We start from the raw sequence: 52,124 nt of genomic DNA on the forward strand, positions 1-52,124 counted from the left end.
CAATCGGTGATCTTGATGGTGCTGGTTCTGGCGCTAACTGTTTTTCAATTCCGGCTGATTGAGCGCCGGATTCATTATACCTGAGGCCGCTATGAAGTCTTCTGTTACATCCGCCACCAATCTCCCCAAGATCAACCGCAGGCGGCGCTTGGTTAAATGGGAAACGGTTATCGACCATTCGGTACTCATCCTTGGGTCTGCTCTTATGCTGTTCCCAGTTTTGCTGACGATCATGACCTCTAGCTATGACAAGCTGGCCTTTGCTAAGAATGGTCTACAGTTCGGCTGGAGCGACAAATTCATCGAGAATTATAACAAAGCCTTGTTCGAGCCTAGCGGATTTAGCGGCACCATCGATGGCATGACCATGCTATCAAACTCGCTGATCTTGGGTTTGGGGTTTGCCGTGGGCAAAATCGTAATTTCTATGATGGCGGCCTATGCGATTGTGTACTTTCGGTTTCGCTTTGCGACATTCAGCTTTTGGATCATCTTCACGACCCTGTTGTTGCCACTAGAGGTGCGTATCCTCCCCTCCTATGAGGTGATCCAGAGCTTTGGCCTGACCAATACCTACACGGGCCTGATTGTGCCGTTGATTGCATCGGCCACGGGCACGTTCTTCTTTCGTCAGTTTTTCAGATCTGTGCCAGAAGAGCTGGTAGAGGCGGCGCGCATTGATGGCGCGGGCCCTGTAAAATTCTTTATCGATATTCTGGTGCCCCTGTCCAAGACCATGATTGCAGCCATGTTCATCATCATGTTCGTCTTTGGGTGGAACCAATATTTGTGGCCTACATTGATCACCACCGAAGAGGGGATGTTCACCTTGGTGCGGGGCATCAAAAACATCATCCAGTCCTTTACCGACAGCAATGCGATACCGGAATACGGGGTGGGAATGGCGCTGACCATCATCACCATGTTGCCCCCTGTATTGATCGTAGTCTTCTTCCAGTCTTGGTTCGTCAAAGGGCTGACCGAGTCTGACAAATAGTCTTAATTAGAAAGTAAACTTATGGCACATGTATCGCTGAAAGCGCTCGAGAAAATATATCCAAACGGATATCACGCCGTGCATGGCACCGATTTAGAAATTCAGGATGGAGAGTTCATCGTGCTGGTTGGCCCATCGGGCTGTGGTAAATCCACGCTGCTACGCATGATTGCTGGCCTAGAGGATATCACATCGGGGGATTTGGAAATCGGGGATCGCTGGGTCAATGATTTGGATCCTGCGGATCGCGATATTGCGATGGTTTTTCAAAACTATGCGCTTTATCCCCATATGACCGTCTATAACAACATGGCCTATGGCCTGCGCAATCGTAAAATCAGCAAAGAAGACATAGATGCGGCGGTGCGCGGGGCGGCGGATATGCTGAACCTAAACGACTATCTAGACCGCAGGCCAAGCCAGCTGTCTGGTGGTCAACGTCAGCGTGTTGCTATGGGGCGGGCAATTGTGCGCGAGCCTGCGCTGTTCTTATTCGACGAGCCGCTGTCGAATTTGGATGCAAAACTGCGCAATCAGATGCGCATCGAAATTCGAAACTTGCAGAAAAAGCTGGGCACCACATCTGTATATGTAACCCATGATCAGGTCGAGGCGATGACCATGGCCGACAGGATTGTTGTGCTGAACGCGGGGCAGATCGAGCAGATCGGTACACCGGCTGAGATCTATCACCAACCTGCTAGCGTTTTTGTCGCCAGCTTTATGGGCGCGCCCCCCATGAATATGCTAGAGGCCACCCTAAATGGCGCAGGCGCGATCGAGGTTGCCGGTCTTGGGGCCATCGGCGCGCTGAATTCCACCCCCTATTCAGGGCCAGTCAAGGTGGGTATTCGCCCCGAGAAGGTCAAGCTAAGCAACAGGCAGGAGGGCGATAACCAGCCCTTCATTCATGAATTCACCGAAGAGTTGGGGGCCGCACGTCTGGTGCATGGCCGCTTGGGCGATATGCCCTTTGTGGTGAACCTGCACCAAGAAGACATGATCCCAGAAGGCGCGTTATTTGCATCCCTGCCGGTGGAAACATTGCATGTTTTTGAGGCCGATACCGGCAAAAGGGTTGCGGTATGAGGCTTTACACCCAGGCTCTCTGTCAGACGCTACCTGCCGTTTCCTCGGAATTAACCGATAGAATTCTGGCCGCACCGCGCACCCCGCAGGCGCATCGCGCATTGATGGCACAACTAGAGGCTCTGCATAAAATCGAGGTGAAATGGGAGGGCAGCGTATCTGCGCCTCTACCACACGAGGTAACAATTGCTGCATGGAACCTAGAGCGCTGTCTAGATCCGATCGCATCGGCCCATACCTTAGCGGCGCATGCCCCAGACATTGTTTTGCTATCAGAAATGGATTGCGGCATGGCCCGCACCCACCAAGCCCATACCACCCAGATTTTGGCCCAGAGCATGGGCATGGGCTATGCCTATGGTGTAGAGTTTCACGAGCTGGGTTTAGGCAGTGGCCCCGAGTTAGAGCGTGTGGTTGATGATCACAATCAGTCCGGCTGGCATGGTAATGCGATTTTGTCAAAAACACCCCCCAAGCAGATATTCCAAATTCGGCTGGATGATCACGGGCATTGGTTTTGCGGTGCGCAGGGGGTGGATGATGCGCAGCCCAGAATTGGCGGGCGCGTTGCAATCGCGGCCATATTCCCCACGACACAGGGCTATGTTTGTGCGGTTTCCACACATCTGGAAAGTGCTGGAAATATCGGCATCCGCCAGTCGCAGGTGGATCGAATTATTGCCGCGGTGGATGATTTTGCCCCGGGCCTACCGGTGGTGATCGGGGGCGATCTGAACACAGGCAACAACCTTGCCAGCAATGATTGGCGCGACGAAACCCTCTTTGCCGCCGCCGAGCGCCAGGGTTTTTCCTTTGAGAATAATGCCGGTGGTGTAACCACACGGCCCAGCCGCCTGACGCGGTTTCCGGATCGGGCGATGAAGCTGGATTGGTTTTTCCACCGCGATTGTAAAGGTTTGGACTGCGAAATCGTTGCAGCGCTAGATACCAGCGGTGTTCCCCTCTCTGATCACGAGATGATTTTGGGGCGGTTTTCCCTATAGCGACATTCCAACGCGTCTGTCACCAGCAAATGGGCCGGCGCGCAGACGCTAGCTAAAGAAAATCACCAGTAGCGCCAGCCCCAGCAGGGCCGCGATGGACATCACCATCGCACCGGCAGGCCAGCTGGCGGCGCGCGAGCCATCGGGGCCGTGGCTGTGGTGCAGGCGGTGCACCAGACGCGCGGCGCTGCGGTTTATCATCCCTGTAACCCCTCGAAACAGTGCCGCCACCACGAAGGCCAGATAGCGCATAACGCTGGGCGTGAATTTGCGATAAATCACATCGCTGTCCATATTCACCGCACGGATTTCTGGCGGATGCAAACCAGCGCGGAAAATCACCGCAAAGGCCAGTAGCGCAAAGAACAACAGCTGTAGCTGTGCCACCACGTGATCCATTGTATAGGGATGATAGTCCAAATCATAAGGCAAGAGCGCGTATAGCGGATCTGGATAGACCCCAATGGCGATGCACAAGAATGCCGTGATCCCCATGGCCCAGAGCATGTGACGTGGTGCCTCTTTGGGGCGCATACCGCTATCATGGGCAAAGAAGGTGAAGAAGGGGATTTTAATCCCCGAGTGTGACAGAACACCTGCGGAGGCAAAGACCAAGCACAACCAGATGATCAATTTGTGTTCCTCGGCCACTGCGGTCAAAGTAAGGGATTTGGTAACAAAGCCCGAGAACAGCGGGAAGGCCGAAATAGAGGCCGCGCCGATAAGACAGAAAACAGCTGTAAGCGGCATGGTGCGGTATAGACCGCCCAGTTCTGATGCCTTGGATGTACCAGTTCGGAACATCACGGCCCCCACAGACATAAACAGTAATGCCTTGTAAAGAATATGTGCAAAGGCGTGGCTGGCTGTGCCGTTTAGGGCCATCTCTGTACCGATCCCTACACCCACAACCATAAAGCCCAGCTGGTTGTTCAGAGAATAGGCCAGCACGCGGCGCAAATCATTTTCAATTTCGGCAAAGAAAATCGGGAACAGTGTCATAACCGTACCGATATAGATCAAAATCTCGGTACCTGCGAAACCACGTGCCAGCGCATAGACCGCCAATTTGGTGGTGAAGGCCGATAGGATAACCGTGCCGGTGATTGTGGCGGCGGGGTAGCTGTCTTGTAGCCAGTTATGGAGTAATGGAAACGCGCATTTCATCCCAAAGCTGATGAATATCAGCCATGTGCCCAGCGAGGCCAGCTCCATTTTATCAAAGGTGATGGTGCCTGTTTCGGCGAAGAACACCGCAACACCGGCGATTAAGATAACCCCTGATGCGATTTGAATGATCAGATAGCGCATGCCCGTGGCATAGGCCCCCGCAGTACCGCGCGCCCAAATCAAGAAAACCGAAGCAATGGCCGTCCCTTCCCAATAGAAAAACAGGGTGATCATATCGCCTGCTTGGGCTGCACCAATGGCAGAGCCGGCATAGGCCAATGCCGCCACCTGTTGCAGGCTGTCACGCAGGTGCCATGCGAACAGATTGCCCAAAAATGCCGCCAAACAGAAAATCAGCACGAAGATACGTGATAATTTATCAAGGCGCATGAATTCCAATTCGAACCCAAAAAACGGGATCTGGGCGAAATTGCCAAGCCCTGTGTTCCAGACCAATACGGCCGATAGGATCGGCGTGCCCAGCATCACAATATTTCGCGCCAGCCCCTTGGGCAGGATCAGGATCAATGCGGCCGCGGCAAAGAAGATAAAGGCGGTGGGGATGGCTTCAATCATCATTGTGGTTCAGCCTTTGTAATTGGTCTTCGGGATAGTCTTCGCAATCGATAGCCTTGTCGCCATAAAAATCCTCGCGCCGCTTGACAAGAATGCGCAAAAACGTTGCCGCAAAAATCAGCGCCGAGAACATCACAAACCCATAAATGGCATAAAAGCCGCGCGCCTCTTCCATGTGGAAATGACCGTGCATATGAAACGTCCAGCTGAGGCCAAAGCACACGACACAGATCGCACAGAGCACATAGAAAATCTTGGTGTCATTGCCGGGGCGGTCAACCCAGCCTAGCATACGCCCCAGTTTGGGGTAATCCTCGGGGTTATCCTCGGGGGTATCATGGGGATTATTGTGCATCGTAACCTCCTGTGGTGACGATTGGGGCCAAGAAATCCTGCAAAACGCCCGCATAAAAGAACAAGATCACACAGCCTGCAGCCGTAAGTGCAGGGGGCAACCAAACCAACAGAGGGGCCTCGCCGTATGTGTTAGGCTGGCCCTCGGGCGCGGGTAGGAAAAACGCCCGTGCGACGATCGGGATCAGGTAGGCAACATTTAGCAATGAGGAGAGTGCCAGCACAGCAATGATTATAATATACCCGCTGTCCAACGCACCGATCATTAGCAGAAATTTCGGCCATGAACCGCCCAAGGGCGGCAGGCCGATGATAGAAAGTGCGCCAATTAGGAACGCAATAAAGGTGATCGGCATGGCGCGCCCTAGGCCCACCATGTCTGATATTTCGGTTTTATGATAGCGCACATAGATCGCACCTGCACACATGAACAGGGTGATCTTACCCATGGCGTGCATGGCGATATGCAGGCCGCCCCCCAGCGCACCTGCCGAGCTGGCCAGCGCCATGCCCAATGTGATGTAGGACAGTTGCGAGATCGTTGAATATGCCAGACGCTTTTTCAAATTATCCTGATACATCGCCACAACGGATGCTGCGATAATCGAATAAGCCGCCAGCCACATAAGCCATTCCGAGGCACCCGTTTGGGCAAGAAAATCAATACCAAATATGTAAACCCCGACCTTAAGCATGGTGAACACGCCTGCTTTTACGACCGCCACGGCGTGCAACAGCGCCGATACAGGTGTGGGGGCGACCATCGCCGCCGGAAGCCATTTGTGAAATGGCATCAGAGCGGCCTTGCCAATACCAAAGGCATATAGCCCCAGCAGAACCGGCACGACCCAGCCGGTGGCCTTGCCCGCAAGGATACCACCTTGGGTGAAATCCAATGTACCGGTCAGGACGAATGTCCAGATCACCGCTGTTAGTTGCAGGGCAATTGATGTGCCGATCAGAATGGCCAGATAGGTGCGCGCACCGCGGATCGCCTCAGGCGTGCCTTTGTGTGCCACCAAGGGATATGTAGAGACCGTTAGGATTTCATAGAACAGAAATAGCGTGAACATGTTGGACGAGAACGCGATGCCCATCACCGAAGAAATCGCCACTGCAAAACATGCAAAAAACCGCGCGTGGTGCTTCTCGTTATTCCCGCGCATATACCCCACGCCATAAATATGGGTTAGAATCCACAGGCCAGATGCCACGATGGCAAACAATAAGCCCAGCGGTTCGACGTTGAAGGCGATATCGATTCCAGGAAAAACCGTTAGCAGAGTAACGGCCTCGGTTGTGCCATTGCCCACATTGCACAGGATCACCAGCACAAAGCCAAAGGTCCCAAGGGCCGATGCAAAGGTTAGCCCATCACGCAGGTTCTCGCGGTGGGCGAAGGCCATATTTCCGCCCAAGGCAACCAAGGGCATCAGCATCGCGGCAAAAATTGCGGTGGTCGTATCCATCAGTGCACCGCACCTTTCATTTCCAACATCCCTTGGGATCCTTCAAACAGACCTGCTGCAGCTTGGGCCGCAGCGCCAGCGATCAGGTCGGTATCAATTCCAAACCAGATACAGGCAATGGCCAGTACCCACATGGGCACCAGCATCAAGAGTGGCGCCTCTTTGGCGCGGATATCAGTTGCGGGGGCCATCAGGTACATCGCCTCGAATGCGCGCCACACATAAACAACCGCCAACAGGGACGACAGCACCACAGAGACCGCGATGGCCAAATACATCGGGTTATCCGGCGCGCGCTCAAATGCTGCCTGCACCAAATACCACTTGGAAATAAAGCCAGCCGTCCCGGGCACTCCGATCAACGACAGCCCCCCGATCACCAGCGCCGCCCCCGTCAGGGGCATCTGTCGGCCAAGCCCAGCGATTTGGGCATAAAATGACCCGCCTGCCCGCAGAACAAATGCACCCACCCCCATAAACATCAAGGCCTTGGTGATCCCGTGGTTAAACAGGTGCACAATACCCGCCGTCAGGCCCGTCTCGTTTAGGATAGCAACGCCCAGCAGGATGTAGCCGATCTGTGCCACAGAGGAATAAGCTAGCATGCGTTTGAAATTGGTTTGAAACGCCGCCACGAAAGAGGCCGAGAACATCGCGATAACGGCCAACGGCAAGAAGATCATCTCCAGCGTATTGGTCGCATAGGTGAATTCTGGGCGGTAAACCGAAAACGTAAAGCGCAGCATCACATAGATTGCCGCCTTGGTTGCCGTGGCCGCAAGGAATACTGTCACGGCCGAGGGCGCGAATACATAGGCCTTGGGCAACCACAGGTGCAATGGGAACATGGCAATTTTCAGCCCCATCCCGACAATCACAAAGGCAAAGCCAGAGCGCACGGTGCGATTGGCGCCCTGATCGGCCAATCGATCTGCGATATCCGCCATATTCAGCGTGCCCGTGGCCATATAGATCATGCCCAGCCCGATCACAAAGAACGTGGCCCCGATAGTGCCCATGATCAGATAATCGTAAGCCGCCGTTAGTGCGCGGCGATCGCGATCCGCGCCCATAGCCACCAAAACATAGGTGGAAAGAGAAGAGATTTCCAAGAAAACAAACACATTAAATGCATCCGCCGTGGCGACCATGCCCAACAGGCCCGTAAAGCACAGCATCCAGCAGGCATAGAACAGCGTGTGATCGCGACGTTTGATCTCGTCGGCCACAGAAATCAGCGCATAGGGTAGAGTGATTGTACCGATAAGCGATATCAGCATTAAAACGAAGGCATTGGCCGCATCAATGCGGTATTCGATACCCAAGGGGGGCTCCCAGCCGCCCAACGTATAGGCGATATATCCGCCATCCTTGACCTGCCACAACAGCATTAGGGATACGATCAAAGATAGAGCCGATGCCACAAAGGCCAAAGGCCAGGCAAGGCGGCGCGAGCCAAGGAATACGATTATCGGGCCTGTACAAAACGGGATCAACACCTGTAGCACTGGCAGGTGGTCCATCAACGTGCGTGCGGTATGTTCAACAGTATGAGGTTCAACCGCCATCAGGCCATTCCCCCCATTGCGTTACCATGTTTGGCATTATCTTCGCGGGTCATGTCTTGCTCGATATGGGTAATGTCTTCTTCATCAATGGTATCAAAGGCCTCGCGGATGCGCACAATCAATGCAAGCCCCAGAGATGTAGTCGCTATGCCCACTACAATGGCCGTTAGGATCAGCACATGCGGCAATGGGTTTGAATAGGCGATACCCGCCATGGCCTCGGTATCCACATGGAATTTGTCATCCATGGGCAGGATCGGGGCCGTGCCGCCGCTGACCTTGCCGATGGAAATATAGAACATGAAAACCGATACCTGAAAGATATTCAGCCCGACGATTTTCTTCACCAGATTGGTTTTATCCACCACGATATAGAGACCCGTCATCATCAATACGATAAACAGAAAGTAATGCGCATGGTCGGCCAGAAACCGCAGATCGAACAGCTCAGACATCACCAATCCTCATCAGAAATCGCAGGGGGGCGACCCGCAAAGGCATAGTAGATCGCCACCATCACTCCCGTAACAGTAACGCCCACACCAAATTCAACAATCAACAAACCCCAGTGTTGCCCGTGGGTTGGGTGATGCGGCGAGAACGCCCCGTAATCTAGATAATCATACCCCAGAAACATCGAAACAACCCCGGTGCCTGCATAGATCAAAACCCCAAGGGCAACCATTTTGTGCACGATCCACGCCGGGAACACTTGTTTCACCTTTTCCAGACCAAAAACAATGCCATAGATGATAAAGGCCACAGCCATAATAACCCCAGCCTGAAATCCACCACCAGGTGAGAAATCGCCGTGGAATTGCACATACAGAGCAAAGACAATGATCGTACCAACCAACAGTTTGGTTACAACGCGCAAAATCAGGTGATGTTGGATCATTGCTCTTCGCCCTCTTCTTCGCGCCGACGTGCAAGGCCAGACAGCAACAACAGAACCCCGATACCAGCGGTAAAGACAACGCCCGTCTCGCCCAGAGTATCAAAGCCGCGATAGCTGGCCAAAATACCCGTAACCGCGTTTGGCACATCGATATCCGTGGGGGTGCGTTCCAGATACAGTGCCGCCACATGGTTCTGGGCGGGGGTATCCTTGGCCCCGAATGCCGGCATATCCAGCGTACCATAGATCAGGGTGGCCCCCGTAACACCCACCACAATCAGTGGCACCAGCGCATTATGGCGCGGTTTTTTCTGCACAGGCTTGGTCAAGGCGATAGTGCTCAACATCAATACGGTGGAAATCCCCGCACCCACCGCCGCCTCGGTAAAGGCCACATCAACCGCATCCAGCGTAACAAACAGCAATGCCGACAACAGGCTAAAAACACCTGATAACATCACCACCGCAAACAGGCGGTCAATCCGCACAATTGCCAGCGCGGTTAGCACCAGCATTGTGAACAAAACAAAATTGACGAAAAGCTCGATCATTTTTCATCCTCTGGTGCGCCATCTCGGGGCTTTAGCCCAGAGACGAGGGCCGCGTTTGCCACCGCATGTGTTGATGTGGGGCCAGTAATAAACAGGAATACCCCGATCAAGATTAGCTTTACGGTAATCAGTGAAAGCCCGGCCTGCAGGCACATCCCCAGAAGCAGCAGGATCATGCCGGCGCTATCGGTGACCGAGGCTGCATGCAGGCGCGACCAGAAATCAGGAAAACGCACCGAGCCAATGGCGCCAATAATAGCAAAGGCCCCGCCCCCCACGATACAAATCCAGCTAAGTATTTCGATCGCCAACAAATACAGGGTCATTCGTCCACCTCTCGGTTTTCCAAGATATCCCCAATCGCGCGGTAGCGGAAAAATTTCAAAATCGCGATCGTACCAACAAAATTGATCAAGGCATAGAGCATGGCAATATCCAGAAAATCAGGCCGCCCTGTCAGAAACCCCAACACTCCGATAAACAGCACCGTATGCGTGCCAAATGAATTCGCCGACAGCACCCGATCATAAAGCGTGGGCCCCGCATACAGGCGCACCAAAACCAAAGCCATCGCCACAAACAGGGCAATCGCCCCAATAAGGAACATCAAATCAATTGAGCCGGTTATCATGCTGGGGTGCTCTCGGTTCTGGATACTTGGGTGTCCATTTTGGCGATTTCCGCTTTGTCTTCTGGGCCATAGGAAAGGGCATGCACAAGAAAATAATCATTTTCCAGCTCTACCGAGATTGTCCCAGGTGTTAGGGTGATGGAATTGGCGAAAATGGTCTGGCCAAGATCGGTTTTCTGAGAAAACGGTACGCGGAATAGTTTTTGGTTAATAGGCATTTCCGGAGAGAGGACAATCTTGGTAACTGCCCAATTAGCCTTGGCAATTTCTACCAGCAACCAGCAGGTATATTTTATCATTTGTAGGGGGCGCAGATTAATGGTCAGGCGCTCAGCATCGGCGGCATTATCCATACGGCGTACAATCCAAACCGCGAAAACACAGCTGAAAAATCCAAGGCCAACAATGATAGGTTTATAGACGCCAGACAAAAGCAGCCACAACACGAACAGAAACATGACGGTTAAAACTGATCTAAACACGCGATTCCCTTCCCTTTCGGGTAAGATAAGGTTTTGCAGATGCGGGGCAAGGGTGTTTTTCGGCCCTTAGCCGCGTTCCTGACGGAGGTTTGGCAAGGGTAATAGGCAGAGTTTACCTAAATTGCTATGGAAAAATAAACCAAAATAGAGGGATTGGCTAAACTTGCGAAAACTTGGTTAACACCTTATCTGATACTGGTGTACCGTCTGGCGATTGCACTGCAAGGGATCCGCATGATTGAATTTCAAAACGTTTCCAAATCTTTTTGGACTGGCCAAACCCGCAAGGTAATTTTGGACAAGTCCTCCTTTGTGATCGAGCCTGGCCAGAGCTTGGGCATATTGGCGGAAAACGGCACTGGTAAAACCACCCTGATCAATATGATGTGCGGCATCGAGAAACCAGATGAGGGCAAGGTTATTCGCCGGTCTCGCATATCTTTTCCCCTAGGGTTTTCAGGCGGAATCGCCCCCAAGCAGTCCGCACAGGAGAATTGTCGTTATATCGCACGCCTTTATGCGTTGGATCCCGATTATGTCGAATCTTTTTGCCGCTATATCTGTGATTTTGACGCCTATTTCGAGATGCCGGTTTCCACCTATTCGCGCGGCATGCGCGCTCGGTTTTCATTGGCGATTTTGCTATCGTTGGACTTTGACTATTACCTCATCGATGAGGGTATGCCCAATTCCACCGATGCGGCATTTAATGCCCGAGCGGGCGAGATTTTAATGCAGAAACTCCAAAATGCCACCGTAGTGATTGTATCCCATAATGAACGTATTTTAGAAAAATTCGCCCATAAAGCCGCCGTTTTGGGCGATGGGCGGTTACAATTTTTTGACTCTTTGGCTGATGCTAAAGAGATCTATGACTATTCTAACGCTGGTTATTTCTAGCCAGTTTAGCCCTATTAAGGTAAATTCAAATTCCAGCCTTTACAACGCTGGGAGTAAAACGAAAGAATACCATGAGTGAAGCCGAAGCCCCCAAGGCAGAAACACCTACGGATCAATCCACGCCCAAGGCCCCCAAGGCAGAGGCTTTGAGCAATGATGCCAACGCACGTCAAGAGATCGAGCGGATCAAGGCCGAAAACCTAAGCGGCCAACAATTGCGCCTTGCGCGCCGTTTGGCCATCAAACATGCGCTTGAACCCACGTCAGACCTTGATGCAGTGCGCCTATTACGCAAACAGGGTTTAGATCCCTTCGCAGCGCCAGAAATCGACAAATCACCCCCGGCCCAAGAGGGTACCCAGCGCCCCAAGAACCTGCCCGCTAAGCGCAAGCGCGCCGAGGTTGGCGCCCCGGGCACGCTGCATCCCATCAATGATGCGGCGCGCGCCAAGGCGATCTTAAAAATCCAACGGGATTTGGTACGCCGCCGCCGCCGCCGGATCATTCAATTGGTGGCGCGATTGTCGTTTTTCGTTTGGCTGCCCACCATTATTGCCGGTTATTATTTCTATGCTGTCGCAACGCCGATGTACTCAGTAAAGTCGGAATTCTCTGTTGAATCCGCCGAGAACCCCGCGACACCTGTTTCCAGCGGGTTGTTTGGCGGATCTGGGTCTAGCCTGCTGAACCCCAGCGAGTCCGTGGGGGTTCAAAACTTCCTTTCCTCGATTGAGGCCATGTTAATGCTGGATGAAGAATTGGATTTCAGGGCCGCATTCCAAAGCGAAGATATCGATGCAATCCAGCGTATGGACCAAGATGCATCTAACGAAACCGCCTTTAAAACCTATGCGGACAAGGTCTTGGTGGGGTTTGATCAGACCGAGGGCATCATCCGTATGGAAGTTATTGCCCCAACCCCTGATCAGGCGATGGGATTTTCGCAGGCTCTGCTGGGCTATGCTGAAGATCGCGTTGGCAACCAAACTGAGAGGCTGCGCAATGATCAAGAGGCCGCGGCTCGTCGCCTGTATGATGAAGCCGAAGCAAACCTAAACCGTGCCCAAGGCAAGGTTCTTGATCTACAAGAAAAGCGCGGTGTTCTAAGCGCGGAGTTAGAAATCGGTGCGTTGATGACCCAGATCACCAACCTAGAGACCATTTTGCTATCGCGCAAATTGTCCTTGGCAGAGCTAAACAACAACACCCGCCCCAATCAGGCTAAGGTAAATGCCCTTAACAATCAGATCAACGAGCTGGAAAAATCCATTGGCGAATTGCGCGAGGGAATGACCGCAGGCTCTGCGCAAAATTCATCGCTTGCGCGGATCACCAGCGAACTACAACAGGCCGAAGCCGAGGTTTTATTGCGCCAGACGCTATTGGCTCAATCAGTAACCACCCTTGAAACCGCCAGCATAGAGGCCTCTCGTCAGACAAAATACCTTGCGCGGAATGTGAACCCTGTGCGCCCCGAGGATCCCGCCTATCCCAAGAAATTTGAGAACACCTTGTTGTCATTCTTGGTTTTTGCAGGTCTATATCTAATGATATCCCTAACTGGATCCATTCTTCGAGAACAAGTGAGCAACTGATGCAAAAAACCATAACTCTGTCCGATTTTGAAATTGGCAATGATCAGCCCCTAACTTTGATCCTTGGGCCATGTCAGTTGGAATCCATTGATCATGCACAAATGATTGCGGGGCAGATGAAAGAGGCCTGTGCGGCGGCGGGCGCAAATTTCATATTCAAGGGTTCCTTCGACAAGGCCAACCGCACATCCCTAAAGGGCAAGCGCGGGCTGGGTATCGAGAAGGGCCTTGCGGTTATGCAGGCCGTGAAGGACGCGCTGGATGTGCCTGTGCTAACGGATATTCACACCGCCGAACAATGCGCCGAGGTGGCCAGCGTGGTGGATGTTTTGCAAATCCCCGCATTCCTATGCCGCCAGACGGATTTGTTGCTGGCCGCGGCGCAAACAGGTGCGATTTTGAACGTGAAAAAGGGCCAATTTCTAGCCCCGTGGGATATGCATAACGTTGCTGAGAAAATCGCCTCTACTGGGAACCAGCGCCTGATGTTATGTGATCGCGGCACCAGCTTTGGCTACAACACATTAGTGGCGGATATGCGTGGTCTGCCTGAGATGGCGCGCAACGGCTATCCGGTGATTATGGACGCGACCCATTCAGTGCAACAGCCCGGTGGCCAAGGTGGTTCCAGCGGCGGACAGCGAGAATTTGCGCCGGTAATGGCGCGCGCGGCGGTCAGCTTGGGTATTGCGGGCGTGTTTATCGAGACCCACGAAGACCCAGATAATGCACCCAGTGACGGCCCAAATATGATTCATTTGGATCAGATGCCCGCGCTTATTCATTCATTAATGGAATTCGATAAAACTGCAAAGAAATCGCCCATTAGACTTTGATTCCTAAAGGACTTTAAAATGCCAAGACCCGAAAATACCGTCGCACAAAACACCTGGGAGTTTTTGCGCGATGCTATGATTACACCCACCGGTTTTCGCGAATATGATGCGCGTTGGAAATACCCGAATGATATAAACCTGCCGGGCATTACCGCCTTGGGTCTTGGGCTGGGTACGCAGATGCAGGCCCGTGGGATCGAACCCGTGATCGCCGTTGGAAATGATTATCGCGAATATTCCCTTAGCATTAAAAATGCGCTGATGTTGGGCCTGATGCAGGCTGGCATCCACGTAAAGGATATCGGCCCGGCCCTATCTCCTATGGCCTATTTCAGCCAATTTCACCTAAATGCGCCCGCAGTAGCGATGGTCACCGCCAGCCATAATCCCAATGGCTGGACAGGTGTGAAAATGGGGTTTGAACGCCCCTTAACCCATGGCCCGGACGAAATGGCCGAATTGCGCGATATTGTCTTATCTGGCAAGGGTGTTGCACGCGATGGTGGCAAATACGAACGTGTAGACGGTGTAAAAGAGGCCTACATCGATGATTTGGTCGGGGATTATAAAATGACCCGCAAATTGCGCGTGGTCTGTGCCACGGGCAATGGCACCGCCAGTGCTTTTGGCCCAGAGGTTTTGGAACGGCTGGGCGTTGAGGTTATTCATTCCCATACCGAATTGGACTACAATTTCCCACATTACAATCCCAATCCCGAAGCTATGGAGATGCTCCATGACATGTCAAAATCCGTCATGGATTCGGGCGCCGATCTGGCGTTGGGGTTTGATGGCGATGGCGACCGTTGTGGCGTGGTCGATAACGAGGGTGAAGAGATTTTCGCGGATAAGGTCGGTGTGATCATGGCCCGCGATCTGTCCAAAATCCATCCAAATGCAACCTTTGTGGCAGATGTTAAATCCACTGGCCTATTTGCATCCGATCCAGAACTGATTGCAAACGGGGTCACTGCGGATTACTGGAAAACTGGCCACAGCCATATGAAACGCCGTGTTAAAGAATTGGGTGCATTGGCTGGGTTTGAAAAATCAGGACACTACTTTCTGGCGGAACCCATTGGCCGCGGTTACGATTGCGGCATGCGCGTTGCCGTGGAAATGTGCAAACTGTTGGATCGTAATCCGGATATGAGCATGGCCGATTTGCGCCGCGCCCTGCCCCAAACATGGGCGACACCAACGTTATCGCCCTTTTGCCCCGATACCGAAAAATATGATGTGCTAGATCGATTGGTCGCCAAACTGGTCAAATTGGCAGATGATGGTGGTACAATCGCAGGGCGCGCAATCGAGAAGGTTGTTACAGTAAATGGTGCTCGCGTAATATTGGATAATGGTGCATGGGGATTGGTGCGTGCCAGCTCGAACACCCCAAATTTGGTGGTGGTGTGCGAAAGCCCCGAAAGCGATGCTGAAATGCGAGCGATTTTTGCAGATGTTGACGCAATCGTGCGCACAGAGAACTCTGTGGGCGAATATGATCAAAGCATCTAAAATCTCTTGATAAAAAACGCGCAAGCAGGCATATCCGCCAAAAGTCTTGGGATATGATGCGTCAGTTTTTACAAACCGTTTTAGAGCGCCCTATGACGCGCAATTTTATATTGGGCGTCATTGTTTTCAATGCCGCGTTGATGGGGCTGGAAACATCTAGCCAGATCATGACTCAATTCAGCGGTTTGATCCAGTGGCTAGACCGCGCCTGTATTGCCATTTTCATCGTCGAGATTGTGGCCAAATTGATCGTGCAACGCGGCCAATTTTTCCGCGATGGTTGGAATGTTTTTGACTTTCTCATTGTATCGGTGGCTCTTATTCCTGCGGCACAGTCGTTTTCTGTTTTGCGGGCGCTGCGTGTTTTGCGGGTGTTTCGTGTTTTGTCGGCGGCACCGCGTCTGCGCCGTGTGGTAGAGGGATTTGTCACCGCCCTGCCGGGAATGGCGTCTGTTTTTCTGCTCATGGCGATTATATTTTATATCTCTTCTGTTATGGCCACAAATTTGTTTGGGCAGGCCTTCCCAGACTGGTTTGGCAACCTTGGGCGTTCTGCATATTCCCTGTTCCAGATCATGACCCTTGAAAGTTGGTCGATGGGGATCGTGCGCCCTGTGATGGAATTATACCCATTGGCATGGGCGTTTTTCGTACCCTTTATTTTGGCCACCACCTTTGCTGTGGTGAATCTATTGGTTGGTTTGATTGTGAATTCAATGGCCTCGGCCCATAGCGAAGAAGAGGATGCCCGCACCGATGATTACCGCGATCAAGTGTTGGAGCGTCTTTCAGCAATCGAGACCCGCCTTAGCGAGGCGCAGGGAAAGAATTCTACCACCAAGTAGCCCAGTAACCCTTGCGTCATTTGTGGCGCGCGCCTATGGTTTTTCAGCCGCTAAAATAGTTCGGATCATATGAAACAAAAAATTACCAAAGCCGTCTTTCCCGTTGCAGGATTGGGCACACGTTTTTTGCCAGCAACCAAATCTATCCCAAAAGAGCTGTTGCCTCTGGTTGATCGTCCTTTGGTGCAATATGCCGTAGACGAGGCGCGTGAGGCGGGGATCGAGGATTTCGTTTTTGTCAGTGCGCGCGGGAAAACCGCCATGGCGGATTACTTTGATCGCTATCCTTTGCTGGAACAAATCCTGCGCGATGACGGCAAGGATGCCCTGCTGGAACGCTTGGAGGCCTCAAATATTTCCAGTGGATCAATTGCCTATGTACGACAAGGAGAGCCGCTGGGATTGGGCCATGCTGTGGCCTGCGCGCGTAAATTTGTAGCGGATGACGAGTATTTTGCCGTGGTTTTACCCGATGATGTTGTGCAGGCCCAGCCGGGCTGTTTGGCCCAGATGGTTAAAGAGTGGGAAAAATCCCCCGCCAATATTGTCGGCACCATGGAAGTGGCCGCCGACAAAACCGACCAATACGGTATTCTCGATGCGGATTGCGATGGGCAAAGACTGTTGCGCGCTCGCGGATTGGTTGAAAAACCGGCCCAAGATGTAGCGCCTTCAAATATGGCGGTTATCGGCCGCTATCTGCTAAGCCCTTCGATTATGGCCCGCTTGTGTGTCCAAGAACCTGGCGTAGGTGGTGAAATCCAGCTAACGGATGCCATCAATGCCGAGGCCCATGCTATGGGCAATGTCTATGGGTTTCGTTTTTCAGGGCAACGCTATGATTGTGGATCGAAAATTGGCTATCTACAGGCGACAATTAAATACGGGTTACAACGCGATAGCCTACGTCCGGAGATGCTGGCTTTTATGAAAGATGCCATTGCTGAACACGAGGGGACATAGCATGAAGATCGCAGTTGTTGGTGTTGGCTACGTTGGACTATCGATAAGCATTCTATTATCGCGGAAAGAGCAAGTCGTTGCCTATGACTTAGACCCCCAAAAGGTCGAAATGATCAATGCAGGCATCTCGCCGATTGTTGATGCAGAGGCCAGTGAGTTATTGGCCTCGGGCACGCTAAATCTAAGTGCAACTACCGATCCCGAGACGGCCTATGAAGGCGCAGATTATGTGGTGATTGCCACCCCTACAAATTACAATCCGAAAACCAACGAATTTGACACTAACAGCGTCGAACAGGTGGCAGCGGCCGCAATAGCGCGGAACCCTGAGGCCCTGATTGTTATAAAATCTACTGTCCCTGTTGGGTTTACCAATGGTCTGCGCGAGAGGCTAGGCCACCAGAACATCGTCTTTAGTCCAGAATTCCTGCGCGAAGGGCGCGCGGTGCATGACAATCTATATCCCAGCCGTATTGTGATCGGTGGTCACGATAAGAGGGCACAGGGTTTTGCATCCCTATTGGATACCGCGGCCGAAGCGGACAACATCACCATTTTGCACACCGATTCAAACGAGGCCGAGGCGATCAAGCTGTTTGCGAATACATTCTTGGCAATGCGTGTGGCCTATGTAAACGAGCTGGATTCCTATGCCATGAGCCACGGCATGGACACCGCCCAAATCATCGAAGGCATTGGCCTAGATCCGCGCATTGGCAACCATTACAACAACCCCTCCTTTGGGTATGGCGGTTATTGCCTGCCCAAGGATACCAAGCAATTGCTGGCCAATTACTCTGCTGTGCCGCAAAATCTAATCCGCGCGATCGTCGATGCAAACACCACCCGCAAGGATTTCATCGCCGATCAAGTAATCGCCCGTAGCCCTCAAACCGTGGGCGTGTATCGATTGGCGATGAAGGCCGATTCCGATAATTTCCGCCAATCTTCTGTTCAGGGAATTATGAAACGGATCAAAGCCAAGGGTATTGAAGTCGTCGTTTACGAGCCAAATTTTGAGGGGGATGCGTTTTTTGGTTCTCGGGTAACCAAGGACCTGCACCAATTTAAAGCGGGATGCGATTTGGTCATCGCCAATCGGCGCCATGCAGATTTAGCGGACATAGAACATAAGCTATTTACCCGAGATTTATTTGGCGTAGACTAGTACACCAGCCCCTGATTGCGGCGCTAGAATGTTCGGGTATCGCGACCGTGCGTCACGATTGACGTGACATTGGATCACCGTCTAGTCTGAGCATAGGAAAATTGGATTATATGCAAGATACTCATCACACCCTAGTTGCGGAAAACATTCACAAAAGCTTTGGTAGCTTGAAGGTTCTAAAGGGCATTTCGTTGCGTGCAAACAAGGGGGATGTAATTTCCATCCTTGGCAGTTCTGGTTCTGGCAAGAGCACCTTTCTGCGATGCATTAATTTTTTGGAAACCCCTGATCAGGGCAAAATATTCCTTGATGGCGAAGAGGTGATCCTGAATACGGATCGCAAGGGGCGGCTTTTAGGGGCCAATCCTGCGCAAATCCAGCGTATGCGCAGCCAGCTGGGCATGGTTTTTCAAGGGTTTAACCTGTGGTCTCATATGAGCGTTTTGCAAAACGTCATGGAGGCGCCAATTCAGGTGCTAAAGGTCAGCAAGGAAGAGGCCCATGAGCGCGCCATGCGCTATTTGGGAAAGGTCGGCATACCGCATAAGGCGGATGCCTTTCCCAGCCAATTGTCTGGTGGGCAACAACAACGCGTTGCCATTGCCCGCGCCCTTGCTATGGAGCCTAAGGCGCTGTTGTTTGATGAACCAACCAGCGCGCTTGACCCTGAATTGGTGGGCGAAGTGCTAAAAGTTATGAAAGATTTGGCCGCTGAAGGGCGGACAATGATTGTCGTGACCCATGAAATGGGGTTCGCACGTGAAGTATCCGACCGAGTTGTGTTTTTGCATCAAGGTCAGGTCGAAGAAGAAGGCACCCCCGAAGAGGTGTTTGAAAATGCTAAATCCGAGCGCTGCCGCGCCTTTCTGGCCAGCTCGCTTTAACCAACTGGAGAGACTAATGACATTTACAAAACTATTAACTGGTGCCGCTCTGATGGTGGCTGTTGCTGGATCGGCCCATGCAGAGGGTAAAACCATTCGCATGGGTACAGAGGGCGCCTATGCTCCGTTTAATTTCGTAAACGATGCGGGCGAGATAGATGGGTTTGAGCGCGCGGTTGGCGACGAGCTGTGCAAGCGCGCAAAACTGACCTGTACATGGGTGACAAACGAGTGGGATAGCATTATTCCAAATCTGACCGCGGGCAATTACGACACCATTATCGCGGGTATGTCCATCACCGCAGAGCGCGACGAAGTTATTGATTTCACATCTGAATACTTCCCACCGGACCCTTCTGCATATGTTGCATTGGCTGGCGCTGATGTGTCTGCAACCAAGGGCACAGTTGCCGCCCAAACCGCAACGATCCAAGCCGGCTATGTCGCCAGCAGCGGCGCCACAGTAGTGGAATTTGCCACCCCCGAGGAAACAGTTGCCGCCGTGCGCAATGGTGAGGCCGATGCGGTATTGGCCGATCATGCTTTCTTGAACGATATCGTGAAAGAATCTGGTGGTGAGTTGATTTTCATTGGTGATGAAGTTGCCCTTGGTGGTGGCGTTGGCATGGGTGTACGCGAAAGCGATACCGAGCTGAAGGCGATGATGAACGAGGCCATTGCCTCCATGAAGGCCGATGGCACATTATCTGCCTTGATCGCTGAATGGTTCGATGGGCGCATGGTTAAATACTAAGTTCTGAATTTGAAATTGGTGGGGCATTATATATGCCCCACTTTTCCGAGGCACGCTAATGTTTGAATATTGCGCCGACCCAAAAATACTAGAGGGCTTTCAGTGGTGGTCTTGTTACCTAACCACCGTGAAGCACATGAATTTTTATACCAGCTTTTTAGTTGTATTCGCCCTGTTGGCAGCCACCGTTCCGATTATTTTGGTGTTCGGGTTTGCGGGCGCAATAGCGCGGCGTTCTAGGTTTGCCCCCCTGCGTTGGCTGGGGTGGATATATACATCGATGGTACGCGGTGTGCCGGATATCATTTTCTTTCTTTTCGTACCGATCGCAATGGATCAGGGCATCGAGTATCTACGCCATCAGGTTAAATGTTCGGATTGGGCAGAACCGATCCGTCAGGGAAACGATTTTGTAGTCTGTGCCGCGGCAAAAATGCCCCTAAGCATTTCGCCTAATTGGGTTCACGAAACCTATGGGTTTTTCCTAGCTGCATTGGCTTTTGCCATTGTTTTTGGCGCATTTGCCGCCAATACCATTCACGGAGCGTTGGGCGCGGTACCTCATGCTCAGCTTGAAACAGCCGCCGCCTATGGTATGTCGCGTAGGCAGGTATTTCGTCGTATTCAACTGCCGCAGATGTGGGTATATGCCCTGCCCGGTCTGTCAAATCTATGGATGATCTTGATAAAGGCCACGCCTCTGTTGTTTTTGCTTGGGGTCGAGGATATTGTCTATTGGGCCCGTGAATTAGGCGGCACCAAGACCTCGCGCTTTGCATACCCGCATCCAGATTGGCGGTTGGGATATTTTCTGGTTTTGATGGTGTTTTATTTGGGTCTTGCGTGGGTCAGCGAAGTATTTTTTGAACGAATGATGAAGCGCCTAACACAGGCGCGTGGCATGAGCGAGGCCACGCAATGAGCTGTGTACAGACATTTGCGGATTACGGATTTCGCGCGCTGGGGATTGGCGAACGCGCCCTACCCAAGACCGATATCACCCTGTGCGAACAGGTTGTTTTGATCGGGTCGGGGATGTTTTGGAATATCTATTTCGCCCTGCTTGCGTTGCTGTTAGGATTCGTTGCGGCATCTTTGGTGGCCTTTGCCCGCAATAGCACGCGGGCGATTTTATGGCGTCCAGCGGCGATATTTATATTCATCCTACGGGGATCACCGCTGTTTTTACAGTTTTTCCTGATTTACGAGACATTCGTTCTGTTGCCAAAGGTTGGGTTTGACTTGAACCTTGGGTTTGTGGACATCACTGTCGAAACCCGGTGGCTGACCCGGGCATGGCTGGGGGCGCTAATTGTACTATTTCTAAACACCACCGCCTATACCGCCCAAATTTTTTATGGTGCCTTGCGATCTGTCCCCAAGGGAGAAATAGAGGCAGCCCTTGCCATGGGGATGACCCCTAACCAGATTAATCGGCGCATTATTTGGCCCACAATGTTGCGCCTTGCCTGGCCCAGCTATACCAACGAGGCGATTTTTCTGTTCCATGCCACTGCGCTGGTGTTTTTCAGCAGCTTCCCTGCGTGGCAGCAAAAGGGTGATGCGCTGTATTATGCCAGCTATTTCGCGGACAAGACCTTTAATCCATTTGTGCCCTATCCGATCATTGCCGTATTCTTCATTGCCTTCACGCTGTTGATTATTTTGATTTTTGGGTTTTTCCAACGACGTCTGAATCGGCACCTGTAGGCACTAGTTGCTAAGGCTCGATAGCTGTTCTTCCTTGCGCTTTGTGCAATAATTACCCATGGTCGAATGATGCACAGTGCCTCACAGACCCCAAATTTATCCGCATTCAATTGTTGTAATTGCCCGATACAGAAACGGGCGGTTTGCGCCTATTGTGATAACAGCGAATTGTTGGTGCTGGGTTCGATGAAAAGCTATAAGACCTATCCTGCAGGCACCTCGATTGTTCGCGCGGGAGATCCATTAGATTTCGTGGGATCCGTAGTACAGGGTGTTGCCAGCCTATCCCAAACGATGGAGGACGGGCGGCGCCAAATGGTGGGGCTATTGTTGCCCAGCGATTTTGTGGGCCGCCCTGGGCGCGCGATGGCCAAGTTTGATGTTGAGGCGACATCAGAGGTCATTCTGTGCCAGTTTAACCGCGCACCATTCGAGAGGTTCCTGCATGCCACCCCGCATCTGCACGAGCGCATGTTGGAAATGGCGTTGGATGAATTAGATGCGGCGCGGGAATGGATGCTCTTGCTGGGGCGCAAAACAGCCCGGGAAAAAATCGCCAGCCTATTGCTGATCGTAGCCAAACGCCAGAACGCCGCCCCCGTGCTTGACGGGATTGGTATGGTTAAATTCGATCTAAACCTGACCCGAGAGGCCATGGCCGATTATCTGGGCCTAACGCTGGAAACCGTTAGCCGCCAGATAAATGCGCTGAAAAAAGATGGGATCATTCAATTGGAAAAAAAACGCCAAATCTGTGTGAACAACATTGATCAGTTACGCGCAGAAACCGGCACCGATTTCGAGGGCTAGGTGCCGCAGGTCAGCCCATAAATATTTTTAAAAATTGATCTAGGTCAAAGATCAGAGATCAAAACGCGCGCATTTAACCTGTAGAACAGGAAAATGGGGCCCGCGTTATGGACGTACTCAAGATAGTATTTTTTGCCTTTGTGGCACTTATTGCGGCGATGGCCGCTAGTTTCGGATTAGATCAAGCCTATATTCTACATGCGCTGATCATCATGGCTGTGGCCTTTTATTTGTTTCTGCGCGCTGTTCGTCAATTTGGCGAACCGGCCCCAGTTGTTGGTACAGGATACCAAGATGATGTGGTACGCGCTGGGGTGATTGCCACGGCGTTTTGGGGTGTTGTTGGTTTTCTGGTTGGGGTTTTTATCGCGTTTCAGCTGGCGTTTCCTGCCCTCAATTTTGATTTGCCTTTCACAACATTTGGGCGCGTACGCCCGTTGCATACATCGGCGGTAATCTTTGCGTTTGGTGGCAATGCACTGATCGCCACATCCTTTTACATTGTGCAACGCACCTGTGCCGCGCGCCTTTGGGGGGGGAACCTGTCGTGGTTTGTATTCTGGGGGTATCAGCTGTTTATCGTATTAGCTGCCACTGGCTATCTACTGGGCGCGACGCAATCCAAGGAATACGCCGAGCCAGAATGGTATGTTGATATTTGGCTAACGCTGGTTTGGGTGGCCTATCTAGCGGTATTTATGGGTACAATTATTAAACGCAAAGAACCTCATATCTATGTGGCCAACTGGTTCTTCCTGTCCTTCATCGTTACTGTGGCAATGCTGCATTTGGTAAATAACCTAAGCCTGCCCGTCTCGATCTATGGCTCAAAATCGGTACAGCTGTTTAGCGGTGTGCAGGATGCGCTGACCCAATGGTGGTATGGGCACAATGCGGTTGGTTTTTTCCTGACCTCGGGCTTTCTGGGTATGATGTATTATTTTGTGCCCAAGCAAACCGGAAAACCGGTTTTTAGTTACAAATTATCCATCATCCATTTTTGGTCATTGACGTTCATGTACATCTGGGCGGGGCCACATCACCTACATTACACCGCCCTGCCGGATTGGGCGCAGACCTTGGGGATGGTGTTTTCGCTGATGCTATGGATGCCCAGCTGGGGTGGCATGATCAATGGGTTGATGACCCTGAACGGCGCTTGGGACAAGCTGCGCACCGATCCGGTACTGCGGATGATGGTCATCAGCCTTGCATTTTATGGCATGTCCACGTTCGAGGGGCCTTTGATGTCTATCAAGGTGGTGAATTCGCTATCGCATTACACGGACTGGACCATTGGCCATGTGCATTCAGGGGCCTTGGGTTGGAATGGGATGATTACATTTGGTGCGCTGTATTTTCTGGTACCCAAGCTATGGCACCGCGAACGTCTATATAGCGACACCATGGTCAGCTGGCATTTTTGGTTGGCGACCATTGGCATCGTTTTCTATGCGGCCTCCATGTGGGTAACTGGAATTATGGAGGGGCTGATGTGGCGAGAGGTAGATGCCCAAGGGTTCTTGGTGAATTCTTTTGCGGATACTGTTTCGGCCAAGTTCCCCATGTATGTGGTGCGCGGTCTGGGTGGGGTGATGTATCTGGCGGGTGCTATCATCATGTGCGTCAACCTGTGGTTAACGGCCACAGGTGCGCGCCGCGATACCCCCCATGCCGCCATGGCCATAGCCGCAGAATAGGAGCGAGAAATGTCATTTCTAAAGCATCATAAGAAAATCGAAACACGCGCAACCCTTTTGTTGGTTCTGAGCCTTGTTGTTGTATCCATCGGCGGGATTGTGGAAATCGCCCCGTTATTTTATCTGGAGAACACCATCGAGAAGGTGAAGGGTATGCGTCCCTATTCACCACTAGAGCTGGCCGGGCGCAATATTTACATCCGAGAGGGGTGCTATACCTGCCACAGCCAAATGATCCGCCCCCTGCGCGACGAGGTCGAGCGCTATGGGCATTATTCTTTGGCCGTTGAAAGTGTCTATGATCACCCGTTTCAGTGGGGATCAAAGCGCACAGGCCCCGATTTAGCCCGCGTGGGGGGGCGATATTCCGATGAATGGCATGTTGATCACTTGATCAATCCACGCGCAGTTGTCCCCGAGAGCATCATGCCAAACTATGCCTTCCTAATGGATACGAAGATCAAGCCGGAAACCGCCCGCCCGCTCCTGCTGGCCAATGCCCGCGTTGGTGTACCCTATAGCGCGGATATGTTGGAACATGCCGCCGCTGACCTAAAGGTTCAGGTTGATATCGATGGCGATTGGGAAGAAATGGTTGCCCGTTATCCCAAGGCACAGGTGCGTAACTTTGATGGTCAACCACAGATTACCGAGATGGATGCGCTGGTGGCCTACTTGCAGATGCTGGGCACACTAGTGGATTTCTCGACATTTAAACCAGACGCCAGCAGATAGGATTACCCAATGGATACCTACTCAATTTTTCGCGAATTCGCAGATAGCTGGGGCCTGTTGGCAATGATGGGCTTCTTTGTTGGGGCGGTGCTGATGGTCCTGCGACCTAGTGCAAGGCGCATGCACCAAGATGCCGCAGAGATCCCGCTGCGCGATGATCGGCCAATAGATAATCAGGAGCCATACAATGAGTAAGAAGCACAAAATGGCCGATGAAGATTACCCAACCACTGGCCATGAATGGGATGGGATAAGGGAATATGACAAGCCCATGCCTCGATGGTGGTTATGGACATTCTTTGCCACGATCATATTTTCGCTGGCCTATGTAATTGCCTATCCAGCAGTTCCCTTGATCAAGGGCGCAACACCAGGGCTGTTGGGCTACTCATCGCGCGCTCAGTTGCAGCGAAGTCTCGATAGTGTTGCGCTAGAAAACGCCGAGATCGAGCAACTGTTGTTGGCTACACCTCTTGAAAATATCGCTAAGAACCCCTCCTTGGTACGCTATGCCAGCGCGGGGGGTGGCGCGGTGTTTCGCACCTATTGTGCCCAATGTCACGGTGCAGGCGCACAAGGGGCTACAGGATACCCAAATTTGCAGGATGATGACTGGCTATGGGGGGGCGATTTAGCGGCCCTAGAACAGACAATTCAGCATGGTATCCGCAGTGATGCGGATGAGGATACACGCTATTCAGAGATGCCAAAATTTGGTGAGTTTCTTGAAGAGGCACAGATAGAGCAACTGGTTGAATATCTGCGCCAAATCTCAGGCCAAGATTATCTCGCCGAGACGTCCGCCAACGCCGAGGTCTTGTTTGCCGATAATTGCGCCGCCTGCCATGGGCAGAATGGCGAGGGCAATCACGAGCAGGGCGCACCCAACCTTAAGGATGCGTTATGGCTCTATGGCGGTGATCGTGATGCCCTGCGCCACAGCATCGCTAATGCCCGCTTTGGGGTGATGCCCGCATGGAACACCCGCATAACACCTGCACAGATCCGACAGGTCACCTTTTATGTCCACCAACTGGGTGGCGGCGAATAGGTTTTCGCGCATTTCGAAAACCTAGCACCAGCCCTTCCTGTTCAACTGGGCTGGTGCACTTTCTTCAAGAACTTTGATTCAGATCAAAGAGCGCAGGCCAGCGGCCTGTTAGCAAGGTAGGCGAACAGGAAAAAGGACAGGATCATGTCCAATGATACAGCCCCACAGCTATTTCAAGCCCGCGAGCCGGTTTTCCCCCAGAGGGTCAGCGGCCGTTTTCGGCGTCTGAAATGGAGCCTATTGGCAATAACCTTGGGGATCTATTACGCCACCCCGTGGATCCGGTGGGATCGCGGCCCCAACCTGCCAGACCAGGCGGTGTTGATTGATCTGGCCCATGCACGGTTTTTCTTTTTCTGGATCGAGATTTGGCCACATGAATTTTACTTCATCGCTGGTCTGTTGATTATGGCGGGGTTGGGGCTGTTTCTGTTTACCTCGGCCCTTGGGCGTGTTTGGTGTGGATATGCCTGCCCGCAAACGGTCTGGACAGATTTGTTTCTCCTGATCGAACGCTGGATAGAGGGCGACCGCAACGCCCGCATCAAACTGTTGCGCGCAAAATTAAGCCCACGCAAAATTCGCCTGCGCCTTAGTAAATGGGCCGCATGGCTGGTGATATCCGTGGCCACGGGGGGGGCGTGGGTGTTTTATTTCGCGGATGCCCCAACCCTAATGCATCATTTATTCACCGGTCAGGCCGCCTTGGTAGCATATGGTACCATTGCCTGCCTGACCGCCACCACATTTGTTTTTGGTGGTTTCTTGCGCGAACAGGTCTGTACCTATATGTGCCCATGGCCGCGCATTCAGGCGGCAATGATGGATGAACATTCCCTAACGGTAGCCTATCGCAATTGGCGCGGCGAACCACGCGGCAAAATGGGCAAGGCCGAGGGCGATTGTATTGATTGCATGGCCTGTGTGAATGTCTGCCCCCAAGGCATCGACATCCGCGATGGCCAACAAGTGGAATGTATCACCTGTGCGCTGTGCATAGATGCTTGTGATGCAATGATGGATAAAATCGGCCGCCCAAGGGGGCTGATTGATTACTGCGCCCTAACCGATGAACCCCAAGAACGCGCGGGCCAAGCGCCCAAACCCCTGTGGGCGCATGTGATGCGGTTGCGCAATTTTATATACTTCGGTCTTTGGGCGGGAATTGGCGTGGGTCTGGTTGTGGCGTTGTTTGTTCGCTCTGATTTTTCGGTTTCGATCACACCTGATCGCAACCCGCGCTTTGTGCGGCTGTCGGATGGGGGGGTGCGCAATGCCTATGACCTGAAAATCAGCAACCAAACGGGGGATAATCGCAGGTTTCACATCTCGATAAAAACCGACGAGGCCTTGCGTGTAAAACTACAGGGAACCGACGAGATGAACATCACTGTCCCCGCTGATCAGAGCCTGCACCAAAGGGTCTATATTTTTGCCAAGCCCGTTTATTTGGCCAGCAGAACCGACAGCACGCCCGTGCGATTTTGGATCGAGGATATCAATAGCGGCGAGCGCCAACATGTGGATAGTATTTTTGCAGGAGAGACAAAATGAGCGAGAAAACCCCTCTTACTGGCGCCAAGTTCGCCGCGATTTTTATAACTGCCTTCGTTGTGATTATTATTGCAAATCTCTCTCTGGTTTATGCAGCGGTTGGCTCTTTCCCCGGATTAGAAACCCGAAAACCCTATGTGGAGGCTCTGAACTTTAACAGCAAGCGCCACGCCCAAGAGATGCTCGCGTGGAAAACGGTGCTAGAGTATTCTGGTGGCTCTGTGCGCCTAACCATCACCGATGCATCAGGTGCTAGGGTGGTGTTGCCGGCAATTGAGGCGCGTCTAGGGCGTGCTACCAGTCATGCCTATGACCGGAACCTTACCTTGAATTTTGACGGGGAACTCTATTCATCAATTGTGAATTTACCTGCGGGAAATTGGCAACTGCGCATCAAGACCCAATCTCTGGATGGGGTGCCCTTTATGCGTATTTTACCCTTAATTGTTGGGGATAGATCATGAGCGTTGCCGCCTGCCCTGCCTGTATTGCCCTGCCCAGCGACGAAATTATAGAGCAGGTTCAAATGGCACAACGTCTTTCGATATCGGTACCTGATATGCGATGCGCCGCCTGCATGCAAAAGATCGAACGCGCCGTTTCAGAGGTAAAGGGCGTGATCTCGGCCCGTGTTAACCTAAGCCAGAAACAGGTGATGATCCACCGCGCGCCCGAGATCGACATAGAAGACGCTATTCTTGATGCGATCACCAATTTGGGGTTCGAGGCGCATCTGCTGGATAATAAACAGATGGGCACTGTGCGCGATACCGCAGGGCACGCCCTGTTGATGCGCTTGGGGGTGGCGGGTTTTGCGGCTGTGAATGTGATGTTGTTATCTGTTTCGGTCTGGGCGGGGGCCGACGGTACAATGATGACGCTATTGCATTTGATTTCTGCGGCCATTGCAATCCCCAGCCTGTTCTTTAGCGCCCAGCCCTTTTTTAAAAGCGCCCTACAGGCCCTGCGCGCAAGGGGGTTGAACATGGATGTACCCATCAGCCTTGCGATTTTGATCGCCGCGGTGATGTCTCTATACGAGACGTTGATCGGTGGGGGTGCTGTCTATTTTGATGCGGCACTGTCTCTGACCTTTTTCCTATTGGCGGGGCGTTATCTTGATCATCAATCGCGGCTAAAGGCGCGTTCTGCGGCGGTGGAATTATCCGCGCTGGTTTTACCACGGGCTCAAAAGATCACAGCGACAGGTATTTGCACCGTGGATATTCAGGAACTAGAGTTGGGCGATCATATTCTGGTGCGCCGCGGTGCTCGGGTGCCAGTTGATGGCCTATTACACAGCGAGGCTGCTGATATGGATGTGTCGATCCTGTCAGGCGAGTCTCTGCCCATGGCCATGGTCACAGGGGCGCCTGTGTTCGCAGGCAGTATGAACCTTGGGGCACCGGTAGAGATCTGTGTTACATCCATTGGCCAAGATACCAGATTGGCCGAAATTGCGCAGATGGTGGCCACAGCCGAGGCCAGCAAGACCCGTTATACCTCTTTGGCGGATCGTGCGGCACAAATATATGCACCGGTTGTGCATTTGCTGGCGCTTTTGGCCTTTGTGTTCTGGCAATTCTATTCTGGTGATACCAGATTTGCTATTACTGTGGCGACGGCGGTTTTGATCATCACTTGCCCCTGTGCGCTTGGTTTGGCGGTCCCTGCGGTGATGACAGTGGCTAGCGGTCGTTTGTTTCGCCAAGGTGTTATTATCCGCAACGGCACAGCACTGGAGCGCCTGTGTTCTGTAGATACGGTGGTGTTTGATAAGACAGGAACCCTAACCAGCGGTGATTTCACAATCTCAAAGCGCCCCGCCCCGCAAGAGCATCGTCTAGCGCAAGCATTGGCCTTGAAATCCGATCATCCGCTGTGCCGCGCCATAACAGACGATGGCGTGTCAGGAGCATTGCCCCATATCACAGATATCCAAGAGATTTCTGGTTGTGGCATGCAGGGTAAATACCTTGGACAAACCGTTAAATTAGGGCATGCAGAATGGGTTGGTGCGCATAGTAGCAGCGATCAAGTGCAGACATGGATCAGATTTGGCCAACAGTCACCACAGATGTTTCAATTCGCCGAGCGCCCCAAGCCCAGCGCCAAGCCCGCCATCGAAATGCTGTTGGCCAGAGGCCTGCGGGTGGTGATCCTATCAGGAGATCGTCAGCAAAGCGTGGATCGCTTTGCACAGAGCATGGGAGTTTCACAGGCAGTTGGCGGCGTACTGCCCGAGGAAAAGATGCGTCTGCTGCGCTCTTTTGGCGACAAGGTTTTGATGATTGGAGACGGGCTAAACGACACCGCCGCCCTCGCCAGCGCATCGGTGTCCATGGCACCGGCCAAGGCGATCGATGCCGCACGCGCGGCCTCGGATTTTGTGCTGTCGCGCGATGATCTGACCTTGATTGCCAGTACCATCACCACCGCGCAATCGGCGCGCCTAAGGATGCTGGAAAATTTCTCGATTGCTGCTGGTTATAATGCCGTGGCGATTCCGATTGCCCTTGTGGGTTTGGCCAGTCCGCTGTTGGCCGCGATTGCGATGTCTGGCTCTTCTATTTGTGTATCATTGAACGCCCTGCGGGTGAAAGGAGAAGCATAGTGGAGGTGTTATTTCTATTAATACTCATTTCCTTGTTTTTGGGGTTACTGGGTTTGGCGGCCTTTGTTTGGTCCTTGCGCAGTCAGCAATTTGATGACAGCGCTGGCAATGCAGCGCGCATTCTATTTGAGGAAGATGATCCCTAAATGAGGGAAAATTTAGGATAGCGTTGCAAGTTATGGTAAATTTGTGCATTCATGGAACAACAGAAGGAACCAACATGGATGATGCTGATCGCCGTATATTGCGGGCCATACAACAAAACCCAGATCTAACCATGCGCGAGCTTGGGGATGTTACTGGGCTCAGCCATACGCCGTGTTGGCGGCGGCTTCAGCGGATGAAGGCCGAGGGGATCATCGGTGAGAAACGCTATATCCTAAACCCAGAGACGCTGGGCTTTGATATCAATGTCATATGCTTTGCTCGCATGAAGGAACATTCGCGTGGGCATCTAGAGGAATTTGAAACCGCGGTGCGCAACATCCCGCAAGTTTTACAGTGTTATTCCGTAACCGGTGAATATGACTTTGTCCTACGGGTTCTAGCCCATAGTATGCGCCACTATGAGGAAACCGTAAAAAACGCGCTGGTGCGCCTGCCCCATGTGGCGACATTAAATACCAGCGTTAGCCTACGCGAAGTAAAGAATACTCCGGATTTACCGATTTAGCCTTGAACGGAGATATCACTCCGCTATTCGCAACACAGTCACGAATTATAGCCATATTAGGAAACATTGTTCCTTTGTGACCCCTATTCACCTAGAACAAGGAAACACAGCCCACCCGTAAATCTGCTAGCGTATAATCTTGCCAACTATGGGTGCGACGAAAATACGACAATCAGTGGTATGCGCACAGTCAGCTACGGGGACCAGTATGAACAAGCCGATCAGTTTAGACGATAAATACACAGCCAGCTCTGGGCGGGTATTGATGACAGGGACACAGGCCCTCGTACGCCTACCCATGGCCCAAATGCGCAGGGACCGCGCAGCAGGGCACAACACCGGTGCCTTTATCTCAGGCTATCGTGGATCGCCAATGGGCGCCTATGACCAACAACTGATGCTGGCACAACGCCACCTAGACAAACATGATATTGCATTCCAACCAGGCATCAACGAAGAGCTAGCGGCCACTGCGATCTGGGGATCCCAACAGGTGCAAATGTCCGCACAGGCGAACAAAGAGGGCGTGGTAGGCCTGTGGTATGGCAAAGGCCCGGGTGTTGATCGTTCTGGTGATGTATTCAAACACGCCAATGCGGCTGGCACCTCGGCATTGGGTGGTGTGCTGGCCTTTGCAGGGGATGATCATACCTGCAAATCATCGACGGTTCCGCATCAATCTGATCACGCTTTTATCTCGGCTGTGATGCCCGTGCTCTACCCGTCTTCGGTTCAGGAGTTCATTGAATATGGCCTGATGGGGATCGCCATGTCGCGCTACAGTGGGTGCTGGGTCGGCTATAAGGTGATTTCGGAAACCATCGAGACCACATCTGTTGTCGATTTGGCCCAAGAGCGGCGCCAGTTTATCATTCCAGAAGATTTCGAAATGCCTGAGGGTGGGTTGAACATGCGCTGGCCCGATGCGCCGATGGTTCAAGACGAGCGCCTGCAAGAGCACAAGGGCTACGCCGCCATTGCATTTGCGCGGGCAAACAAGGTGAACGAAACCACCCTAGACACCCCAAATGCACGATTTGGGATTGTGGCATCTGGTAAATCCTACGAAGATGTTAATCAGGCCTTGATGGAGCTGGGTATTGACAAAGAGGCGCAAAGGTTGATTGGTCTGCGATTGTTCAAGGTAGGCATGCCTTGGCCGCTGGAACCTGAGGGTATCCGCACCTTCTCGCAGGGGTTGGAAGAGGTTCTGATCATCGAGGAACGCCGCGAGATTATCGAACATCAAATCAAGCAACAGCTGTTTAATTGGCGCGCCGATGTGCGCCCGCGCATTGTTGGCAAATTTGACGAGGCCGACCGCCCCTTTTTGACCCATTCCAAGGGGCTAACGGTTTCTGGTGTGGCCCGCGCTATTGCGGATCGGTTGTTACGTCTTGAATTGCCCGAGGGGTTGCACGGCCATATCGCGGCCAAGCTGGCCCACCTAGAAGAGTTACATGCCCTGCGCATTCAACATAAGCCCCCCGTTATCCGCCAGCCGCATTTCTGTGCAGGCTGTCCACACAGCACCTCAACCAAAGTGCCCGAGGGTTCAAAGGCAATGGCGGGCATTGGCTGTCACTACATGGCATCTTGGATTGATGATAACACCGAAACCTTTACGCAAATGGGCGGCGAGGGCGTGCCGTGGAGCGCGATTGAAAAATTCACCGACGAGAAGCATCGCTTTGTAAACCTTGGGGATGGCACCTATTTCCATTCCGGCCTGTTGGCAATTCGTCAATCCGTAGCCGCAAAGGCCAATATCACCTATAAGATTCTATACAATGATGCGGTGGCCATGACCGGCGGTCAGCCCCATGATGGCCCGCTGTCACCTGCGCAAATATCGCATCAATTGCACCACGAGCAAATCAAAACCATCTATTTGGTTTCCAATGATCCAGAGGCCCATCCCGCATCGGGGTTGGCGGCGAATGTTATCATCAAGCACCGCGATGAACTGGACAGCGTGATGCGCGAGGTACGTGAGATCGAGGGCACCACAGCAATTATTTATGTACAGACCTGTGCCGCCGAATTACGCCGCCGCCGTAAGAAAGGTTTGGCCCCTGATCCAGACAAGCGCATGTATATCAACCCAGCCGTATGTGAGGGCTGTGGGGATTGCTCGGTACAATCCAACTGTATTGCAATCGAACCATTAGAGACCGAATTTGGCCGCAAGCGCGCCATCGTTCAATCCAGCTGTAACAAAGATTATTCCTGCGCCAAGGGGTTCTGTCCTTCGTTCGTCACCGTAACTGGTGGCCAATTGCGCAAATCAAAAACAGATGCCACCCCTGATTTTTCAGCACTGCCGGCCCCTACCCTGCCATCCTTGGATCAGCCATGGAATATAGCCGTGGCGGGTGTGGGCGGCACCGGTGTTTTGACCATTGGTGCGCTACTGGCGATGGCGGCACATATCGAGGGCAAGGTTCCCTTGGTTATGGACATGGCAGGCCTTGCACAAAAAGGCGGCGCAGCGCTAAGCCATATCCGCATTTCCACCCAAGAGAATCCACCAACTGCACCGCGGATCGCAAACGGTGCCGCGGATCTATTGCTGGCTGCTGATGCGGTGGTTGCGGCGTCAAATGATGGGATCATCACCAGCCATTCAGAGCGCACCCATGGGATTTTGAATGCCAAGATCACCCCTGTTTCTGATTTTGTAAAACAGCGGGATTTTGATTTCCAACAAGCCGCCGTTGAAAAAACCATCGCAGAGGTTGTGCGCTCCAAGGAACATTTCCACAATTTCTCGCATCTGGCGCTGGCCTTGATGGGCAATGAAATTGGCGCAAACATCATGATGATTGGATATGCTTGGCAAAAGGGATTGGTGCCGTTGGATCAGGCATCAATCACGCAGGCGGTCGAGCTAAATGGCGTGGCCGTAAAGGCCAATATCAGCGCCTTTAATTGGGGCAGAATGCTGGCACATGATCCTGAATTTGTTGCGGCCTGCCTGCCCAAGGATAACAGCTATACGCCGCTGGATCAGATGGGTTTAGACCAATTGATCGCGCATCGCCGCGCCCATCTAACCGCCTATCAAGATGCTAATCTGGCTGAGGAATACGGCGACAAGGTCGCGCAGATGCGACAGGTCTTCAACGATCATTTGGATACAAAAACCGCCGAAAGGATCACCCGCATCGCTGCGCATCAGCTATCGCGCGTGATGGCACCCAAGGATGAATACGAGGTTGCTCGTCTGTTCTCGACCCCAGAGTTTCGTGAACAGCTGGACAAACAGTTCACCGGAGATTTCAAGCTATCACTGAACCTTGCCCCGCCTATTCTACCAGGCAAGGGTTCTGATGGGCGCCCAAAGAAGCGAGAATTTGGGCCGATGATTTTACGGGTAATGCCAATTTTATCGCGGATGAAATTCCTACGCGGCACGGTCTTTGACCCATTTGGCCGCAGTACAGAGCGGCGCAATGATCGTCAGATGGCCAAAGATTATACAGAGGATTTGCAGAATGTTATGGGCCGTATTGCGCCTGAAAACGCAGATCAGGCCATCGCACTACTGTCATTGGTATCAGAGGTGCGCGGCTATGGCCCCGTGCGCGAGGCGTCCTATGCCACCTACCAAGAAAAGCGCCGTGAAATGCGCCTAGCCTTTGCGCAAGATACCCATAAAATCGCGGCTCAGTAACGCGATCAATCGCTTAGTAATCAAGACCCGCAACATATGATGTGTTGCGGGATTTCAGACGCTCTAGGTTAATCACCGTAGTCAGCATAATGCGGTCATGGCTCCATCCATCGGTTTTATAGAGCACTTGTGTAGAAAGAATGATGGCGCTGACCAGCGGAATCACCAGCGTTGTCAGCCCAAGGCGCGACATCTGCGGTGTAGATGTGGCCGATATAGCGCGAATGCGGCGGCCCAACTTGGCGCGCTGGGCTCTTGCAAAACCAGATTTAGAGCCGAGAAACGACACACTAAGGGCATCAAATTTTTGCGCCTTGTGGTGCTGATTGTCCCGTGCGACATTTATTAGGCAGGCTCCATAAGCCCAGGTATCAAATCCCGTTCTGCGCAGAAACTCGCGGTCACATGCGAATTCTCTGACCACTTTGATCCGTTGACGAAGCAACCAAAATCCAGGATTCACGAAGAAAAATGGCAGCATCAATTCCAGCCCAATTTCCCATGTGATATCGCCTTGGCGAATATGCTGTAGCTCGTGCCCCAAAGCGATTTTCAAATCCTGCTCACTTCCCAACATGGATACAGGCACGACCACATAAAAATGGCGCAACCCACGGGTGGTAAAGGGAACGGTTATCCTGTCGCTGGTTAATATATGGATACGGCCAATTCTGCGCAGGGTAACGGCGGTTCGCACGATGCGCACAACATGGCGGGCGCTGTTAATAATCCCATAGGTTTTATGCGCAAAGATACCAACCAATGCGCCCAGAATGACCCAAGTAAGGGTATAGGTTGGTTGCAAGATCTCTGCCATCAGCCGATCCCAAACGCTCAGCAGGTTTTCAAAGCGCACAGCGCTCATATTAATATTGCCGTCGAGGAATTGTGCCACCAAGACATCGGACAAAGAGGGTGCATCGGTCGAGATATAGCTGCCGTGCATTAAGTGCAGAAGCGGCACCGTGGTCAGAGTGCACAGAATGATTGTAGATAGCTTTAGATGCGAGCGATAAGAATTTCCGTATCCCAGCAGATGCAAAACCCCCGTACCAAGCAACAGCATAAATGCCGCAAACAGGACGATGATATTCACATGTAGATAGAAGTCTAGAAAATGCTCTACGCTCATTTTTTCCCCAATCGTTGTGCCAACATTTCCTGCATCTCTTCCAGCATATCCTCGGTCAGATTTTCATCATCAACCAATCGTGCAACCAATGCGCTGGGGGTATCCTCGAACAGTGTTTTCGAGATATTCTGCAGGGATCGCCCCTGATAGACCTCTTTGGACACCAGCGGGCGGAACAACAGCGAGCGATCAGATTTTGCACTGATCACGAAATTCTTTTGTTCAAGAATTTTCATCACGGTCGCTACAGATGTGTAGGCGCGCTTCACATCATGGCTTTCGTGATCCACAATTTCGCGTACGGTGGCCTGGCCCAGAGACCATAAAACCGTCATCATCTCCAACTCTACGCTGGTTAACAAATCATTATTTGGCTTTTTCTTTCTCATGGGCTCACTTTAGTTGGGGTTCACCTACCTTAGCAAAAACTGGCTGTTAGTGCACGACTATTTTTTTAGTTTCATTAACGCACCCCCCGACGAGGATGCGCACAGTTTGGTGTTTCGGTTAGAATGCCCACGTTTACGGCATGTGCTAGACCTTGCGAAAACAAAATCCCCCCCAGCACAGCGATATCACCAAGGGCAACCATAGCGGCGTACCCATCACGCCCAACCATGCCAAGAAGATATAGGCAGATCCCAGCAAGCTGAGGAACAATCGATCCCCGCGTGTGGTCACCAACCCCAGCGCGCCTTTACGCTCGCTGGTGCCGGGAAATTTGATTTCAATCACCACAATCACTGCAATTGCGCTGAAAATTCCAATAAAGAATAGTGCGGTGGGCCATGTCCATGCCATCCAAGAAAACATCTAAACTCTCCCCATAGCGAAACCTTTGGCGATGTAATTTCGCACAAAGTAGATAACAATGGCACCGGGTATAATTGTTAATGTACCCGCCGCGGCCAACAAGCCCAGCTCGTAACCCGCGCTGGAGGCCGTTTTGGTCATAGTGGCCGCAATCGGTTTTGCAGCCACCGCCGTTAGGGTTTTGGCCAACAAAAGCTCGACCCAAGAGAACATAAAGCAGAAGAACGCCGCCACCCCGACACCCGCCTTTATGGTCGGGATGAAGATCGAGATGAAAAACCGCGGGAAGGAGTAACCATCCACAAAGGCGGTCTCGTCTAATTCCTTGGGCACCCCGCCCATGAAGCCCTCGAGAATCCAAACTGCCAAGGGAATATTAAACAGGCAATGCGCCAGAGCCACCGCCCAGTGGGTATCAAACAGCCCCACCGCCGAATAGAGCTGAAAGAACGGCAATGCAAAGACAGCAGCAGGGGCCATGCGATTGGTCAACAGCCAGAAGAACAGTGTCTTGTCCCCCAAAAAGCGATAGCGCGAAAACGCATAGGCCGCTGGCAGGGCCACCGCGATGGATATTACGGTGTTGATCGAAACATAGAGGATCGAGTTGATATAGCCCCAGTACCAGCTGGGATCGGTGAATATCACCGCATAGTTTTCCAAGGTAAAGGTCTGTGGGAAGAGTGAAAACCCAGACAGAATTTCATTGGTTGTCTTAAAGCTCATCGCGACCAGCCAGTAAATTGGCAACAGCAAGAACAGGATATAGACGATGGGTACGATATGGCGTTTTTGCATTTCCGCCTCCTTAATTTAGATCGTCTTTGGTCATCAGCGTGTAGAACAGCCAGCTGACCAAAAGAGTGATTGCAAAGTAGATCAGAGACATGGCTGCCGCTGGTCCGAGATCAAATTGCCCCAATGCGATTTTGACCAAATCGATCGACAGCAATGTAGTAGAATTTCCCGGCCCTCCGCCCGTTAAAACAAAGGGCTCGGTATAGATATTAAAGCTGTCCATAAACCGCAGTAGGATCGCGATGGTCAGCACGTTTTTCATCTTGGGAATTTGGATATATCTGAACACCGCCCAATTGGATGCACCATCGATTTTTGCCGCCTGATAGTATGCATCCGGGATCGAAACCAGCCCGGCATAGGCCAAGAGCACCACCAATGATGTCCAATGCCAGACATCCATTGTGATAATGGTAATCCAAGCCGCCAGCGGATCTTGGGTCATGTCATAGTTGATCCCAAGCGTGTGGTTCATGAAATAGCCCAGTAACCCGATATCCGGCAGGGTAAAGATATTCCACATCGCCCCCACCACATTCCACGGAATTAGCATGGGCAAGGCCATGGTCACCAGACAGACCGGAACCCAAAACCCCTTGCGTGGCATAGAAAGAGCAATAGCGATCCCCAGTGGAATTTCGATAATAAGGATCAGACCCGTGAACAAGAACTGCCGCCCTAAGGCATCGTGAAAGCGATCCGAGCGCAGAAGTTTCTCAAACCAGCCAAGGCCCTCCCAGAAAAACAGATTGTCGCCAAAGGTCTCTTGTACGGAATAATTTACCACCGTCATCATCGGAATCAGCGCATTAAAAGCCACCAAGATCAGTACCGGTAAGACGAACAGCCATGCTTTTTGGTTGTGTTTTTTCATTATTTCGCCCCTTTGGCAGTGCTGCACAACCAACCATCCCCATAGAGACGGGTTTGGTTTTGCTGGAAGTTAAGATAGATTTGATCGCCCTTTTGCGGGGTATCCCCCTGCACCATGGCGGAAACTTTCACCTCGCCGATCAGTGCCTCGACGATAGAATGTCGTCCAATATCCGCAACTTTATGTACCGTAGCCGCGAGACCAGTATCGGCGATTGTCACAAATTCTGGGCGTACACCGATTTCATAGGTCTGGGCGTTGGTTGTGGTGGCAGGGCCTTCGATTTCGATTTTAGTATCGTTCAGGTACACCGCATCTGCGCGCAATTCACATGGTAGAACATTCATACCGGGTGAGCCGATAAAATGGCCCACAAAGGTATGCGCGGGCCTTTCGAACAGCTCGACAGGTGTGCCGATTTGCACGACCTCGCCCTCTTGCATCACCACCACCTGATCGGCGAATGTTAGCGCCTCGATCTGGTCATGGGTCACATAGATCATCGTGGCCTTCACCCGCTGATGCAATTCCTTCAGCTTGGAACGTAGTTTCCATTTTAGATGCGGATCGATAACCGTTAGGGGCTCGTCGAACATCACCACATTCACATCATCGCGCACCAGACCACGGCCCATGGAAATTTTCTGTTTATTATCGGGTGATAGGTTGGCCGCGCGGGTCTGTAGCATATCGTTGACATCCAGCATCTGGGCAATTTCGGTGACACGGGTGCTAACCTCTGTCTCGTTGATACCGCGATTGCGCAGGGGGAATGCCAGATTATCGTAAACGGTCATGGTGTCGTAGATCACCGGAAACTGGAAAACCTGTGCGATATTGCGCGCATCGGGGGGTAGGTCTGTGACATCTTGGTCATCAAACAGAATTTGCCCATCTGATGGGGCTAGCAGGCCCGAAACAATATTCAGCAGGGTTGATTTTCCGCACCCAGATGGCCCCAACAGGGCATAGGCGCCGCCGTCTTGCCAATCCAGATTAATCTCTTTTAGTGCGAAATCCGCAGGGTCCTTGGGATTAGGATAGTAGCTGTGGCGCAGATTTTTAAGTGTGATTTTTGCCATTATATTTTCCTAGGCGATCAAGGCGCCATCAGGCGCGAAGAAAAAACATTTGCTGGGATCCATGAAAAAATCATGCTCTTGGCCGATGGTGTAATTGTGGATACCATGTGCTTGCGAAACCCATGCGTTGCATCCCATTTCGAAATGGGCCGAGCTTTCTGATCCGCTTAGCTCGCTGACCATAACCCGCCCCTTAAGGGCCACCTGAGATGCGCTGGTTTTTTGTGGCACTACAAAATTTGGGCGAATGCCCAGCGTATATGTGCCGGCGGTTTTCGGGGCGTTGGACGACAGGGGCCATGTGATTTCTGGTGACAACTCTACTTGGTTGTCGCGCACAATGACCTCGGCGATATTGATCGGCGGATCAGAAAACACCCGCGCGGCGTTAAGGTTTTTCGGGTGGCGGTAAATCTGGGCGGTGGGGCCAAATTGGGTAACCTGTCCATCATCCATCAGCGCTGTTTTTCCGCCCAACAACAGGGCCTCTTCTGGCTCCGATGTGGCATAAACCACCACCGCACCGCGGCCAGCGAGAAGATCGGGTAATTGATCGCGCAGTTCTTCGCGCAATTTATAGTCCAGATTGGCTAGAGGTTCGTCAAGGAAAACGACTGTGCTGTCTTTGGCGATCGCGCGGGCCAGGGCACAACGCTGTTGTTGACCACCAGATAACTCATGGGGGCGACGCTGTAGCATCGGGATCAGCTGTAAAATATCAGCGGTTTCATTCACCCGCTTTGCAATCGCATCTTTGCCCATGCCAGACAGGCGCAGGGGCGAGGCGATATTATCATAAACGGTCATATGCGGGTAGTTTACAAAAAACTGATGTACCAGCGATATCTGACGCTTTTGAGGGCTTTGGTTGGTGACATCGATGCCATCCATCAAAATTTGCCCTGATGCGGCTTTATCCAAGCCGGCCATCAATTTGATCAATGATGTTTTTCCAGCCCCTGTTTGTCCCAGCAAAACATTAAAATGTCCTTGCTCTAGAACCAAACTGGTTTCTTTTATGTGCATGTTAGAGCCAACGACCTTGGTCACTTGGCGGAGTTCGAGAGCCATTTTTAAATCTTTGTTTCGGGATCACATGGATCGTGGGATTGGGAAATGGGGCCGCAAACCGGCCCCAAAAGATGCTGTCTATTGGTTCCAGCGCGCAACCAAATCGTCATAATTGACGGTCTCGCCGGCTGGTTTTTCGTTGGCCAATGGAGGCTTTGCACCGCCGTTAGCATACCAATGTTCTGCAGATTTCTCTTCGTTTAGGCGCGGGCCGCAGCCCCCGTAAACATTTGCGCGCTCATCCGCGGCCTGCATGCGTGCCATGGTGATATCCATTTCCTCGGCCAAGCGATCCATCGCCTGTTGCGGGGTAAATGCACCAGAGTTCACATCACCGATTTGCTGCCACCAAATCTGCGCCAATTTTGGGTAATCCGGTACATTAATACCTGTTGGCGACCATGCTACCCGGTCAGGCGAGCGGTAGAATTCAACCAATCCGCCTAGGTTTTCCGCACGTTCTGAGAATGATGCATGGTTAACAGAGCTATCACGAATGAAGGTCAAACCCACATGGGATTTCTTCACATCCACAGTTTTGGATACCACAAATTGTGAATACAACCATGCTGCTTTGGCGCGCTCTAGCGGCGTGGATTTCAGGATTGTCCATGACCCCACATCTTGATAGCCGACCTTTTGGCCTTCTTCCCAGTATGGCCCATGAGGGCTGGGTGCCATCCGCCACAGGGGCTTGCCGTTTTCATCAACCGTATTGTTGCCCTCGGATTGTGGCTTCACCATATCTGCGGTAAATGCAGTGTACCAAAAGATTTGCTGGGCGACGTTACCTTGACTCAATGCTGGCAAAGATTGATAGAAATCAAAAGATGCCGCACCAGGTGGAGCATAGGCGCGCAGCCATTCGTCCCATTTGCGGATGGCATAAACCGCCGCTGGCCCATTGGCGGCACCGCCACGAGACACAGATGCGCCCGCTGGATTACATGAGCCTGCCTCCATGCGGATGCCCCATTCATCAATCGGCACACCATTTGGCTCGCCCTTGGATCCTGCACCGGCCATTGACAGCCACGCATCGGTCATCCGCCAGCCCAAATCTGGGGCACGTTTACCGTAATCCATATGCCCATAGATGGCCGTACCGTCGATTTCCTTCACATCATTTGAGAAGAACTCGGCGATATCTTCATAGGCCGACCAGTTGACTGGCACGCCCAAATCATAGCCGTATTTGGCCTTGAACGCTGTTTTGTACTCTTCGTTGTCGAACCAATCTTTGCGGAACCAGTATAGGTTGGCAAATTGTTGATCAGGCAATTGGTACAGATCGCCATCGGGGCCTGTCGTGAATTGCGTCCCCATGAAATCATCTAAATCCAACATCGGATTGGTGACATCTGCGCCTTCGCCTGCCATGAAATCTGTTAGGTTATAGGCCAGCTGCAGGCGCGAATGCGTACCGATCAGATCACTGTCATTGACATAGGCATCATATAGGTTGCGCTTGGTCTGCATTTGGGTTTGGACCGCTTGAACGACCTCGCCCTCGCCCAGAATTTGATGATTTACCTTAATGCCGGTAATTTCCTCAAAGGCCTTAGTCAACACCTCGGATTCATATCCGTGTGTTGGGATACCTTCTGATAGGACATTGATTTCCATACCCGCAAATGGCTTTGATGCATCGATAAACCATTGCATTTCACTCATCTGCTCTTCCTTGCTAAGAGCGGATGGTTGGAATTCTTGGTCGATCCATTTCTTGGCTGCTGTCGCATCTGCGAACGCGACTGTTGATCCTGCGATAACTGCACATGTGGCAGCGGCGCAGAGTAGATACTTTCGCATCATTGTTCCTCCCTGATGTTTTGGTATCGGTAAAATCCGATGAAATTCATGTTCGTTCGCGCGCCTTGTTTTGTCAACTATTTTATTAGTAGTTTAATATTTATTAACTTTTACAATGACTTAAAACTTGCCCTTTCACTATTATACCAAATATGTTCAAATGAACTTAGATTCGAATCCCCCGAGGCACGCCGTGAACAACCGTCAAAAACGCATCATAAATCTGCTAAAGCTACAGGGTAGCGTCGAGGTAGATTCCCTCTCGCAAGAGTTGCAGGTGACCACCCAGACCATCCGGCGTGACCTGGCAGAACTGTGCGATCAGGGGCTGGCCACACGTACGCACGGCGGTGCGCGGCGGCTGGCGGCATCGGTATCGATGGGCTATGAAGAGCGCAGATTGAAGAATGCCGCAGGTAAGCAACAGATAGCACAGGCCGCAGCACAGCTAATCCCTAATGGGGCCTCTGTAATCCTGAATATCGGCACAACAACAGAGCAGGTTGCAACCGCGCTAACCCTGCACGAAGATCTGACTGTCATCTCCAACAACATAAATATTATCCATATCCTGCGCCGCGCGCGCATGGCCTCTTTGGTGCTAATTGGTGGTACAGTGCGTACATCAGACGGCGCCATTGTCGGCGAAGAGGCTGTACGCCATATTTCCGATTACAAGACCGATTTCGCGGTTATTGGCGCCTCTTCGATTGATGTTGATGGGTCGATCTTGGATTTTGACCCGCGTGAGGTGGCGGTAGCGCGCGCCATTCTTGAAAACGCGCGCACCCGTATTTTGGTAATCGATTCCGCCAAATTTGACGTGAATGCCCCGATCCGGATTGCCAAACTAGACAATATAGATTTCATCGTAACCGACGCGCCGCCGCCACAAGAGTTTCAAGAACGCGCCCACCAATTCGGCACCACCATCCTAATGCCCCCCACGGAGACCCCTAATGACTAAGACACTAGATATATTTATAATTGGCGGCGGTATTAACGGTACCGGCGTTGCCCGCGATGCTGCCGGGCGTGGCCTATCGGTCACGCTGGCGGAAATGGGAGATTTAGGCGGGGCGACCTCATCTGCGTCGACCAAGCTATTTCATGGTGGCCTGCGGTATTTGGAGTTCTTTGAATTCCGCTTGGTGCGCGAGGCATTAATCGAGCGCGAGAACCTGCTAGCGGCAGTACCCCACATCAGTTGGCCAATGCGTTTTGTATTACCTGTACACAAATCCATGCGTTTCGAGGGTTCAACACCGGCCTCCAAGCTCTTGACCCTATTGATGCCTTGGATGAAGGGGCGCAGACCTGCGTGGATGATCCGCCTTGGCTTGTTCATTTATGACAATCTTGGCGGGCGTAAAATTTTGCCTGCCACCACACGACTGGATTTGCGCCATGATCCCGCAGGTGCACCACTACGGGAAAAATTCACAACGGCATTTGAATATTCTGATTGCTGGGTTCAGGATGCGCGTTTGGTTGTGCTGAATGCCCGTGATGCACGGGCCCGCGGTGCCACTATTCTACCGCGCACCATAGTCACCAACGCCAAACACACAGGCGACCACTGGGAAATCGAAACGCGTGATCAAAACAGTGGCGAAGTTGCCTTGCACCGCGCGGCAATCTTGGTGAATGCGGGTGGGCCTTGGGTGCAGGACATCATCGAAAACACAGTAGAGACCACCGCACAGGGCAAGGTTCGCTTGGTACGCGGTAGCCACATTGTGACCCGCAAACTTTTTGAAGGTGACAAAACCTATTTCTTTCAGGGCAAGGATGGGCGCATTTGTTTTGCCATCCCCTACGAGGATGATTTCACCCTAATTGGGACTACAGATGCTGATCACGATGCCGCCTCGACGGTCCCAGAATGTACCACATCTGAGCAAGAGTATCTGTGCGAATTCGTATCCCAGTATTTGGTAGACCCAATCAATACCGATGACATCGTCTGGCACTATGCCGGCGTGCGCCCGCTTTATGATGATGGGGCGGCGAATGCCACTGCGGCAACACGCGAATATGTAATCAAGGTAAACCAAGAGGCGGGTGGTCCGCTGATTAATATCTTTGGCGGCAAGATTACCACCTATCGCAAGTTGGCTGAATCGGTGCTGGACGAGGTGGTGAAACTGCGCCCCAATACCAGCGAAAACTGGACATGCCGTGTGCCCCTGCCCGGCGGAGATTTCCCTGTGGATGGTGTTGATGCGCTGTTGCGTGATTTCATGAACCGCTTTGCCTTTATCGAGCGTCGCTACGCTAGGCGCCTGCTGCGCAGCTATGGGACGGATTGCGCCGATCTGCTTGCAGGGTGCAAGTCTCTATCAGAGTTGGGCCGTCACTTTGGTGGCGATGTGTATCAGCGCGAGCTGGACTGGGCCATTGACAATGAATGGGTTCAAACCGGCGAAGATTTCTTATGGCGGCGGACCAAGCGGGGGCTGTATTTGGATACCAAACAGCGCGACGCTGTTGATGAGTACATTCAGGCGCGGCGCGCAAAAACAGCGTGATAGTCTCGTGGAGGCCTTATTTCACCTTGCCAGATAGCCTGCCGCGTGTAATTTTCCGTCATGATGGAAAACAATGACACTATTCTAAACCGCCTGCCTACTCGTCTGAAAGAGGCCCGCAAGGCACAGGGCCTTTCGCTTGAGGCGGTTGCGAACCTAAGCGGCGTATCACGCTCTATGGTTAGCCAAATCGAGCGCGGCGAAAGCAGCCCTACCATTTCAACACTGTGGAACTTGACCCGCGCATTGCGGGTTGATTTCGCAGGGCTGTTGGAAGACCCGCTAGAAGGCGATCGCGTAGATGTTTTGGCAGCCTCGGATGTGCCCAGCATTGATAACATGGGGAATTCCTGCCGCATTTCGATCCTATCGCCCCCCGAGGATGCAGGCGGACACGAGGTTTATGATATCTCGTTTGGGGTTCAGGGGGCATTGGAAAGCCAACCCCACGCGCGCGGCGCACGCGAACAACTCACAGTTCTCGAAGGCAGTGTCTTGGTAAGATCGGGCACAGCCACCAGCGAGGTCATGCAGGGTGGTACCGCGCGCTATGCAGCCGATGTCGCCCATAGTATCACCGCGCTAAACGGCCCCGCGCGGGTATTTTTGATCGTAAAACATGCGGAAGGTACAATTTAGTGGAATTTTGTTCTCTTTAACGGATTCCTCTATTGAGGAATCCATTCCGCTATGACAGAATACTCCTCATCAGAGGAGATGACACATGGCTAGCGATTTTCTAAATCACCTATCAGAGACACTAACGCAGATTGACGCTGATGGTCTGTATAAGCGCGAGCGGATGATTACGTCGCCACAGGCAGGTAACGTATCCGTTGCAGATAAACAGGTGATCAACCTGTGTGCCAATAACTATCTTGGCCTTGCTGATCATCCGAACCTGATCCAAGCGGCCAACAGCGCTATGCAAAGCCACGGGTTTGGCATGGCCAGCGTGCGGTTTATCTGTGGCACCCAAGACATCCACCGCACCCTAGAGCAGAAGTTGGCCGCATTCCTAAAGAAAGATGATGCGATCCTGTTCGCAGCCTGCTTTGATGCCAATGGCGCCCTGTTTGAGCCTCTGCTTGGCCCCGAGGATGCGATCCTGTCTGACAGTCTGAACCATGCCTCGATCATTGATGGCATTCGCCTGTGTAAGGCCAAACGCTTCCGCTATGCTAACAATGATATGGCCGATCTAGAGGCCAAGCTGAAAGAGGCCAGCCGAGGCGGTGCCCGTCATATTATGATCGCAACTGACGGCGTCTTTTCCATGGATGGCTATTTGGCAAAATTGCCTGAAATCCGCGCATTGGCGGATCAGTATAATGCGGTATTGATGTTAGATGATTGCCACGCCACCGGTTTCATGGGGCCAAATGGGGCTGGTACACCAGATCATTTCGGGGTGGACGTTGATCTGATTACCGGCACCCTAGGCAAGGCCCTAGGCGGCGCCATTGGCGGCTACATTGCCGGCCCACAGCCAGCGATTGATTTGCTGCGCCAACGGGCGCGACCCTATCTATTCTCGAACTCCCTGCCTCCGTCGATCGTGAATGCGGGCCTAGAGGCGCTGAGGCTGGTTGAAGAAGGCGCGGACCTGCGGGCCAAGCTGTTTGAAAACACCGCCTATTGGCGCGCGGGGCTTAGCGCGCTGGGGTTTGAATTATTACCGGGGTCTCATCCGATTGTACCTGTGATGCTGGGCGAGGCGCGCCTTGCACAGGAAATGGCCGCCGCCCTGTTTGACGAGGGTGTTTATGTTTCAGGGTTCTTCTTTCCTGTGGTGCCCCATGGGCAGGCGCGCATTCGCACCCAAATGAACGCCGCCCTTAGCGTTGATGACTTAGACCGCGCGCTGGCGGCATTTGGGACTGTTGGCCGCAAGCTGGGGATAATTTGATGTCCAGCAATCTGATGACAGCGCTGGCAAAATCCAAGCCCGAAGAGGGCCTATGGATGGTTAATGCGCCTGTGCCAGAGATTGGCCCAGATGACGTGCTAATTCGTATCAACAAGACCGGCATCTGCGGCACCGATATTCATATTTGGAACTGGGATGAATGGGCGCGCTCTACCGTACCTGTTCCGATGATCACAGGTCATGAATTTGCCGGAACCATTGTAGAGATTGGCACGAATGTTACAGGGTTGAAGCTGGGGCAAAGATGTTCTGGTGAGGGCCATTTAATCGGTACCGACAGTCGCCAATCCCGCGCGGGCAAATTCCACCTAGATCCGGGCACCCGCGGGATTGGGGTAAACGAGCAAGGGGCCTTTGCACAGTATTTACGCCTGCCTGCGTTTAACGTGATCCCCCTGCCCGATGATATTCCCGATGAAATCGGCGCAATCCTAGACCCACTGGGAAATGCGGTGCACACGGCCCTTAGCTTTGAGCTATTGGGCGAGGATGTTTTGATTACGGGTGCCGGCCCAATTGGCATTATGGCCGCCGCAGTGGCCCGCCATGCAGGCGCGCGCAATGTGGCGATCACGGATATAAATCCCGATCGTTTGGCCTTGGCCGCCCATGTTGTTCCCAGCGTTCGCACTGTTGATGTGACCAAAGAGGCGCTTGCGGATGTGTCCCATGAGCTGGGGTTGACGCAGGGGTTTGATGTGGGGCTAGAAATGTCAGGCAGTCAGGCCGCGCTAGATCAGATCGTAGAGAGCCTTGTGATGGGTGGAAAAATCGCCCTACTGGGTATTCCACCAGGGCAATCCCCCGTAAATTGGAACCGCATTGTCTTCAAGGCGATAACCATCAAGGGCGTCTATGGGCGCGAGATGTTTGAGACGTGGTACAAGATGATTGCGATGTTACAAAATGGGTTAGATGTTTCCAAGGTTATCACCCATCGCTTTGCGGTTGATGAATTTAAACAGGGCTTTGAAGCGATGAAATCCGGCGGTTCTGGCAAGGTTGTATTGGATTGGACTGGCTCGCGAACATCCCCCTAAAGCAGTGGGCCTGTCACGCACCTGTGCCGCTCCTTTAAACGCATATTTTGCGCTAAAGGAGAGTATCTATGGGAAAGAAACCAACAGTAGGGTTTACGCAGGAAGTTATGCGCGTTTTACGTTTAATCTCTTTCACATGTCTATCAGCCGATCCATTCGGCCCTGTTCTCGGTCTCATCTTAAATCCCTCCAAGGATTAGGATGAGCAAAAAACTCTAGCATAGCAAAACAAATCGCTCTGTCTCACAGGTGTTGATGGGATACAGCCGAGTGCTCGGCGTCGTAATCACAGACATCGGACTACTGTGATTTGTGGCGACTCAATCATGCGTTCTTATGGCCAGAAGCAGAGGATGAGCAGTTTCTGTGTTTATGCTGTACTCGACGCGTGCAAGACACTCGCGACTCGGCCAAACATTTACTAACGTGTTATTTTTATTGTGAAATGGTGCCCCCACACGGACTCGAACCGCGGACCTACTGATTACAAATTATTATTTTATCGATTCATACGGCTTCACATAGCGGAACATACATTAACTATTACTGTTATTATTCAATAGCTTGTTGATTTTTAACGCCGCATACTTGAACATAGATTCACGTCCATATACTCTCGATTTATGTAGCTAAGGCGTTGCTAAGATGAAGATGAGATTGACCGATATGGCAGTGAAGAAGCTGCCACTCCCTGAAAGTGGACAGGTTTGCTATTGGGACGAAACCACAGCAGGATTTGGGCTTCGCTGCTCAACCAGCAGCAAATCATTCGTTGTTTTGTTTGGCCCAAGCAGACGCTGGAAGACGCTGGGACGCTATCCCTCTCTATCCCTTGCTGATGCACGGCGTGAGGCAAAGCGCTTTCTGTCCGAAGCCTCATTCGGCAAACATCAAGAAGTCAGAGTGTCTTTCGAAGTCGCAAAAGAACGCTTCATTGCTGACTGCGAAAAACGCCTTCGCACCATCACCGTGCGAGAGTACAGGCGGCACCTGAACTTCTTTGGCTTCAAAAAGGATTTGGCCCAACTTGAACGCGCAGACGTATACCGCAAACTGGATGAACTGATCGATACCCCTACCAACCAGAATTACGCCTTCACAGCGCTCAAGGTCTTCTTTAACTGGTGTGTCCGCAATCAGTACATGGATCACAATCCAATAGCCGCAGACAAGAAGCCAGCCCGTCTCAAGAGCCGTGACCGCGTCTTAGACGATGAAGAACTCAAGGCGCTGTACAGCTACGTCCGAACCAACCGCACCCTATTTCACGACATGGTTGCTTTACTTATCCTCACAGGACAACGCCGCACGGAAATTGGTCATTTGCGCTGGGATGAAATTGATGACGGTCATTTGCACCTCTCAGATGAACGAACCAAAAACCACCGCTCTCATACATTGCCCCTGCCGCCAACGGCCATGCACATCCTTGAGACGCGTGAAAGCGAGGGCATCTACGTGTTTGCAGGGAAAGACCCTGAAAAGCCCTTCAATGGCATCAGGCGGGTCAAAGAGGCCTTAGATAAGGCCGTCGATATTGAACACTTCACCCTGCACGACCTACGCCGCACCCTCTCATCTAATATGGCACGACTTGGTGTACCCATTCACGTCACCGAAAAGATTTTGAACCACCAGAGTGGGTCATTTAGCGGTGTTGCTGGCATCTACAATCGCCACTCATATCTAAGCGAAATGAGGGATGCGTTGGCGCACCATGACGCGTTTCTGGAAAATCTAATCAACTCTTGATACAAGCAAAACACTCGGGCCGAGGTCTAACCTCAACTCGGGGCATCGCGATGCTCCATATTTCATGGAGATATCGTGATGAAAATACTGTCGAAGAAGGCGCTTAAAGAGTTGGTTCTGTACTCACCGCAACACATCGCTCGACTGGAGAAGGCAGGCAAATTCCCCAAGCGGGTAATGCTGGGCCCAAATCGTGTCGGGTGGGTGGAACAGGAAGTACTTGATTGGCTTGAAGAGCGTCTACTCGCTCGAGAGTAAACACGGGCTCTTTATTGGAGCTCTGGCGGCCCGAGGGTGCACACCTTGGGTCGTCTTCCTAAACAAAAAATGCTTTAACTTCTGAGTATAGGCCTTTGAGCTCGTCAAAACCCATATCCAAGATTGGTTCGTACATGAAAGCATTGATATGGATGTTTGCTGGAGTGATCAAAGCAACACGCCGTGCAAGCCTTATATGTTCCTTTTGGTTATTGTAGGCAGTCACATAGTCGGGAACGATCTCTCCAGTTTGCTTAGTTGAAAATTCATAGTGCTCGTCAGTTTCACGAAGCTTTTCGATCATATAACGCTCTGCCCAAATGCGCGTGGCAATAGACAACACTATCTTGTGCTCCAGATTTATACCGTCAGGTGCATCTAGGCACGCATCGGCGGTCTCGAAAATATATTCCAAGATACTTTTGTCCAAGTTTTCATCTGGCAGACTGCAATTTTCCAAAACGTGATCGAAGACCGTTTTGTAATCGCCAATCGTTAAGGTTTCGCTCTGTTCTTTAAAATGCAGCATACGAGTCAGTGTCTGATAAGTAGGGTTCTCTACTCGATCTGCACCATCGTCGCCGCTTTCAATTTTTGTCCCTTGGCTGTATTCAATTAAATTCCTGATGAAGGGAATAAGAGCAATTTGGATAGTCGGCTCATTTATACGTTTCTTCCATTTTTGAAACGGACTTCGTATGTCAGATTGCTTGAATTGCTCGAGCACAATTTGGTCATTCTTCTTAAGGGCGAGAACGCATTGAGCTGCCTTACAAATCCCACGACTTTCAATTGTTCGCAAAAAGTCAAAATTGTGAGTCAGTACTATTGCCAAGAAATTGGAGTCTTCGGGGACGGTAATTTCTTGCAGATAATCCACTATGGCAAACTTGTTTTTGTAGTCGAATGAATCAGCCATATCATCAAAAACAAACAATGTTTTCTTTCTTGACTTCCAGCGCGTGTAGGTGCCGAACATAATGTTCAGTATGTAAAGCGCACGTGCCTCACCAGTACTAAGAACTCTGAGAAGCTCCTTCTTCTCTCCTGAACCAAAGTGTCGTTCAGATTCAGGATCGAAGAAGCGAAATCCTATGCTTGGGGTTTTGGCTTCTAAAATCACATCAACCTTATTCTCGACGAAAACCTGAAAGGGTAGATGCAGAAAGCGGCGATTAAAGTCCTCTATTACAGTATCCCAGTCACTACGATCCAAACTCGCTTGCTTAACTATTTCAGTCAATTCGATCTGACTATTTGTGTAGCTTTGGACTAAATCGTCATATTCAGTTTTGGCTTGTATGAGATACTGTATCCAAAGCTTCCGCTTAAAGCCGACCATATCTTGCAGCTCTGTAATGAGGTGCTGATTTTTGGTGATATAGTCCCTAAAAGTTTGCAGCTCTTTATTGGTCAGCTTTGAATTCAACTTCTCAAAATTGCTTTTTACCTCTGGAGTGTTGAGTATGCGATCTTTCTCAGAATTGATTGCATCAAGCATATCAGCGTCTGAAGTATATTCTATTTTTTCGTCGCCATTTTCGTTGACTAAGTTTACGCTATGTCCTGCTTCGAAAAAATTGTTATTGCTAAGTTGCTGGTGGACTTGAGTGACATGATGGTACTGGAAATTTTCTCTAAGTATTGGGGAGCTGTCTGTTAACTCGGTGTATTTTTCAGAGAAGTCCGCAATGGTTTTGTTAATATCTGCATTTGAAAGAAGGGCCTGTACCTTCTTGTCAAAAATTATTTTGAAATTTGCATCTGAGATTGATGACGTTGGCGTTGTATCAAGTTCATCGTTAAGCGCCTTGAGTGCCTCATAATAATTTCCCTCCGCCAGCTCTTGGATGTGTAAATCTATATTTTCTCTAGATTTGCTTCCAAAACCCGCGAGCTCCCGAAGGCGCTTATCAAGAACTGTTTTGGACGTCGCTACTTGCTTGTGAGCCTCCTCGTACTTTTTCTTAAGTTCCAGATTCGCGAGTAAAGTTGAAACTTCATCCGATGAATAATCTTCATCGTAAGAGCGAACTACAAATATTTCATCTGGTTTGATCTCTTCATCATTCCAAAGCACAGTATGTCGACTTTCGCGGTCTGGAAACACTAAATCCGATGGCGTGCGTCCGTTGGCAAGGTCATCCATAGTTTTTGCAAAAGACGTTTTCATGACACTGTCTCGTCCCCCTAAAACTGTGCCATTGTTTATTAGAGACTGGAGTAGTGAGACATGGCACGAAAACGGCATTCGGATGA

At 51.7% G+C, this 52,124-nt stretch carries 52 protein-coding genes and 1 tRNA gene (1 of these 53 only partly in view); 33 read left to right on the forward strand and 20 right to left on the reverse strand.

Annotation, left to right across the window (positions count from 1 at the left end):
* The 4 genes in view from QQL62_RS12820 to QQL62_RS12835 are tightly spaced (at most 21 nt apart) and all read left to right on the forward strand, a layout consistent with a single transcriptional unit that may run on beyond the window.
* Window positions 1-84, forward strand: partial view of an ABC transporter permease subunit gene (locus QQL62_RS12820; RefSeq protein WP_284379942.1) — the 3' portion only. Its footprint begins 798 nt before the window's first position; the window shows 84 of its 882 coding nt (coding positions 799-882); the start codon falls outside the window, past its left edge; its stop codon occupies window positions 82-84.
* A gap of 7 nt (window positions 85-91) precedes the next feature.
* Window positions 92-997, forward strand: a complete 906-nt coding sequence (locus QQL62_RS12825) for an ABC transporter permease subunit (RefSeq protein ID WP_284379944.1) — start codon at window positions 92-94, stop codon at window positions 995-997.
* Between the two features lie 21 nt (window positions 998-1,018).
* Complete coding sequence (gene ugpC / locus QQL62_RS12830; protein ID WP_284379947.1) at window positions 1,019-2,086, forward strand: sn-glycerol-3-phosphate ABC transporter ATP-binding protein UgpC; 1,068 nt, start codon at window positions 1,019-1,021, stop codon at window positions 2,084-2,086.
* Complete coding sequence (locus QQL62_RS12835; protein WP_284379949.1) at window positions 2,083-3,090, forward strand: endonuclease/exonuclease/phosphatase family protein; 1,008 nt, start codon at window positions 2,083-2,085, stop codon at window positions 3,088-3,090. The genes ugpC and QQL62_RS12835 overlap by 4 nt, the downstream gene beginning before the upstream one ends.
* 48 nt (window positions 3,091-3,138) lie before the next feature.
* Here QQL62_RS12835 and QQL62_RS12840 read toward each other — a convergent pair whose 3' ends face one another.
* Genes QQL62_RS12840 through QQL62_RS12885 form a run of 10 tightly spaced genes read right to left on the reverse strand, consistent with a single transcriptional unit; the run spans window position 3,139 to window position 10,789 of the window.
* The gene (locus tag QQL62_RS12840; RefSeq protein WP_284379952.1) at window positions 3,139-4,839 is read right to left on the reverse strand and encodes a Na(+)/H(+) antiporter subunit D; all 1,701 of its coding nucleotides are present in this window, start codon (window positions 4,837-4,839) and stop codon (window positions 3,139-3,141) included.
* Complete coding sequence (locus tag QQL62_RS12845) at window positions 4,829-5,191, reverse strand: hypothetical protein (RefSeq protein WP_284379954.1); 363 nt, start codon at window positions 5,189-5,191, stop codon at window positions 4,829-4,831. The genes QQL62_RS12840 and QQL62_RS12845 overlap by 11 nt, the downstream gene beginning before the upstream one ends.
* Entirely contained in the window at window positions 5,181-6,659 is a 1,479-nt protein-coding gene (locus QQL62_RS12850) for a monovalent cation/H+ antiporter subunit D family protein (RefSeq protein WP_284379956.1), read from the reverse strand. Before QQL62_RS12850 ends, QQL62_RS12845 begins: the two co-directional genes overlap by 11 nt.
* Window positions 6,659-8,227: a monovalent cation/H+ antiporter subunit D family protein gene (locus tag QQL62_RS12855; protein ID WP_284379959.1), complete on the reverse strand. Its 1,569-nt coding sequence runs from the start codon at window positions 8,225-8,227 to the stop codon at window positions 6,659-6,661. The genes QQL62_RS12850 and QQL62_RS12855 overlap by 1 nt, the downstream gene beginning before the upstream one ends.
* Complete coding sequence (locus QQL62_RS12860) at window positions 8,227-8,682, reverse strand: cation:proton antiporter subunit C (protein WP_284379961.1); 456 nt, start codon at window positions 8,680-8,682, stop codon at window positions 8,227-8,229. Before QQL62_RS12860 ends, QQL62_RS12855 begins: the two co-directional genes overlap by 1 nt.
* Window positions 8,682-9,125, reverse strand: a complete 444-nt coding sequence (locus QQL62_RS12865; RefSeq protein WP_284379963.1) for a Na(+)/H(+) antiporter subunit B — start codon at window positions 9,123-9,125, stop codon at window positions 8,682-8,684. Before QQL62_RS12865 ends, QQL62_RS12860 begins: the two co-directional genes overlap by 1 nt.
* Window positions 9,122-9,676 (reverse strand): DUF4040 domain-containing protein, encoded by a 555-nt coding sequence (locus QQL62_RS12870; protein WP_284379967.1) that lies wholly within the window; start codon window positions 9,674-9,676, stop codon window positions 9,122-9,124. The genes QQL62_RS12865 and QQL62_RS12870 overlap by 4 nt, the downstream gene beginning before the upstream one ends.
* Window positions 9,673-10,002 carry a monovalent cation/H(+) antiporter subunit G gene (gene mnhG / locus QQL62_RS12875; protein ID WP_284379969.1) on the reverse strand — a complete coding sequence of 110 codons (330 nt, stop codon included), beginning with the start codon at window positions 10,000-10,002 and terminating at the stop codon, window positions 9,673-9,675. The genes QQL62_RS12870 and mnhG overlap by 4 nt, the downstream gene beginning before the upstream one ends.
* Entirely contained in the window at window positions 9,999-10,307 is a 309-nt protein-coding gene (locus QQL62_RS12880) for an MrpF/PhaF family protein (protein ID WP_284379972.1), read from the reverse strand. The genes mnhG and QQL62_RS12880 overlap by 4 nt, the downstream gene beginning before the upstream one ends.
* Window positions 10,304-10,789 carry a Na+/H+ antiporter subunit E gene (locus tag QQL62_RS12885; RefSeq protein WP_284379975.1) on the reverse strand — a complete coding sequence of 162 codons (486 nt, stop codon included), beginning with the start codon at window positions 10,787-10,789 and terminating at the stop codon, window positions 10,304-10,306. The genes QQL62_RS12880 and QQL62_RS12885 overlap by 4 nt, the downstream gene beginning before the upstream one ends.
* 234 nt (window positions 10,790-11,023) lie before the next feature.
* Between QQL62_RS12885 and QQL62_RS12890 the strand changes: the two genes are divergently transcribed.
* From QQL62_RS12890 to QQL62_RS12995, 22 genes are all read left to right on the forward strand, one after another.
* Complete coding sequence (locus QQL62_RS12890; protein ID WP_284379978.1) at window positions 11,024-11,689, forward strand: ABC transporter ATP-binding protein; 666 nt, start codon at window positions 11,024-11,026, stop codon at window positions 11,687-11,689.
* A 71-nt stretch (window positions 11,690-11,760) separates the two neighbouring features.
* Window positions 11,761-13,284, forward strand: coding sequence for a KpsE/RkpR family capsule polysaccharide export protein (locus QQL62_RS12895; protein WP_284379981.1), 1,524 nt, complete (start codon window positions 11,761-11,763; stop codon window positions 13,282-13,284).
* Entirely contained in the window at window positions 13,284-14,120 is an 837-nt protein-coding gene (gene kdsA, locus QQL62_RS12900) for a 3-deoxy-8-phosphooctulonate synthase (RefSeq protein WP_284379984.1), read from the forward strand. The genes QQL62_RS12895 and kdsA overlap by 1 nt, the downstream gene beginning before the upstream one ends.
* Before the next feature lie 18 nt (window positions 14,121-14,138).
* Window positions 14,139-15,635, forward strand: coding sequence for a phosphomannomutase/phosphoglucomutase (locus tag QQL62_RS12905; RefSeq protein WP_284379987.1), 1,497 nt, complete (start codon window positions 14,139-14,141; stop codon window positions 15,633-15,635).
* 92 nt (window positions 15,636-15,727) lie between these two features.
* Window positions 15,728-16,480 (forward strand): ion transporter, encoded by a 753-nt coding sequence (locus QQL62_RS12910; protein WP_431355779.1) that lies wholly within the window; start codon window positions 15,728-15,730, stop codon window positions 16,478-16,480.
* Between the two features lie 69 nt (window positions 16,481-16,549).
* Window positions 16,550-17,443, forward strand: a complete 894-nt coding sequence (locus QQL62_RS12915) for a UTP--glucose-1-phosphate uridylyltransferase (protein ID WP_284379990.1) — start codon at window positions 16,550-16,552, stop codon at window positions 17,441-17,443.
* Window position 17,444: 1 nt separating this feature from the next.
* Window positions 17,445-18,611: a nucleotide sugar dehydrogenase gene (locus tag QQL62_RS12920; protein WP_284379992.1), complete on the forward strand. Its 1,167-nt coding sequence runs from the start codon at window positions 17,445-17,447 to the stop codon at window positions 18,609-18,611.
* 110 nt (window positions 18,612-18,721) lie between these two features.
* Window positions 18,722-19,495, forward strand: a complete 774-nt coding sequence (locus tag QQL62_RS12925; protein WP_284379994.1) for an ABC transporter ATP-binding protein — start codon at window positions 18,722-18,724, stop codon at window positions 19,493-19,495.
* A gap of 16 nt (window positions 19,496-19,511) precedes the next feature.
* Window positions 19,512-20,249 carry a transporter substrate-binding domain-containing protein gene (locus tag QQL62_RS12930; RefSeq protein WP_284379996.1) on the forward strand — a complete coding sequence of 246 codons (738 nt, stop codon included), beginning with the start codon at window positions 19,512-19,514 and terminating at the stop codon, window positions 20,247-20,249.
* Between the two features lie 58 nt (window positions 20,250-20,307).
* Window positions 20,308-21,171, forward strand: coding sequence for an ABC transporter permease (locus QQL62_RS12935; RefSeq protein ID WP_284379998.1), 864 nt, complete (start codon window positions 20,308-20,310; stop codon window positions 21,169-21,171).
* On the forward strand, window positions 21,168-21,959 hold the full coding sequence (locus tag QQL62_RS12940; RefSeq protein ID WP_284380000.1) for an ABC transporter permease subunit: 792 nt from the start codon (window positions 21,168-21,170) through the stop codon (window positions 21,957-21,959). Before QQL62_RS12935 ends, QQL62_RS12940 begins: the two co-directional genes overlap by 4 nt.
* A 69-nt stretch (window positions 21,960-22,028) precedes the next feature.
* Window positions 22,029-22,769 carry a transcriptional regulator FnrL gene (gene fnrL / locus QQL62_RS12945; protein ID WP_431355780.1) on the forward strand — a complete coding sequence of 247 codons (741 nt, stop codon included), beginning with the start codon at window positions 22,029-22,031 and terminating at the stop codon, window positions 22,767-22,769.
* Between the two features lie 107 nt (window positions 22,770-22,876).
* Entirely contained in the window at window positions 22,877-24,469 is a 1,593-nt protein-coding gene (ccoN, locus tag QQL62_RS12950) for a cytochrome-c oxidase, cbb3-type subunit I (RefSeq protein WP_284380005.1), read from the forward strand.
* Between the two features lie 9 nt (window positions 24,470-24,478).
* Window positions 24,479-25,204, forward strand: a complete 726-nt coding sequence (gene ccoO / locus QQL62_RS12955; RefSeq protein WP_284380008.1) for a cytochrome-c oxidase, cbb3-type subunit II — start codon at window positions 24,479-24,481, stop codon at window positions 25,202-25,204.
* A 9-nt stretch (window positions 25,205-25,213) separates the two neighbouring features.
* On the forward strand, window positions 25,214-25,399 hold the full coding sequence (locus QQL62_RS12960) for a cbb3-type cytochrome c oxidase subunit 3 (RefSeq protein WP_284380011.1): 186 nt from the start codon (window positions 25,214-25,216) through the stop codon (window positions 25,397-25,399).
* Window positions 25,392-26,255: a cytochrome-c oxidase, cbb3-type subunit III gene (gene ccoP, locus QQL62_RS12965; protein WP_284380014.1), complete on the forward strand. Its 864-nt coding sequence runs from the start codon at window positions 25,392-25,394 to the stop codon at window positions 26,253-26,255. The genes QQL62_RS12960 and ccoP overlap by 8 nt, the downstream gene beginning before the upstream one ends.
* A 144-nt stretch (window positions 26,256-26,399) precedes the next feature.
* Window positions 26,400-27,809, forward strand: a complete 1,410-nt coding sequence (gene ccoG / locus QQL62_RS12970) for a cytochrome c oxidase accessory protein CcoG (RefSeq protein ID WP_284380016.1) — start codon at window positions 26,400-26,402, stop codon at window positions 27,807-27,809.
* Window positions 27,806-28,273 carry a FixH family protein gene (locus QQL62_RS12975; RefSeq protein ID WP_284380018.1) on the forward strand — a complete coding sequence of 156 codons (468 nt, stop codon included), beginning with the start codon at window positions 27,806-27,808 and terminating at the stop codon, window positions 28,271-28,273. Before ccoG ends, QQL62_RS12975 begins: the two co-directional genes overlap by 4 nt.
* Complete coding sequence (locus QQL62_RS12980; RefSeq protein ID WP_284380019.1) at window positions 28,270-30,423, forward strand: heavy metal translocating P-type ATPase; 2,154 nt, start codon at window positions 28,270-28,272, stop codon at window positions 30,421-30,423. The genes QQL62_RS12975 and QQL62_RS12980 overlap by 4 nt, the downstream gene beginning before the upstream one ends.
* Window positions 30,424-30,428: 5 nt before the next feature.
* Window positions 30,429-30,569, forward strand: coding sequence for a cbb3-type cytochrome oxidase assembly protein CcoS (gene ccoS, locus QQL62_RS12985; RefSeq protein ID WP_431355783.1), 141 nt, complete (start codon window positions 30,429-30,431; stop codon window positions 30,567-30,569).
* 74 nt (window positions 30,570-30,643) lie between these two features.
* The gene (locus tag QQL62_RS12990) at window positions 30,644-31,096 is read left to right on the forward strand and encodes an Lrp/AsnC family transcriptional regulator (protein WP_284380023.1); all 453 of its coding nucleotides are present in this window, start codon (window positions 30,644-30,646) and stop codon (window positions 31,094-31,096) included.
* A 208-nt stretch (window positions 31,097-31,304) separates the two neighbouring features.
* Window positions 31,305-34,772, forward strand: coding sequence for an indolepyruvate ferredoxin oxidoreductase family protein (locus QQL62_RS12995; RefSeq protein ID WP_284380025.1), 3,468 nt, complete (start codon window positions 31,305-31,307; stop codon window positions 34,770-34,772).
* A 13-nt stretch (window positions 34,773-34,785) separates the two neighbouring features.
* On the opposite strand, the gene QQL62_RS13000 is transcribed toward QQL62_RS12995, so the two are convergent.
* From QQL62_RS13000 to QQL62_RS13035, 8 genes are all read right to left on the reverse strand, one after another.
* The gene (locus QQL62_RS13000) at window positions 34,786-35,904 is read right to left on the reverse strand and encodes a M56 family metallopeptidase (protein ID WP_284380027.1); all 1,119 of its coding nucleotides are present in this window, start codon (window positions 35,902-35,904) and stop codon (window positions 34,786-34,788) included.
* Entirely contained in the window at window positions 35,901-36,293 is a 393-nt protein-coding gene (locus QQL62_RS13005; RefSeq protein ID WP_284380029.1) for a BlaI/MecI/CopY family transcriptional regulator, read from the reverse strand. Before QQL62_RS13005 ends, QQL62_RS13000 begins: the two co-directional genes overlap by 4 nt.
* A gap of 145 nt (window positions 36,294-36,438) precedes the next feature.
* The gene (locus QQL62_RS13010; RefSeq protein ID WP_284380031.1) at window positions 36,439-36,717 is read right to left on the reverse strand and encodes a DUF2160 domain-containing protein; all 279 of its coding nucleotides are present in this window, start codon (window positions 36,715-36,717) and stop codon (window positions 36,439-36,441) included.
* Entirely contained in the window at window positions 36,718-37,515 is a 798-nt protein-coding gene (locus QQL62_RS13015) for a carbohydrate ABC transporter permease (protein WP_284380035.1), read from the reverse strand.
* Window positions 37,516-37,525: 10 nt separating this feature from the next.
* Window positions 37,526-38,389, reverse strand: coding sequence for a carbohydrate ABC transporter permease (locus QQL62_RS13020; protein ID WP_284380037.1), 864 nt, complete (start codon window positions 38,387-38,389; stop codon window positions 37,526-37,528).
* A complete protein-coding gene (locus QQL62_RS13025) occupies window positions 38,389-39,471 on the reverse strand; it encodes an ABC transporter ATP-binding protein (protein ID WP_284380039.1) in 1,083 nt (360 codons plus the stop codon). The genes QQL62_RS13020 and QQL62_RS13025 overlap by 1 nt, the downstream gene beginning before the upstream one ends.
* A gap of 9 nt (window positions 39,472-39,480) precedes the next feature.
* The gene (locus QQL62_RS13030; RefSeq protein ID WP_284380041.1) at window positions 39,481-40,542 is read right to left on the reverse strand and encodes an ABC transporter ATP-binding protein; all 1,062 of its coding nucleotides are present in this window, start codon (window positions 40,540-40,542) and stop codon (window positions 39,481-39,483) included.
* A gap of 78 nt (window positions 40,543-40,620) precedes the next feature.
* Window positions 40,621-42,354: an ABC transporter substrate-binding protein gene (locus tag QQL62_RS13035; protein ID WP_284380079.1), complete on the reverse strand. Its 1,734-nt coding sequence runs from the start codon at window positions 42,352-42,354 to the stop codon at window positions 40,621-40,623.
* A gap of 193 nt (window positions 42,355-42,547) precedes the next feature.
* Here QQL62_RS13035 and QQL62_RS13040 point away from each other — a divergent pair, with 193 nt between their 5' ends.
* The 5 genes from QQL62_RS13040 to tdh all read left to right on the forward strand — a co-directional run bounded on the left by QQL62_RS13040 (window position 42,548) and on the right by tdh (window position 47,855).
* Window positions 42,548-43,321 (forward strand): DeoR/GlpR family DNA-binding transcription regulator, encoded by a 774-nt coding sequence (locus tag QQL62_RS13040; RefSeq protein ID WP_284380044.1) that lies wholly within the window; start codon window positions 42,548-42,550, stop codon window positions 43,319-43,321.
* A complete protein-coding gene (gene glpD, locus QQL62_RS13045) occupies window positions 43,314-44,885 on the forward strand; it encodes a glycerol-3-phosphate dehydrogenase (protein ID WP_284380047.1) in 1,572 nt (523 codons plus the stop codon). Before QQL62_RS13040 ends, glpD begins: the two co-directional genes overlap by 8 nt.
* Window positions 44,886-44,945: 60 nt before the next feature.
* On the forward strand, window positions 44,946-45,524 hold the full coding sequence (locus tag QQL62_RS13050) for an XRE family transcriptional regulator (RefSeq protein WP_284380050.1): 579 nt from the start codon (window positions 44,946-44,948) through the stop codon (window positions 45,522-45,524).
* A gap of 85 nt (window positions 45,525-45,609) precedes the next feature.
* Entirely contained in the window at window positions 45,610-46,794 is a 1,185-nt protein-coding gene (locus tag QQL62_RS13055; protein ID WP_284380053.1) for a glycine C-acetyltransferase, read from the forward strand.
* Window positions 46,795-46,808: 14 nt separating this feature from the next.
* Complete coding sequence (gene tdh, locus QQL62_RS13060) at window positions 46,809-47,855, forward strand: L-threonine 3-dehydrogenase (protein ID WP_284380081.1); 1,047 nt, start codon at window positions 46,809-46,811, stop codon at window positions 47,853-47,855.
* Between the two features lie 446 nt (window positions 47,856-48,301).
* Here tdh and QQL62_RS13065 read toward each other — a convergent pair.
* A tRNA-Thr gene (locus QQL62_RS13065) sits at window positions 48,302-48,371 on the reverse strand.
* Window positions 48,372-48,500: 129 nt separating this feature from the next.
* Here QQL62_RS13065 and QQL62_RS13070 point away from each other — a divergent pair.
* Entirely contained in the window at window positions 48,501-49,607 is a 1,107-nt protein-coding gene (locus QQL62_RS13070) for a site-specific integrase (protein ID WP_284380055.1), read from the forward strand.
* A 78-nt stretch (window positions 49,608-49,685) separates the two neighbouring features.
* Window positions 49,686-49,865 carry a helix-turn-helix transcriptional regulator gene (locus QQL62_RS13075; protein ID WP_284380084.1) on the forward strand — a complete coding sequence of 60 codons (180 nt, stop codon included), beginning with the start codon at window positions 49,686-49,688 and terminating at the stop codon, window positions 49,863-49,865.
* A 58-nt stretch (window positions 49,866-49,923) separates the two neighbouring features.
* Here the strand turns inward: QQL62_RS13075 and QQL62_RS13080 are convergent.
* Window positions 49,924-52,124, reverse strand: a 2,201-nt coding sequence (locus QQL62_RS13080; RefSeq protein WP_284380057.1) for a hypothetical protein, incomplete at its 5' end; no start/stop codon positions are given.

This window comes from Amylibacter marinus (genome assembly GCF_030160015.1).
GTDB classification, from domain to species: Bacteria; Pseudomonadota; Alphaproteobacteria; order Rhodobacterales; family Rhodobacteraceae; genus Amylibacter; species Amylibacter marinus.

Excerpts from the sequence above, each read along its gene's own strand:
- QQL62_RS12930 (WP_284379996.1), top strand. The coding sequence starts at position 19,512 with ATGACATTTACAAAACTATTAACTGGTGCCGCTCTGATGGTGGCTGTT.
- kdsA (WP_284379984.1), top strand. The coding sequence starts at position 13,284 with ATGCAAAAAACCATAACTCTGTCCGATTTTGAAATTGGCAATGATCAG.
- QQL62_RS12895 (WP_284379981.1), top strand. The coding sequence starts at position 11,761 with ATGAGTGAAGCCGAAGCCCCCAAGGCAGAAACACCTACGGATCAATCC.
- QQL62_RS12905 (WP_284379987.1), top strand. The coding sequence starts at position 14,139 with ATGCCAAGACCCGAAAATACCGTCGCACAAAACACCTGGGAGTTTTTG.
- QQL62_RS13010 (WP_284380031.1), bottom strand. The coding sequence starts at position 36,717 with ATGTTTTCTTGGATGGCATGGACATGGCCCACCGCACTATTCTTTATT.
- ugpC (WP_284379947.1), top strand. The coding sequence starts at position 1,019 with ATGGCACATGTATCGCTGAAAGCGCTCGAGAAAATATATCCAAACGGA.
- QQL62_RS13050 (WP_284380050.1), top strand. The coding sequence starts at position 44,946 with ATGATGGAAAACAATGACACTATTCTAAACCGCCTGCCTACTCGTCTG.
- QQL62_RS13070 (WP_284380055.1), top strand. The coding sequence starts at position 48,501 with ATGAAGATGAGATTGACCGATATGGCAGTGAAGAAGCTGCCACTCCCT.
- QQL62_RS12935 (WP_284379998.1), top strand. The coding sequence starts at position 20,308 with ATGTTTGAATATTGCGCCGACCCAAAAATACTAGAGGGCTTTCAGTGG.
- QQL62_RS12990 (WP_284380023.1), top strand. The coding sequence starts at position 30,644 with ATGGATGATGCTGATCGCCGTATATTGCGGGCCATACAACAAAACCCA.
- QQL62_RS12995 (WP_284380025.1), top strand. The coding sequence starts at position 31,305 with ATGAACAAGCCGATCAGTTTAGACGATAAATACACAGCCAGCTCTGGG.
- QQL62_RS12960 (WP_284380011.1), top strand. The coding sequence starts at position 25,214 with ATGGATACCTACTCAATTTTTCGCGAATTCGCAGATAGCTGGGGCCTG.
- ccoP (WP_284380014.1), top strand. The coding sequence starts at position 25,392 with ATGAGTAAGAAGCACAAAATGGCCGATGAAGATTACCCAACCACTGGC.
- ccoO (WP_284380008.1), top strand. The coding sequence starts at position 24,479 with ATGTCATTTCTAAAGCATCATAAGAAAATCGAAACACGCGCAACCCTT.
- QQL62_RS13035 (WP_284380079.1), bottom strand. The coding sequence starts at position 42,354 with ATGCGAAAGTATCTACTCTGCGCCGCTGCCACATGTGCAGTTATCGCA.
- QQL62_RS13015 (WP_284380035.1), bottom strand. The coding sequence starts at position 37,515 with ATGCAAAAACGCCATATCGTACCCATCGTCTATATCCTGTTCTTGCTG.
- QQL62_RS13020 (WP_284380037.1), bottom strand. The coding sequence starts at position 38,389 with ATGAAAAAACACAACCAAAAAGCATGGCTGTTCGTCTTACCGGTACTG.
- QQL62_RS12975 (WP_284380018.1), top strand. The coding sequence starts at position 27,806 with ATGAGCGAGAAAACCCCTCTTACTGGCGCCAAGTTCGCCGCGATTTTT.
- glpD (WP_284380047.1), top strand. The coding sequence starts at position 43,314 with ATGACTAAGACACTAGATATATTTATAATTGGCGGCGGTATTAACGGT.
- ccoG (WP_284380016.1), top strand. The coding sequence starts at position 26,400 with ATGTCCAATGATACAGCCCCACAGCTATTTCAAGCCCGCGAGCCGGTT.
- QQL62_RS13075 (WP_284380084.1), top strand. The coding sequence starts at position 49,686 with ATGAAAATACTGTCGAAGAAGGCGCTTAAAGAGTTGGTTCTGTACTCA.
- mnhG (WP_284379969.1), bottom strand. The coding sequence starts at position 10,002 with ATGACCCTGTATTTGTTGGCGATCGAAATACTTAGCTGGATTTGTATC.
- QQL62_RS12860 (WP_284379961.1), bottom strand. The coding sequence starts at position 8,682 with ATGTCTGAGCTGTTCGATCTGCGGTTTCTGGCCGACCATGCGCATTAC.
- tdh (WP_284380081.1), top strand. The coding sequence starts at position 46,809 with ATGACAGCGCTGGCAAAATCCAAGCCCGAAGAGGGCCTATGGATGGTT.
- QQL62_RS12910 (WP_431355779.1), top strand. The coding sequence starts at position 15,728 with ATGACGCGCAATTTTATATTGGGCGTCATTGTTTTCAATGCCGCGTTG.
- QQL62_RS12850 (WP_284379956.1), bottom strand. The coding sequence starts at position 6,659 with ATGGATACGACCACCGCAATTTTTGCCGCGATGCTGATGCCCTTGGTT.
- QQL62_RS12940 (WP_284380000.1), top strand. The coding sequence starts at position 21,168 with ATGAGCTGTGTACAGACATTTGCGGATTACGGATTTCGCGCGCTGGGG.
- QQL62_RS13055 (WP_284380053.1), top strand. The coding sequence starts at position 45,610 with ATGGCTAGCGATTTTCTAAATCACCTATCAGAGACACTAACGCAGATT.
- QQL62_RS13000 (WP_284380027.1), bottom strand. The coding sequence starts at position 35,904 with ATGAGCGTAGAGCATTTTCTAGACTTCTATCTACATGTGAATATCATC.
- QQL62_RS13030 (WP_284380041.1), bottom strand. The coding sequence starts at position 40,542 with ATGGCTCTCGAACTCCGCCAAGTGACCAAGGTCGTTGGCTCTAACATG.
- QQL62_RS13025 (WP_284380039.1), bottom strand. The coding sequence starts at position 39,471 with ATGGCAAAAATCACACTTAAAAATCTGCGCCACAGCTACTATCCTAAT.
- QQL62_RS12925 (WP_284379994.1), top strand. The coding sequence starts at position 18,722 with ATGCAAGATACTCATCACACCCTAGTTGCGGAAAACATTCACAAAAGC.
- QQL62_RS12890 (WP_284379978.1), top strand. The coding sequence starts at position 11,024 with ATGATTGAATTTCAAAACGTTTCCAAATCTTTTTGGACTGGCCAAACC.
- QQL62_RS12870 (WP_284379967.1), bottom strand. The coding sequence starts at position 9,676 with ATGATCGAGCTTTTCGTCAATTTTGTTTTGTTCACAATGCTGGTGCTA.
- QQL62_RS12915 (WP_284379990.1), top strand. The coding sequence starts at position 16,550 with ATGAAACAAAAAATTACCAAAGCCGTCTTTCCCGTTGCAGGATTGGGC.
- ccoN (WP_284380005.1), top strand. The coding sequence starts at position 22,877 with ATGGACGTACTCAAGATAGTATTTTTTGCCTTTGTGGCACTTATTGCG.
- QQL62_RS12835 (WP_284379949.1), top strand. The coding sequence starts at position 2,083 with ATGAGGCTTTACACCCAGGCTCTCTGTCAGACGCTACCTGCCGTTTCC.
- QQL62_RS12865 (WP_284379963.1), bottom strand. The coding sequence starts at position 9,125 with ATGATCCAACATCACCTGATTTTGCGCGTTGTAACCAAACTGTTGGTT.
- QQL62_RS12855 (WP_284379959.1), bottom strand. The coding sequence starts at position 8,227 with ATGGCGGTTGAACCTCATACTGTTGAACATACCGCACGCACGTTGATG.
- QQL62_RS12880 (WP_284379972.1), bottom strand. The coding sequence starts at position 10,307 with ATGATAACCGGCTCAATTGATTTGATGTTCCTTATTGGGGCGATTGCC.
- QQL62_RS12920 (WP_284379992.1), top strand. The coding sequence starts at position 17,445 with ATGAAGATCGCAGTTGTTGGTGTTGGCTACGTTGGACTATCGATAAGC.
- QQL62_RS12825 (WP_284379944.1), top strand. The coding sequence starts at position 92 with ATGAAGTCTTCTGTTACATCCGCCACCAATCTCCCCAAGATCAACCGC.
- QQL62_RS13005 (WP_284380029.1), bottom strand. The coding sequence starts at position 36,293 with ATGAGAAAGAAAAAGCCAAATAATGATTTGTTAACCAGCGTAGAGTTG.
- QQL62_RS12840 (WP_284379952.1), bottom strand. The coding sequence starts at position 4,839 with ATGATGATTGAAGCCATCCCCACCGCCTTTATCTTCTTTGCCGCGGCC.
- QQL62_RS12980 (WP_284380019.1), top strand. The coding sequence starts at position 28,270 with ATGAGCGTTGCCGCCTGCCCTGCCTGTATTGCCCTGCCCAGCGACGAA.
- QQL62_RS12845 (WP_284379954.1), bottom strand. The coding sequence starts at position 5,191 with ATGCACAATAATCCCCATGATACCCCCGAGGATAACCCCGAGGATTAC.
- fnrL (WP_431355780.1), top strand. The coding sequence starts at position 22,029 with ATGCACAGTGCCTCACAGACCCCAAATTTATCCGCATTCAATTGTTGT.